This is a genomic window from Mesorhizobium sp. WSM4817 (assembly GCF_055811135.1).
This window is the reverse complement of record NZ_JBVVQQ010000021.1, coordinates 57,672-111,268: the sequence shown is the minus strand read 5'-3', so window position 1 is coordinate 111,268 and position 53,597 is coordinate 57,672. Positions and strand designations below refer to the sequence as shown.

Genomic DNA, 53,597 nt, shown 5'->3' with positions numbered 1-53,597 from the left:
GGCGAGCTGCGTGCTGGCATCGCACGACCGCTGCTTCATCAGGGCGATCGGCAACCGTTTCTGGCTGATCGAGAAGCGGCGGCTGGCCGAGATCGACAGCCCGGAAGACTTCTTCCGATCGGTGGCAGAAGCGGGCGGTTGAAGCTTTGCGGCAAAAAAATCCGACGCTCTGTCGGATCATGGCCGCGCGCGACGTCCTTGGGATGCCGACACGGTGATGCCGGCGCCAATCGAGGAGAGAGCATCATGTCCATTCTGTCGTCCGTCGGTCGCATCGCGACCCGTTACTCGGCGGCTCGCGCCCGTTACCGCAGCGAGCGCGCCCTGCTTTCATTGCCGATCGAACTGCGCAAGGACATCGGCTGGCCGGAGATCGTCGTCGACGCGCAAAACAGCCGTCGGATTGCAATCTCCCTGTCCGAGGCAAGATGATAAGAGACCAACCGGCCGCAGCGGCGCCGTCATCAGCCTTGCGCGTCGCCCAGGGTCACTCCAACCGCCGGCGGCCCGGCGCATCTGGTTCCGGCATTAAAGAAATGCATCTGACGTGTAGGATCGCCGCCGCTTCATTCGTCCTGTGGTCCGCAAGGTCAAACCAAACGCAGAGAGGAGCAAAAAGATGAACGACCAGCCCCAAACCCAGCCTAAAGCGAAAGTCCTCGGCGGATTGACGCCCTACCTTCAACTGGACGGCGCCTTCAAGGCTTCGGAATTCTATCAGAAGGCGTTCGGCGCCGAGCAGGTGTTCTTCTACCCGCCGGACGAGCAGGGCCGGACGATGCACATCCATCTCCACATCAACGGTTCGACCTTGATGATTTCCGACTTCTATCCCGAGCACGGAATGGCCCCGGTGAAGCCGCAGGGCTTCACCATGCAGCTGCATCTCGGCAGCGACGACATCGACGCCTGGTGGCAGCGCGCCATCGATGCCGGTTGCAAGGTCGGCACGCCGCTGCAGGTGATGTTCTGGGGCGATCGCTGGGGTCAGTTGACTGATCCCTTCGGCGTGGAGTGGGCGATGAACGCGCCAGTAAAGGCGGCGTAGCGCCACCGTTTCTTCCTTCTCCCCTTGTGGGAGAAGGTGGATCGGCGCGCAGCGCCGAGACGGATGAGAGGTGCTGGAAGAAACGAGACGTTGGTGTTTCCCTGGAACACCCCCTCATCCGACCGAGCTTCGCTCGGCCACCTTCTCCCACAAGGGGAGAAGGAAAATCCAACCCAAGGAGAACCACAATGTCCTATGTCGATGGTTTCGTTCTCGCCGTACCCAAGGCGAATCTCGATGCCTACAAGAAAATGGCGCAGCTGGGCGGCACCGTCTGGATGGAGCATGGCGCGCTCGCCTATGTCGAGTGCATTGGCGACGACGTGCCCTATGGCGAAATGACCTCGTTCCCGCGCGCCGTGCAGGCCAAGGACGACGAGATCGTCGTCTTCTCGTGGGTCGTCTATGAATCGCGGCAGAGCCGCGATGCGGTGATGGCCAAGGTCATGGCCGATGAGCGGCTGAAGTCCGACTGGTCGGCGATGCCGTTCGACGGCAAGCGCATGATCTTCGGCGGCTTTCAGCCCTTCATTGAGTTGTAGGCCCGCATTACGCCAGCCGGTCGAGCAGCGGCTTGAGCCGGTCGCCATAGCGCTTCCACAGATCGACCGAGCCCTGGTACATCGGCTGGCGCACCTGCGCCGCCGACGCCGTGCGGACCGGCCGATCGGTCTCGTGGAACGACAGCACTGCATCGTCCCATGGCAGGCCGAGATAGGCGATCAGCGCCCGCGTCTGCCCTTCCTGGTCGGCGACGAAATCCTCGTAGCGCACATCATGCACGACATCAGGCAGAACGGTGCGCCAATGCGCCATGATGTCGGTGTAGAGATTGTGGAAATCGGCAAGCTCGCCGAGGTCGTAGCCGTAGCGGTGGCTGTCGCCGCGGAAATGCACCTTGTAGATCGACAGGCAGGTCGCCGCCGCGTCGCGGGCGCAATGGATGATCTTGGCCTTGGGCAGCATCAGATGAATGAAGCCGACCAAAAGGAAATTGCCGGGCATCTTGTCGGTGACATGCCGGAAACCCGGACAGCGGGCGTGCAGCAGGTCCAGATAGGCCTGGCCTGCCTCGGCAAAGGCTTTGTCGGGCAGGTCAGCGATCCCGCTGGGGAAACCGCCCTTCATACCAGGCGGAAACTGTTTTCCCACCGCCGTCTTCAATATGCCGAGCTCGCCCGCGCCATAGACCTGCGGATGGCTGGCGATGATCTGCTCGACCAGCGTGGTGCCGGAGCGCGGCATGCCGACGACGAAGATCGGCGTGTCGTCGGCAATCCCGCTCGGTCTGTGCTTGTCGAAGAAGGCCTTGTCGAACACCGCCTTCATCGTTTCGAATTCGGCGCGTGTCTTGCCCGCATCATAGTCGATGCCCATGCGGCGGATGGCATTGCCTTCGGCGAAATAATCGAAGGCACGGCCATAATCCTTCAGATCGTCATTGGCCTTGCCGAGGCCGAACGAAAGCTGCATGCGCGCCAGGCTGCCTTCCGGCGCCTTGGCGTGCTGCGCCTCCATCCCGGCAAGCTCGGCGTCGCGCTCCTGCTGCCGCTTGACCTGGGTGAGCATCAGCCAGGCCCTGGCCATGCCGGGATCGACCACCAGCGCCTGCCGGAAATGCTCCGCTGCCTCTGCGAGGCTGCCCTTCTCCATCAGCCCGACGCCCAGACCGTGCAGCAGGTCGGCGTCCTTCGGCCGAATTGCCAATGCTTCGCGGAAGACGGCGAGCGCCTCGTCGAGCCGCCCAGCCTCCTGCAGCGTTTCGGCAAGCCCGATGCGGGCGCGGACATGGAACGGGTTGCGGCCGATGGTGCCGCGATAGATCTCCTCCGCGCCCTCGAACTGGCCGAGTTGCTTCAGCGAGGAGCCGAGATTGTCGCGCGCCGCGAGTTGCTCCGGCCGGATTGCCACCGCGCCACGGAAGAAATCGACGGCTGCACCGACACGGCCGAGGTCGCGCATCACCGTGCCGAGATTGTTGAGGAAATCTGGATTCTTGGGTTGCAGGCGCACCGACTGTTCGAGGAGACCAAGTCCTTCGGCGCTGCGCCCGGTCTGGTGCAGCAGCAAACCGAGGAAATGTGCTGCCGCCGCATGATTGGCCTTTTGCGCCAGCACCTGCCGGTAGAGCATCTCGGCTTCCTGCCGGCGCCCCGCCTGATGCAATTGCAGTGCCTGCTGCACGCGCTGGTCAAGCCCAAGAGGGGGCTGTCCGCCTGAGCCGAATTTGCCGCCCGCGCCTGCCGGTCTTCTCGGATCTCTGTTGATGGGAAACCTGCCGTGTTTTGTCCGCCTGCCGCGATCTAGGCCATCGGCGCGGCAGGTTCAAGGGTTCGCAGGCCAGCTTACCGGAAATCCTGGGTTCATGGGCCGGCCATGTCAGATCAGGCGGTTGGTCTCCGCAACCTGTCTGGCCCGCCGCAGCGTGCCGTCGGTGTCGGCAATCCTGCGCCTCGCTGCCTCATCACTTCTTATCGTCAGTCGCGCCGACATGACTTTTGTGGGCTTGATGATCGGCTTGATTGTTACGGTCGAGCCATCAGGCGTTTTCACGGAAACCATGGATTTTCCTTTCAGATATAAATAAAAATCTATGCCAGGATGAAGTTTTCCGGCACAATCTCAAACAATTCTTGTGAAGAGTCCGGATCGTATCACCATTTTACAAATAGCCCTAGAAAAGTAATTTTACGCCAAGATCGGCTCCAGGCGGGAATCTTCTTGAATAAACCGCAATTTTGGATTAATGAATTGAGATCGTTTTTTGGGCCAAGCTTGGCATCTCGCGGCGTCAGAAGTTCTCGACCCGCCAAACTCATTCCAGATCGCCGATAACCAAATTGCCGAACAGGGACCCACGATCTTAGGTCCCGGTGCCGCGAAGCGGGCACCACCCTATCGGATCCAAGACGACACTTCGAGGCACGAGAATGTCTGGCCGAACTACCCATTCCATCGCGCATTTCGAGGCACCCTTCATGATTGGCGGCCTGGAAGGACAATTGCCGGCCGGCGACTACGACATCGACCACGATGAGGAGCTTGTCGATGGCATCTCGTGGCTTGCCTGGCGCCGTGTCGCCACTTTCATCCACCTGCCGGCAAGGACGGTGAAAAGCCAGACCAGCCAATTGGTCGCCATCGATTTCGCCGAACTCGAAACCGCGCTGAGGCGCGACCAGGAGAATGCCGCATGATCCGCTTCCAGCAGAACGCGCGCCCGCGCACCGACACGCCTGCGCATCTTTTCGCGATCGGCCAGACCGTTCGCATGAAGAGCCGCACCGGCCTTGTTCAGAAGACCGCCGAGCTGTTCCAGATCAAAAGCAGGCTGCCGGTCAAGGACGGCTCGCCGCAATACCGCATCCGCAGCAACGAGGAGACCCATGAGCGGGTCACCACGGAAGACAATCTCGAAGTGGCCGACGATCCAAACGGCTAGCCGCCCATCAACCGTCGCCACCATGTTCATCAATCACGAGGGACCAGGAAATGGCCAAGGGTCAACAGCGCAGCAACCGCGAGACACGCAAGCCCAAGAAGGACAAGACGGCAGCAAAGCCGGCCTCGCCCTTCGGCTCGGCTGTCAAGCAGGCGGAAGCCGGTTTGAAACCGAAGTCCAAGGGCTAGCGGCGGACGGATGAGCAGCCCTGCATTCATCCAGCCATCGCGGGGATTATAGATCATGTAATTTCGAAGCCGTATAAGGTCCGCTGGAACCGGGCCCGATCACAGTTGGCTGCCTGGCGGGCCGCGCGCGAAATCGTCGCTCGCAGCCGAATGCAGGGAGGCGCACATGGACAGGTCGCGCATCATCGTGACTGCGGTGGTGCTGGCCCTGCTCGGTGCGATAGTGCCCATCGCGGCGATGTTCCACTTTTCATGGGTCCTGGCGGTTCAAGAAGAACACGAGCGGCTGGAGCTGTTCGCCAACCGCGCGATCGCCAGGGCCAGCATATCCCTCATGGATGCAGCCGGCGCGTTGCGGGAGATCGACCGGTTCACCGGCGACCGCTGTTCGGTGGACCACATTGCCCGCATGCGGCGGCTCACCATCAACACGCGCTCGATCGAAGAAATGGGCTATTTCGAAAACGGCCTGCTCAAATGCACATCCTGGGGACCGACCGAGGGACGCGTTACGCAAGCCGCACCGGATTTCACCGCTGCAGACGGCGTTGCCGTCACTGCCCGGATACGGCCCCTGGCCAACCTGGACCATCCGCTGATGGCCCTGCAGTACAAGCGCCATAATGTCCTTATCGACCCCCTGCGCTTTGTCGACATCGTCGTCGATCCCGACGTTCAGCTTGCCCTGGCGACAAACACGGGCGTCCTGCTCAGCGCGCTGAACGGGCCTGATCCTGCCCGCATCGGCAAGATCATCGCCGACCCTGGCAAAGGCCTGGATGACGGTCATCTGTTTGCCGCGGTGCGCGGGACGGACTGGATCGCCGTCGCCACCGAACCGGAAAGCCAGATTGTCGACAGCGTGCGCAGGCGGCAATTGCTGTTGCTTCCCCTCGGCGCTTTCATCGCCGCTTTCATCATCGGCATGGTTGTCTGGCTGTCACGACGGCGGCTGTCGCTGCTTGGAGAATTGCAGATTGCCGTGCGCAAGCACGAGTTTATCGTCCACTATCAGCCGATCGTCGCGCTCAGGACAGGCAATTGCGTGGGTGCCGAAGCGCTGGTGCGCTGGAGACGACCCGACGGCACGCTGGTCCGGCCCGATCTTTTCGTCCCGCTGGCCGAAGAGAGCGGCCTGATCGCGGCAATCACCGACCAGATCATCGCCCTTGTTGTTTTGGACCTGAAAAAACTTCTTGTCGCCAATCGTTCGCTCCACATCGCGATCAATCTCAGCCCGGCCGACGTCAGAACGGCAAGGGTCCTTCCGGTCATCGAAAAGGCCCTGCAGCACACCGGAATTCAGCCTCGGCAGATCTGGCTGGAGGCGACGGAGCGCGGTTTCGTCGACGTCGATTCAGCGCGTTCGACCGTCATTCGCGCCCGCGAGCTTGGCCATGCGGTCGCAATCGACGACTTCGGCACAGGTTATTCGAGCCTGTCCCATCTCGAGGGCCTGCCGCTCGATGCGCTGAAGATCGATAAGTCGTTCATCGACACGATCGCTACGGATTCCGCCACCAGTTCCGTCACGCCGCATATCATCGACATGGCCAAGACGCTGAAGCTGAAGATCATTGCCGAGGGCGTGGAGACGCAGGCACAGGTCGACTACCTGATGGAACGCGACGTCGACTATGGTCAGGGTTGGTTGTTTGCCAAACCTATGCCCGCGGCCGAGTTCATCGCCTATTGCCGCAAGGCCAGGCCGCCGACGTAGAAGCAAGAGCCGCCAGCTGCCCTCGCGCGGCTGCGCCCAGTTGATGGATGAGCCTCCCCGCCCGGAGACGGGGAGGAAACCAGCCTCTCAGCAGGGACCGTCGTCGACGATGCGATAGTCGGCGGCGCGAGCCTCGCAGGCGTTGGGGAAGGTGCGCAACGCGCTGCCGCGGCGGGCGCAGACCGGGCGGTATTCGCGCGTGCAGAATGTCTGCTCTCCATCACCGCCACCGTCGCGGCACTGGCCGTCGCTGATGATGCGATATCCGGCCCGCTCGGCAAGGCAGGCATTGGCGAAGGTCTGGCGGTCGCCACCGCGCCGCGCGCAGACCGGATCATATTGTCTGGTGCAATATTGCGGCTCGGGCCGAGGCGGGCGGTAGCCCGGTCCGTCCTCCTCCACCACCACCGCGGTACAGGCTGCAAGAACTGCCGACAGCAACAGGACGGCAAAACCCTGTCGCGAGAAGATTGCCGCAGGAAATTTCATCACCAGACCTCCCTCTAGCCCCCGCTCGAATGCATGTCACCCAAAAGCATGCCCACGGGGCTCTGACCCGAGGGTGCGAAGCGGTTTGGGACAACGGCATGCGCAAAAGATGCAAAATGCGCCTACACGCCAAGCCGATCCTCGCCATTCCACCCGCCGAATGCAACCCCTGTTTGCAGGCTCCCAGCAGGCTGGACCATGCGTGGCCGGGCTATGGCCGATGACCACCGGGCGAGCACCCCGCTTTGTCGATGCCATGTGTGCGAAGGCGCCCATGAGCGGCCGTTGGCGCTACCTTGCAACCATCGCGTTTCCGTGCGATAAATTTAGTGTTCGGGCATTTGCGACCCGGAGAGCGGAACGTTTTGGACGACCTTTCCCCGATACTGTGAATCTCTGACGGCCCCGTTTTTCGGCGGGGGGTTCTAACCATGCGCCAATGCATGACTGCCGAAGCAACCACCGGGACTTGCCCACGGCGTCAGGCGGCGGGCAAACCACAAAGACTGACACGGGTGAAGGAGTTTCCCCAATGGCCCAGACCGGCACCGTTAAATTCTTCAACGCTACCAAAGGCTTCGGCTTCATCACGCCAGACGACGGCGCCAAGGACGTGTTCGTCCACATCTCGGCGATCGAGGCTTCGGGCCTGCGCACGCTCGTCGATGGCCAGAAGGTCACGTTCGATGTCGAGCCCGACCGCATGGGCAAGGGGCCGAAGGCGGTCAATCTCCGCGCGGACTGAACCGTCGGCGCGCATGTCCGCCCGGACGTGCCCTAGGGGACGTGCGAAGCCGGAGGTGCCAGGAATGAGCCCGAGGCCGCTCCAAAGGCCTTGAACCGGCTTTCAGCGCCGGACCCGAGTTTCGAAGGCGCGGCGGTTTCGTCGCGCCTTTTTTAGTGGCAGGGCGGCAAGCCACTGCTCGCAAAACTTTCTCTTGCCGATGGCGCTAAAATAAACGACAAATTTCTACTCGGGCATTTGCCGGCCCGAAACTGGACTTGATGGGATCAAAGGAGCTTCCCATGCCGCAGACCGGCACCGTCAAATTCTTCAATCATGCCAAAGGCTTCGGCTTCATCACGCCGGATGATGGCGCGAAGGATGTCTTCGTCCATATTTCGGCCGTGCAGGCGTCGGGTCTTCCCGGTCTTGAGGATGGGCAGAAGGTGACATTCGACACCGAGCCGGACAAGCGCGGCAAGGGTCCGAAAGCCGTCAACCTGTCGATCGGCTGAGCCGAGTTCGAGACAGCGTCGGACGGTCCGCTGACGCAGCTCCGCTCGTTGTCGAGCGTACGATATTTGTGCTTGCGCCATGCCTGATCGATAAATCGACTGGTCCCAGCCCGCCAATTTCGTTCAGCCCCCGTTCAGCCACGGTCGCCTATTAATCTTCGGTAAAGCCGGACCGCATCCCCCAGATTACCCACAGATTACCCGGGCCGCAGATTACCCGGGCCGGCATGAAGGAGACCGAGATGAACCGAATTCTCAAGACCGCCGTCCTGTCCGCCGCGATCGTTGCAACCACGCTCGCGACCTTGCCAGCGGCCAGCGCTGGTGACTGGCGCCACCGGCACCACCATCGTGGCAATGGCGATGCGATCGCGGCAGGCGTCCTTGGCCTCGCGGCCGGCGCCCTGATCGTTGGTGCGCTCAACAACCCGCAGCCCAGCTATTACGACCCCGGCTATGACGATTATGATCGTTATCCACGGCGGCCCGCCCCGGTGCGCCGCTACTACGCGGAACCGCGGGTCGCCTACAATGACGGCTATGCCGAGCCATGGACCCGTGGCTGGTATGAATATTGTTCGGATCGCTATCGCTCTTTCAACGGCCGCACCGGCACGTTCACCGGCTATGACGGCGAACAGCATTTCTGCACCGCGAACTGAGGCTTCCCTGCCCCCCCAAAAAAGCGCTGTCCGCAAGGACAGCGCTTTTTTTCGGCGTCATAAGGAAAGGAGAGACCGACGCGCGCCGCGTGAGGCTCCGCAGCCACGACGCGTTTAAATCAGGAAGGGGTTGCTCCGGCGCTCCTCGCCGAAGCGGCCGCCGGGACCATGGCCGCAGATGAAGCCGATGTCGTCGCCGAGCGGCAGAAGCTTGTCCTTGATCGAGGCGATCAGCGCGGCGTGGTCGCCGCCCGGCAGATCGGTGCGCCCGACCGAGCCGCGGAACAACACGTCGCCAACATGGGCGAACTTCGCAGCACGATTGTAGAAGACGACATGGCCGGGCGCGTGGCCCGGGCAATGAAAGACTTCGAACGCGTGCTGGCCGAACGAGACGGTATCGCCTTCGCCGAGAAAGCGGTCGGGCACGCAGTTGCGCACCGGATCGGTGATGCCGTAGTGTTTCGCCTGCTTCTCGAGATTGGCAAGCAACGGACGGTCGGCCTCATGCGGGCCGATGATCTCGATGCCGAGCGCGTCCTTCAGCTCCATGGCGCCGCCGGCGTGGTCGATGTGACCATGCGTGATCCAGATCGCGCCGGCGTTGATCGCATTGTCCTTGAGCACTGCCAGCACCTTGTCGATGTCGCCGCCGGGATCGACGACGACGCCTTGCCTGTCGTCCATGTCGAAGAGGATGGTGCAGTTTTGCTGGAAGGCCGTGACCGGCACAATGCCGGCGTTGAGCTGACCCATGATCGTCCTTTCGCTGTGTCGCTTCTGATTTAGAGACACACGCGAACGTCGTCCACCGCATCCGGCTGTCGCGACAACGCAAAAATGAAACGGGCGGCCGAAGCCGCCCACGCAAAAGCCCGAAACCGCTAATGCATGTCGCGCAAAAGTGTGCAGCGGTTTTGCGATAACGACATGCATGAACAACAACCTAAAGCGCATCGCGTGAGGTCGGTCGAACGCGACGCGCTTTAGGCTTACTTCTTCGTCGCGTTCATGACCGCGCCGATGATGGCCGTCAGAATGGCGCCACCACCGGCACCGCCGAGGATGTTCTGCACATTCAGCGCGCTGCCCAATCCGCCCGTTGCTGCTGCGGCTGCAGCCGGATCGATCGTGCCACCGCCGAGCAGGCTGCCGAGGATGGCCGCACCGCCGACGCCGCCAAGGGCGCCGCCGAGGATTTTGGTAAGCTGCCCCATTGCCGCTGTCTTGAGCGCGGCGCCCACCGCCTGGCCACCAATGACACCCATAATCACCTGAACAATGATCTGAAGAAGCGTGTTCATGTCCATATTGCCAGTCCCTCCATAGCTGCCAGCCTCCCGGGCCGACAGCATCATGAGACGCCGAACTGGACGAAAGTCAAATGCCGAGGTGCTTAAATAAAAGGGGCAGTCCGAAAACCGCCCCTACTTGTTAAAAAAGTTGTGACTTTCGTTATTCTGCGGCAATCGCATGCTTGGGTTGAACGGCTGCAGAATAGTCGTTCATCAGAGTCTTGGCGATTTCGCCCACCTCGAATCGGTATGGACCGATCTCTGAAACGGGGGTCACCTCGGCCGCCGTTCCGGTGAGGAAGCACTGCTGGAAGCCTTCGAGTTCTTCCGGCATGATGGTGCGCTCGATCACCTCGAAGCCGCGATCCTTGGCAAGACCAATGACTGTACGGCGGGTGATGCCGTCGAGGAAGCAATCGGGGGTGGGTGTGTGGATCTTGCCGTCCTTGACGAAGAAGATGTTGGCGCCGGTTGCTTCCGCAACCTGGCCGCGCCAGTCGAGCATCATGGCGTCGGCATAGCCTTTGGCTTCGGCGGCATGCTTGGACATGGTGCAGATCATGTAGAGGCCGGCGGCCTTCGATTTCGACGGCGCGGTGCGCGGATCGGGGCGGCGCCATTCGGCCAGATCGAGGCGGATGCCCTTCAGCTTCTGTGCCGGATCGAAATAGCTGGGCCACTGCCAGATGGCGATGGCGCAGTTGATCCGGCTGTTTTGCGCCGAGACGCCCATCTGTTCGCTGCCGCGCCAGGCGATCGGCCGGACATAGGCATCCCGAAAACCCTGCTTCTTCAACAGCGTGCGGCAGGCGTCGTCGATCTCGGCAACCGAATAGGGAATCTTGAAGCCGAGCAGGCGTGCCGATTCGTGCAGGCGCTCGCTGTGATCGGTCAGCTTGAAAATCTCGCCGCCATAGGCGCGTTCGCCCTCGAACACCGCGCTGGCGTAGTGCAGGCCATGGGTCAGCAAGTGGATCTTGGCGTCGGCCCATTGGACGAACTCGCCGTTCATCCAGATAAAGCCGTCCATTTGGTCAAAGGGAACGGATGCCATGGTAACCTCCCGCGGGCGGCCGCCCGCACATCGTTGCGCGTTTCTTGTCAGCCGCACCGGGCGGCCGCTATCTCGAAGCGTAGGCGGATATATAAGGTCTGGCAAACACAGGAAGTTCCGGAAAAACGGCTTTCCCTTGCCTTTTCGTTCGCAATCCGCCGCAAAGCTTGTCAAAAATTACCATTGCCGGGAAATTACGTCAATAGTACTGACATAATTTCCCTTTCGCACGGAGAAATGATGACGGATCGCAGCCACCCAGCCGGAAAACCGATCAGGACGGCGATCACCGACGAGGACGGCATCGACTTTGCCATCATCGAACTGTTCTTCTTCGCCTATCGCGATTTTACCTCCGATCCGGACCAGATCCTGTCCGACTATGGTTTCGGCCGCGCCCATCACCGGGTTCTGCATTTCGTCAATCGCAGGCCGGGCCTGACGGTCGCCGAACTCCTCGACGTGCTGAAGATCACCAAGCAGAGCCTGGCGCGCGTGCTCAAGCAACTGATCGACACCGACCACATCGTCCAGTTGCAGGGTCCGCGCGACCGCCGCCAGCGCGAGCTCTATCCGACAGCCAAGGGCCGCGCCCTGGCGCTGGCGCTGGCACGGCCACAGTCACGCCGCATCCATGCTGCATTGGAAGATTCCGGAGCCACCGAACGCGCCTTGATCGAGCGCTTCCTGGAAGCGATGGTCAATCCGGAACTAAGGGCGCAGATCGACATTGTGCCCGCAAAAACGTCAGGGAAAAGCCATGGAGACCATTGAAAAGGTTGATCAACCGGCAGCACCGGACGACGATGCGCCGCATCTGCTGGTGATTGATGACGATACCCGTATCCGCAATCTTCTCAAACAATATCTGACCGAAAACGGCTTTCGTGTCACCGTTGCCGGAAATTCCAGCGAAGCGCGGCGCAAGCTCGCCGGCCTCGATTTCGATCTGCTGGTGCTCGATATCATGATGCCGGGCGAAACAGGCGTCGATCTCGCCAAGGCATTGCGGGCAACCAAGAACGTGCCGATCCTGATGCTTACCGCGCTGTCCGAGACCGACAGCCGGATCACCGGGCTCGAGGCCGGCGCCGACGACTATCTGCCGAAGCCTTTCGATCCCCGCGAATTGATCCTGCGCATCAACAACATCCTGCGCCGCGGCGGTCCGGCAACGACGCCCAAGGTCGAGCAGCTGGTCTTCGGGCCTTACACGTTCCAGATCGCCCGGCGCGAGCTCAAGCGCGGCGGCGAGGCTCTGAAGCTGACCGACCGCGAGCAGGAGATCCTGGCGATCTTCGCGGCCCGTGCCGGCGAAACGATACCGCGTCATGAACTTGTCGGCGACGAATCCGAAGTCGGCGAGCGCACCATCGACGTCCAGATCAACAGGCTGCGCCGCAAGATCGAGCGCGATCCGTCCAATCCGGTCTGGCTGCAGACCGTGCGCGGTATTGGGTATCGGCTCAGCGTGGAATAGACTGCCGCCCGCAGCCCCTTGTCGAGCGGCTGCGGATGCGCAAAAAGGGCGAATGGCGACCACGCAACTGGAACGGCCGGGAGATCGCGGCTTGAGCGCTCGCGCCAGGCGGGCACTGAAGGCCGTGCCGCTTGCCTGGAAACGGTTCTGGCGCCTCGTTTCGCTTTACATGCCGAAGCGGCTCTATGCCCGCTCGCTGATCATCGTCATCGCGCCGATGATCCTGCTGCAATCGGTCCTCGCCTTTGTCTTTATGGAACGCCACTGGCAGACCGTGACGCAGCGCCTGTCGCAGGCCACGGTCCGCGACATTGCCGCGATCGTCGACCTGGTGGAAACCTATCCGCACGACGCCGACTACGCCAACATTATCCGCATCGCGCAGGATCGCATGCAGCTGAAGATCGACTTGCTGCCGCCCGATCCGCTGCCGGCGCCCGGTCCAAAGCCGTTCTTCTCGATCCTCGACGAAATTCTCTCGTCCGAGATCACCCATCAGATCAACGGTCCGTTCTGGATCGATACGGTCGGCAATTCCAATATCATCGAGGTCCGCGTCCAGCTCGAAGGCAAGGTGCTGCGCGCCTTCGTGCGCCGCAGCCAGGCCTATGCCTCGAACACGCACATTTTCCTGATCTGGATGGTCGGCACCTCGCTGGTGCTGCTGATGATCGCCATCCCGTTCCTGCGCAACCAGATCCGGCCGATCCTGACGCTGGCCGAGGCCGCCGAAAGTTTCGGCAAGGGCCGGCCGATGCCGCTCGATTTCCGTCCGCGCGGTGCCGAGGAGGTTCGCCGCGCCGGCTTTGCCTTCATCCAGATGCGCGAACGCATCGAACGCCAGCTCGAACAGCGCACCGCCATGCTGAGCGGCGTCAGTCACGATTTGAGGACCATCCTCACGCGCTTCAAGCTGCAGCTTGCGCTGACCGGGACCAAGGCCGACACCGAGGCGCTCGGCCAGGACATCGACGACATGCAGTCGATGCTGGAAGGCTATCTCGCCTTTGCCCGCGGCGAGGCAACGGAAGACGCCGGCCGTTTCAACCTTGAAGCCTATTTCGACAAGCTCGGCGAGGAGGCGACGCTGCGCAAGCGCAAACTGTCGACCTCGCTCGCCGGCGATCCAAATGTGCATGTGCGGCCGCACGCCTTTGCCCGGCTGCTGTCCAATGTCGTCGGCAACGCCTTCCGTTATGCCAAGACGGTTGAGATCAACGCCAACCACGGCCGCGGCTCGCTGCTCGTCACCATCGACGACGACGGTCCGGGCATTCCGCCTGAAAAGCGCGAGCACGTGTTCAAGCCTTTCGTGCGGCTTGACGAAGCCCGCAACCTCGACGCCAGCGGCACCGGCCTTGGCCTTGCCATCGCACGCGACATTGCCCGCAGCCACGGCGGCGACATCATGCTCGACAAGAGCCCGCTCGGCGGCTTGCGCGCCGTCATCAAGGTTCCGGCCTGATTAGAATGACGTTGCGTCCTTGGGCGCACTAACACGTTGAAGCTACGCATCGTGCTTTCAGGTGGTTGTAGACGACCATAGGCACTGCCTTCATCGGCGCGTCATGAAACCATGCTGAAGAGCGCGCATGAAGCGCGTGATCCTGATTGATTCGGCCTTGCGGCCCCGCATCAAGGAAACCGACGACCTTTCAAGCAAAGGCCTGCTATGCGCATCCTGATGGTCACCGACGCCTGGCGCCCGCAAGTCAACGGCGTTGTCCATACGCTGGAACGGCTTTCAGAAACCCTGAAATCCTTCGACGTCGAGACGGACTTCCTGACCCCGAATATCTTTCGCACCTTGCCGCTGCCGACCTACCCGGACATCCGGCTGGCGCTGACGACGCCAGGCCGCGTGGCGCGCCTGATCGAAGCGCGCAATGCCGATCATATCCATATCGTCACCGAAGGCCCGCTCGGTATCATGGCGCGGCGCTATTGCCGCAAGGCAGGCCGGCCGTTCACGACTAGCTATCACACGCGCTTTCCGGAATATCTGAGCGCGCGGCTGCCAATACCGGAAGCCTGGGCCTATCGCTGGCTTCGCGATTTCCACAATTCCGGACAAGGCACGCTGGTCGCCACCCAGTCTCTGGCGGACGATCTGGCGGCGCGCGGCTTCACCAAGCTCAGGCCATGGACGCGCGGCGTCGATACCGACCATTTCCGGCCGGACAAGAAAAAGGATATGGGGCTCGAGCGACCGATCTTCCTCTGCGTTGGCCGCGTCGCGATCGAAAAGAACCTGGCCGCCTTCCTCGACCTGGATTTGCCCGGCAGCAAGGTGGTCGTCGGCGAGGGACCTGAGTTGGCCAGGCTCAAGGCCAGATACAACGATGCCCATTTCCTTGGCCACCGCCCGAACGACGAACTGGCCGAAATCTATGCCTCGGCCGATGTCTTCATTTTTCCCAGCCGCACCGACACGTTCGGCAATGTCATCATCGAGGCGCTGGCCAGCGGCACGCCGGTCGCAGCCTATCCGGTGACCGGACCGATCGACATTGTCGGGGACGGCGTCGGCGGAGCCGTATCGAACGATTTGCGTGAGGCCGCGCTCGCCGCGCTCGATGTCGACCGCGAAGAGGCGCGCCAACGGGCAATGCGCTATAGCTGGAAGGCCTGCGTGGAAATGTTCCTGGAAACGGTTGGCGAGGCGCTGGGCACCCAGCGAAAACTGACACCACCTTTTGTTATCCACGGGCGAAGCGGCGGCAACGCCGGCGCGCAGACCCGAGGATCCATTTCGTGACCTGCGAGCGGCCCGTTTCGGTGAAGAACTTGTCGGGTTGAGGCGGCGGCGGGCCGCACTTGCTCCACAGGTTCATCCGGAACGCTTTGCCGAGAACAGGCAGCGGAGGCGCTGATCGATCTCAATTTCTTGCGCGAGCCAGGGGGCAGCTCTTGGCGTCCGTCTGGTCGTGACTGCGCTAGCTGGGGCAGCGACCGGGTAGCGGACCGTCGGAAGCAGAGAACGCCGTTGATCAGTTGAAGGTGTGCAGCCGAAGTTTCAGGCTGCCATCTGCCTGCTTTTCGAAGACGTGGGTTGCCACCCCGGCCCACGGCTGATCCGCACCATTGGCGTCTTTACCCTTGGCCGACCATTTCGCCGTGCCAAACAGCAGGTTGCCGTCACCTCCTGCTTCGATCAGTTCGAGCTTGTGGCCTGTCACTCCCATGCCGAAGAGGCCGCCAAAGAATTTCTCGACCCCGTCCGGTGCCTTGATGACGTCATGGGTGGCGGGTAAGAAGATCGCGTCGTCGGTGTAGAACGCCGCAACCGCCTTTGCGTCTGCTTTGTTGAACGCAGCGTCCCAGGCCACGTAAGCGGCTTTCACCTGATCGTCGACGGGGTCAGCGTTGGCGGACGACCACGAAAAGAGGCAAAGGGAAAGCACAGCGAAAATCGCAGTCAGCAGTCGAACCATCGTATCCTCCCGAGAATTGGCGGCACAGCTCGACAGATGCCGCGTCAAAACAATAAGCCTGGACTGTTGGACTGTCGACTAATCCGTTTGGGGTGGTCCAAACCATCTAATCTCTCAAGGGCTCTTCGACTGAAAATCGATCATATGACCGCTCACAACGAAAGCTCAATCGATGTTGTCGCCGAGGTTCTGGTGATCACGACTTTGGGGAAACCACGCGCTTCATCCTCGTGCCGATGGTCGAGTTCAAACAATTGCTCGCACCTATAACTGTCCAGAGCGCAACCATTTTTCGTGGGAGATCGGTGGAGCTCGCATCAGAATGGCGCGCTCGATGCGTTTGAGATCAAACCCAGGAACGGCCACGGAAAGTCTGCGCGTCGGCTTCGGTGACGAAGCTAGAACAGTCGGCCGCCGTCAGGCACCCTGCGTTCGATCGCACCGAGGACGACCGCACCCTCCTCGTCGGGAAAGCCAAGCGTCAGCACTTCCGACATGAAGGGGCCGATCTGCCGCGGCGGAAAATTGACCACCGCGAACACCTGCCGGCCGAGCAGCGTCTCGGGCGCATAGTATTTGGTGATCTGCGCCGACGATTTCTTCACTCCGATGTCAGCGCCGAAATCGATCTTCAGCTTGATCGACGGCTTGCGCGCCTCCGGAAACGGCACGGCCTCGACGATCGTGCCGGCGCGAATGTCGACACGGTCGAAATCGGCGAAGCTGATCTCGGGCTTGCGCTGGCTGCTCGAACTCATGGAGGACCTGGCTCAGGCGTTTCCGTAGGTCTCGAACAGGACGCCGGCCAGCGCGTCCTTGGCCGAGGTTCCCGACCAGACGACGAACTGGAACGCCTGGAAATAGCATTCGCAGGCTTCCAGCGCCGACGACAGCAGCACCTCGACCTGCTGGCTCGAGGGCTCGACCCCGCCGGCGAGCAGCAGCGACTGGCGGAACATGATTGCGCCCTCCTGCTCCCAGAGGTCGAAATGGCCGAACAGCATCTGCTCGTTGATCAGCGAAAGCAGCCGCATCACTTCGAGCGCGCGCGCCTCCGGCACCTTGATGTCGAAAGCGCAGGCCAGATGCAGCGCCTCGAAATCCTCCATCCAGGAAAATGAGACGTGGTAGTCGGTCCAGCTTCCGGCAACCGAAATCGAAATCTCGTCGTCGCCGGCCCGTTCGAAGGACCAGTCGTTGTTGTGCGCCACCTGCTCGATAACATCCACCGGATGGATTTCGCGCGAGAATTCGAGTTCGAGAAGTTCCATGAATGCTTCCTGTCGTTCCTTCGCCTCGGCCGGCGGGGCACCCACAACGAACAATTTTGTCTAGATCTTCGGACGGCCAGGACTTCGTCAACGCACAAAGACCCCAGACCGGACCCCACCGCCCGGCGCATGACCCTGCTCCGAATCATGCAACAAATTCAGTCTATTGATCGGGAGTCGCGTGACCAGCCCAATTTTTCGCACTGCGTCATTCGCATGTGGAAACCCGCTGTCACAAAGATTCACGCAATGCCGGTAAGCGATTCACGACAAAGCGCTTTTTGCGATTGTGCTTTGTGGAAAAGTTTAACGTTATTTTTTTGGTCTGGGCTTTGCCGCAGCCGCAGGCGCGGCCTGCCCGGTCAGATCGGCGAGCTTTGCCTCAAGCGTCTCGATGCGCGCAGCGAGACGGGTGTTTTCTTCCCTGGCTTTTACCGCCATGTCGCGGGCGGCCTCGAATTCTTCGCGCTGCACCAGGTCCATCGAGTTGAGAACACGCTCGGCCTGCCCCTTGAAGGCTGTTTCCACTTCGCGGCGCACGCCTTGCGCGGCACCGGCAGCGTCGGTCATCAGCTTGGCGAATTCATCGAGAATGCGGTTCGGTCCGGTCGACATGGCAAATCCTCGCTTGCTCGATTTGACGTAGTGGCGCGCGACGCGGAATGCAAGAACGTTGAGGCTGCTGCGTCATCAAGTCGGGTGCAATTTGACCTGACCTCGCAAGCCATAGCTGGTACCGTCCAAGAAAGAGCATTTTGACGGGGCCTGCAATGGCTTTCAGTGCGAATTTGGACCAGCGTCTTGCCGCACGCGACGCCGCGCTCGCCAAGGGCATCGGCGATGCCGACGCAGGGCGGGTGAAGCCTGCGGAAGAGGTGCTTGACCGCCTGGAGGCCAAATACAAGGGATTGGCCGGGACCAAGCTGTGAGGCGGCAGTACCGGCGCGATCAGCCCGCTTCCCGAAGCCGTATTTGCCGCGCCAGCGTCGCCTTGACCGGGCCAAAACCCTGCCGCATGGTCCGCGCCCGAACGTGATCGCAACCGGGAGATCCTGTTGAGCGAGTATCTTATGCTGCCGTTGGCCGTCCTGCCCTTCCCCAACATCGACCCGGTCATCGTCCAGATCGGGCCGCTGGCGGTGCATTGGTATGGCGTCGGCTACATCGTCGGCATTCTCTTCGCCTGGTGGTATGCCAAGCGGCTCGTCACCAATGCAAGGCTCTGGCCCGACGGCACCGTGCCCATGAAGCCCGAGGATCTCGACGACTTCATCGTCTGGGCGGCTATCGGCGTGGTGCTTGGCGGGCGTGTCGGCTACGTGCTGTTTTACGACCTGCCGCGCTACATCGCTCAACCCTTTGATATCCTTGCTGTCTGGCAGGGCGGCATGTCGTTCCATGGCGGGCTGCTCGGCGTCATTCTCGCCATGACGCTGTTTTCCTGGTCGCGCGGCATCCGCACCTGGTCGCTGTTCGACGTGGTGGCGGCCGGCGTGCCGGTCGGCCTTGGCCTCGTCCGCATGGCGAATTTCATCAACTCCGAACTCTGGGGCAGGCCGACCGACGTGCCATGGGCGGTCGAATTCCCCAATGGCGGGCCATTTGCGCGCCATCCGAGCCAGCTCTACGAGGCGCTGCTCGAAGGCCTGGTGCTGTTCCTGGTCCTGCGCTTCTTCACCCATTCCAGGCTCAAGCTGAAGACGCCGCGCTTCGTCGGCGGCGCCTTCATCGCCGGTTACGGTCTCTCGCGCATCCTCGTCGAATTCTTCCGCGAGCCCGACCAGCAGCTCGGCTACCTCCTCGGCACCAACTGGCTGACGATGGGCATGGTGCTGTCGCTGCCGATGCTGCTGGCCGGCATCTGGGCGATGGTGACTGCTACCGCATCGGCCCAAAAATCGGAATCGATTTTGGGGAAGCACGATGCGTAGAATCAAAGTGCCAGGGCGTACTTTGTGCGTCCAAATGGACGCACGTCGCCCTAGGGCGGTAACACAGCCACAGCCGGTATGACCCGGCTGAAAACCCGCATCGTCGAGCTGATCGGTGCGGCGGGGCCGATCCCCGTCAACCACTACATGGCGCTTTGCCTGTTCGATCCGCTGGACGGCTACTATACGACGCGCGAGCCGTTCGGGGCTGCCGGCGACTTCGTCACCGCGCCGGAGATCAGCCAGATGTTCGGCGAGCTGATCGCCGTCTGGCTCTACGAAGCCTGGCTGGCGACCGGCCGGCCGATGCCGGCCACCATCGCCGAGATCGGCCCCGGCCGCGGCACGCTGATGAAGGACATGCTGCGCACGCTTGCGCGGCTCGATCCGGCGCTGACCGCCGGTGCGTCGTTCGCCATGATCGAGACCAGTCCGCGACTGGCCGATGTCCAGAAGCAAACGCTTGCCGCCACTCCTGCCGCGATCGGCTGGCACGAAAGCATCGACACCTTGCCGCAAACCCCGCTTTTCATCGTTGGCAACGAATTGTTCGACGCGGTGCCGATCCGCCAGTTCGTCCGCGCCGGAACAGGCTGGCGCGAACGGATGATCGGCCTCGATGGCGCCGACGAATTGCACGTCTTCGCCGGCGCCGGCTCGGTCGATCCAACACTGTTGCCGGACGATGCCGAAAACGCGCCACAGGGCGCGATCGTCGAGGTCGCGCCGGCCCGAGCCGCGCTGATGGCGACCATCGCCGAGCGCTTGGCCGGGCTCGGCGGCGCCGGCCTGTTCCTCGACTATGGCTACCTCCAGCCAGGGATCGGCGACACGTTGCAGGCCTTGCGCAAGCACGATCACGAAGATGTGCTGGCCAATCCAGGCGAAGCCGACCTCACCGCCCATGTCGATTTCGCCGCCCTTGCCGCGATCGTGCGGGCGCATGGCCTCGATGCCCATCTCTCCACGCAAGGCGAATTCCTGGTGGAAATGGGGCTTCTCGAACGCGCCGGCCAGCTCGGCGCCAATGCCAATGAGGCGGCTCGCGAAAAGATTGCGGGCGAGGTCGAACGCCTCGCCGGCCCGCAAGCCATGGGCGACCTGTTCAAGGTGCTTGCTGTCCTGCCTGCCGGCATCGCCGCTCCGCCCTTTGCAACGACGGATTGACTTTGCACTGCCGCCTCTCCCACTCTCCCGCCTTCCGACTGTCGCCGTTGGACTGTCGCCATCTTTCGACTGTCGCTTGACGAAATCGCTCTCACGGACAACAACGCAGCCATGCTGAATCAGACCAAACCGGATCCCGTTCGGTCGCCCTTGCTGGAGAAAGCGCGGGCGCAAGGCATTCGCCACGGCTATTTCACCCGCGTCGGCGGCGTCTCAAGCGGCATCTTTCAGGGCCTCAACATCGGCACCGGCTCGAGCGACGACCAGACGCAGGTCGCCGAGAACCGCCGCCGCGTCGCCGACTGGATGGGCGTGCCATCAAGCCGTCTGTTGACCGCCCACCAGATCCATTCGCCCGATGTCGTCATCGCCAGGGAGCCCTTTCCCGGCGAGCGGCCGAAGGCCGACGCCGTCGTCACCGACCGGCCGGGGATTGCGGTGGGCGCCTCGACGGCCGATTGCGGACCGGTGCTGTTCGCCGATGCCGAGGCGCGAATCGTCGGCGCAGCCCATGCCGGCTGGAAGGGCGCCTTGTCAGGCGTGCTGGAAAACACCATTGCGGCGATGGAAAGCCTCGGCGCCCGGCGCGAGCGCATCGTTGCGGTGCTCGGTCCGTCCATCGGCCCGGAAAACTATGAAGTCGGCCCGGAATTCATCGCTCGTTTCATCGAGGCCGATGCCGACAATATCAGCTATTTCGCGCCATCAGCGAAGCCGGGACATGCAATGTTCGACCTCAACCGCTATACGGTCGATCGGCTGACCCGGGCCGGCGTCACCGCCGATGGGCTCGGCCGCTGCACCTACGCCGAGGAGGATCTGTTCTATTCCTACCGGCGCAGCACCCATCGCAAGGAGCCGGATTACGGGCGGCAGATTTCGGCAATCGTTTTGGAGACAGAATAATGGCGCTGCATTTCGAACGGTCGGAATTTGACGCGCGGCGCGATCGGCTGATGATCGAGATCGCCGAGAAGAAGCTCGATGCCGTCCTTTTGTTTGCGCAGGAGAGCATGTACTGGCTGACCGGCTACGATACGTTCGGCTTCTGCTTCTTCCAGTGCCTGGTGGTGAAGGCGGACGGCTCGATGATCCTGCTCACGCGCTCGGCCGATCTGCGCCAGGCGCGCCACACCTCGATCATCGACAACATCGTGCTGTGGACCGACCGCGACGGCGCCAATCCGGCGATCGACCTGCGCAATTTGCTCAACGACCTCGACCTGCTCGGCGCCCGCATCGGCGTCGAATACGACACCCACGGCCTGACCGCCTACAATGGCCGGCGCCTGGACGAGCAATTGCAGACCTTTGGCCAGATCGCCGACGCGTCCGGCATCATCAGCCGGCTGCGCCTGTTCAAGAGCCCGGCCGAGATCGCCAAGGTGGAAAAGGCCGCAAATCTCGCCGACGACGCTCTGGACGCGGCCCTGCCGCTGATCAAGCAGGGTGGCGACGAAGCCTTGATCCTCGCCGCCATGCAGGGCGCGATCTTTGCCGGCGGCGGCGACTATCCGGCCAACGAGTTCATCATCGGCTCTGGCGTGGACGCACTGCTTTGCCGATACAAGGCTGGCCGCCGCAAGCTGAGCAAGAACGACCAGTTGACGCTCGAATGGGCCGGCGTCTTCCACCATTACCATGCGGCGATGATGCGCACCGTGCTGACCGGCAAGGTGTCGAAACGTCACCAGGAGCTGTTCGATGCTGCGCGCGCCGCACTTCTGGCGGTCGAAAAGGCGATGACGCCCGGAAATACCTTCGGCGACGTGTTCGACGCGCATGCCCGCACGCTCGAAACCCACAATTTGACCAAGCACCGGCTCAACGCCTGCGGCTATTCGCTCGGCGCCCGCTTCACCCCATCATGGATGGACATGCCGATGTTCTATCAGGGCAATCCCGAACCGATCGCGCCGAACATGACGCTGTTCGCCCATATGATCATCATGGACTCCGAAACCGAGACGGCAATGACGCTTGGCCGCACCTATCTGACGACTGAATCGCAGCCGAAGCCGCTGTCCCGCCATGATCTCGACTTGATTGTGCAATGAATCCATAATGGTAAGAATGCAAGAGGCGTTCATCGCCAGGGAGTTTTGAGGCAAATGAGGCGATCGCATGCGACGACCGTGTCATTGCTCGCGGCGCTGGCGCTGGCCGCCTGCACCAACGCGAAGGACGTTCTCGAACCCTCGGCCATCGCCCCGCAGTCGACACAGACCGTGCCAACGGCCGGAAGCGGCACGGCTGCAACACCCACCGCACCTGCGACGACCGCGCAGCCTCCCGCAGCAACACAGCCTTCCGCCCCTGCGCAGCCTGCAACCACGACCGCGCCGCCCGCAAAGAGCGCCGCCGTCATCGCACGAAGCCGCCTGCAGGTAGCGCCGATCGTCGGCGCCTCGGTGGAAGCCGCGACACCGCTGACCGCGGCGCTTCAGACGCGAGCCAAGCAGCGCGGCATCACCTTGGCAGGCAGCGCCGGCCAGACCCCGACGCACGTGCTGAAAGGCTATTTCTCGACGATGTCGGAAGGCAAGGATACCACCGTCATCTATGTCTGGGACGTCTATGACCCGGCAGGCAACCGGCTGCATCGCATCAACGGCCAGCAGAAGGCGGCCTCGGTCAATGGTGGCGAAGGGTGGGCTGCGGTCGCGCCGGAAACCATGCAGGCGATCGCCGACCAGACGATCGACCAGTTCGCCACATGGCTTGGCGGCCAAGCGGGCTGACCGGCGGGCTGACATGTTGCCGGCTTCCCTCGCCGTCGACGTTTATTGAGATTAGCCGGCGGATTCCCGATCACGACGCTTGCAATACCGGCACGGGCCGCTAAAAGCCCCGACTAAGGGGCTCAAGAGAGTCTGCCAGAGTCTCCATCCTTCACCAGGAACGGTGCATGAAGCTTTTCGCGGGCAATTCCAACAGGGTGCTGGCCGAAGCGGTCGCCCGCTATCTCAACATCCCGCTGGGCAAAGCCAGCGTCAGGCGCTTCGCCGATCAGGAAATCTTCGTTGAGATCCAGGAGAATGTGCGTGGCGAGGATGTCTTCATCCTGCAGTCCACCTCGTTCCCGACCAACGATCACCTGATGGAACTGCTCATCATGATCGATGCCTTCATGCGCTCGTCGGCCAAGCGCATCACGGCGGTCATTCCCTATTTCGGCTATGCAAGGCAAGACCGCCGCGCCTCGGGCCGCACGCCGATCTCGGCCAAGCTGGTCGCCAACATGATCACGCGGGCCGGGGTCGATCGCGTCTTGACGCTGGATCTCCACGCCGGCCAGATCCAGGGCTTTTTCGACATCCCGACCGACAATCTCTTCTCGGTGCCGGTCATGGCCCGCGATGTAAAGGCGAAATACAAGCGGCTTGCCAATGTCATGGTCGTGTCGCCGGATGTCGGCGGCGTGGTCCGTGCCCGCGCGCTCGCCAAGCGCATCGACGCCCAGCTTGCCATCGTCGACAAGCGTCGCGAGCGCCCTGGCGAATCGGAAGTCATGAACGTCATCGGCGACGTGCGCGGCAAGGATTGCCTGCTGATCGACGACATCATCGATTCGGGCGGTACCTTGTGCAATGCGGCCGATGCGCTGCTTGCCGCCGGCGCCACCAGCGTCACCGCCTACACCACCCATGGCGTTCTGTCCGGCGGCGCCATCGCACGCATCGGCGCCTCGAAGCTGCAGGAACTGGTCATCACCGATTCCATCCAGCCGACCCAGGCGGTGCTCGACGCCAGCAACATCCGCGTCGTCTCCATCGCCGACCTGATGGGCGAGGCGATCTCGCGCACGGCGACCGAAGAGTCGGTGTCGAGCCTGTTCGACTGAAATCTGCCCGCGATACAACGCCGCGCGTCCAGAGACGCGCAAAGGACGCTGTAGCACCTTGATTTTGCGCATGATCCTTTCGGGGTCATGCGCTTCCGTTCGACACCCTGATGTTGTCCCTTGAGCCGCGCATATAGCCGCGTGGCGACGCCCCCAGCATGCGCTTGAACATGGTGATGAAGGCCGGCACGCTGTCATAGCCGAGATCGAGCGCCACCCTTGTGATCGGCTCGCCGTCCGCCAGCCTCGGCAAGGCCGCGAACAGGCAGGCCTGCTGGCGCCATGTCGACAACGACAATCCGGTCTGGCGATGAAAGGCGCGGGTGAAGGAACGCCGGCTCATGCCGACGATATCGGCCCATTCGTCGATCGTCGCGTGCGGCGAGGGTGCTGCGACGAAGCGCCGGCACAGTGCCGCAAGCCTTGCATCCGAAGGAAAAGGCAGGCCGAGCGGCCGTTCCGGCAGGTTCGGGATTTCATGCAGCAGGAGGCTCATGATCAGCCCGCCGCGCCCCTCCAACTCGGCGCCCTGCGGCAGCTTTTCCGATTCCACGATCAGGCTGTGCATCAGATCGGTGATGCCGACGACGCGCAAGCCATCCGGCAGCCCGGCAATAGCGTCCGGCATCACATAGACCGAGCGCATGCTGACGTCGCCAAGCATCTCGACGGAATGCTCGGTCCCGGCAGGAATCCACATCGCATGATCGGGCGGCACCATCCAGCGCCCATGCCGCGTCGTCACCAGCACGACGCCGACAAGCGCATGCAGCAATTGACTGCGGCTGTGCCGGTGCTGCGGCACGTGGTAGCCGTCGGGAAATTCGGTCGGCAGGGCCACCGCCGGCCCGACGGCCTGCTCCAGCCATTGCCAGCGGCGCAGCAGCCCGAGATCGGTGAACTGGCCGAGATCGGTGTCGCCCGCTTTGAAGATTTCTTTGCCATGCGGCATTGGCTATTGGCCCACTCGCGAAACTATTGGACCAAACCACGAAAGAAGTCGCCCGGCAAGTAACTTATAAGGCGGCGGGGCCATAAGGGCCGCCTGCGGGAGCGTCCGCCAAAAAGACCATGGAGCCTGCGTTGACTGATACGACAGCCACCTCCGCCGCCACGCCGGCGACGGCCAGCCACACTTCGGCGCAAGCGACGGCCTTCACCGTCATCCTTGCGGTGAGCTTCTGCCATTGTGTCAACGACATCATGCAGTCGCTGCTGTCGGCCATCTATCCGCTGCTGAAGGACAATTACCGTCTCGATTTCTGGCAGATCGGTCTTTTGACCTTCACCTTCCAGGTGACGGCGTCATTGCTGCAGCCGCTGATCGGCATGGTCACCGACAAGCGGCCGATGCCCTATTCGCTGCCCTACGGCATGGCGTCCTCGCTGATCGGCCTGATCGTGCTGGCCTATGCCGGACACTATTGGCTCCTGCTGATCGGCGCGTCGCTGATCGGCATTGGCTCGGCGATCTTCCACCCGGAATCCTCGCGCATCGCCCGCTTCGCCTCGGGCGGCAGGTTCGGCCTGGCGCAATCGCTGTTCCAGGTCGGCGGCAATCTCGGCCAGGCCATCGGGCCGCTGCTCGCCGCCTTCATCGTCGTGCCGTTCGGCCAGACCAGCATAGCGTGGTTCGCCGCCGGCTCGCTGATCGGCATCGTCGTGCTGTGGCGGGTCGGCGGCTGGTACAGCCGGCTGCGCGCCTCGCTCGCCAACCGCAAGGCGGCAGGCTTCGTCTCACCCTTCCCACGCCGCAAGGTGATGAGCGCGCTGGCGGTGCTGACCCTGCTGGTGCTGACCAAGAACGCCTACGTTGCCAGCCTCGCCAGTTACTACACCTTCTACGCCATCGATAAATTCGGCGTTTCGGTGCAGATGTCGCAGGTCATGCTGTTCCTGTTCCTCGGCGCCTCGGCGCTGGGCATCCTGCTCGGCGGCCCGTTCGGCGACCGCTACGGACAGAAGCCGATGATCTGGTTCTCGATCGTCGGCGTGCTGCCGTTTACGCTGGCCCTGCCCTACGCCAATTTCGAATGGACGATGATCCTGACCGTGCTGATCGGCCTGATCCTGTCCTCGGCCTTCTCGAACATCGTCGTCTTCGCCCAGGAACTGGTGCCCGGCCGCGTCGGCATGATCGCCGGCATCTTCTTCGGCTTCGCCTTTGGCATGGGCGGCATCGCCGCCGCCGTGCTCGGCGTCGTCGCCGATATGAAAGGCATCGACTTCGTCTTTCAGGTCTGCTCGTATTTGCCGCTGCTTGGGCTGCTGACGGTTTTTTTGCCGAACATGAAGGAGGCGAGGAAGCTCGAAGCTGGAACCACTATCGGGTGAACCTTGAGTTGGCTTGCCCCGGCGACGCGGGCTTCGGCTCTGTCAGCCGCTTTCGTAGTTCATGCCGTCGACATCAAGGTCTGAGGCCAGCCACTCGGGAAAGCCACCTTCGAACCGACGTGATGCCCAGCCTCGCGCCCTCAGGATTGCCAGCGCGTCGGCAGAGAGAACGCACTGGACACCACGACAATAGGCGACGATGACCTTCTCTCGTGGAAGCTCCGCAAGTCGTTCTTCCAGCTCACCCGCGGGAATGTTGATCGCACCCGGCAAATGCGCGGCCGCGTATTCCTCTTGCGGCCGGACGTCGAGCAGCACGATTTCGTCGTCCCGTATGCGGCGCACCAGTTCCTCGCGCGAGATGTTCTCCAGCCTGTCCGGCCGGCTCATTGTGTCATCGATAAGCTCGCGGATTTGCTCGCGCCTGTGGTTCGCAAGGCTGCGCAGGGCCCCAAGCACGTTTTCGATCGGACCATCGGCCAGACGATAAAGCACGCGTTTCCCGTCTCGCCGGGTCTGCACCAAGCCGGCCCGCTTGAGCTGTTGAAGATGCTGCGACGTGTTGGCCAAGGCGATCCCGGAAAGTTGCGTCAGCTGCTCCACGGCCAGTTCGCCGTCGGCAATGTGGCGCAGAAGAACCAGCCGGTGTGCATGCCCCAGCGTGCGGGCGAGATCGGCTATCTCGTCAAAGATCGGATGATGGACATCTGCGTTTTTCATATTGATCGATTGCATGGTACAATCAATCAAACGATCAATCAATACATTGAATGTCTTATTTCAACCGGCTAGTGTCGGACGCCCAAGACAGGAGCATGGACCAGACAGGAGCATGGAAATGAACGAGCAGTTGGAGTTCGTTGTCCGCGCAGCCGCGATCGGAACGGGGGCGACGGCGGTGATGGATCTTTGGGGATTGTTTCTGAAACGAACGTTGGCGATTCCGCCGCTTGATTATGCCTGGGTCGGCCGCTGGATCGGCCACTTTCCGCGAGGACGTTTCGCACATGCGAATATCGCGCAGGCGCCCCGAATTCGCGGCGAAACGCCTGTTGGCTGGGTCGCGCATTACGCGATCGGCATCGTCTTTGCTGCATTGCTGATGGCAGTATGGGGCCTCGACTGGGCACGAGACCCGACATTGCTTCCCGCCCTTGTTGTCGGCATGTCCACTGTCGTTGCCCCGTTTTTCATAATGCAGCCAGCCTTTGGAGCCGGAATTGCAGCCTCGAAAACGCCCAATCCGAGCACCGCGCGTCTGCGCGGCCTCATCACTCATCTGTCCTTCGGCGTCGGGCTGTATGCCGCTGCGTTGTTTTCCGCACACCTGTTCCCGATCTGATACTGGTCGATTGCGGTCGGCTTTCAGGACACAACCCCAATATTTTGCAAATGCGGGAGCAAGCACGAAATTCAAAAGCGAGACACTGCCCACCCGCCTTCGCCACCCGCCTTTGGCTTGCACCCCGCCCCACCTTCCGCTATAGAGCCGCCACCCGCGTAGACACCCTTGGAGGCAACGCGGCGGAAGGCTGTCCGGCCTCACGTGATCCCAAAAAAGATTTTGGACCAGATCATGTAAGGCCATGACAGCTTTCGACGTTTACGGCCCAGGCATCTCGCCGGCCGCGAACGCTCCAGAACAACGCGAAAGGAAATGCCATGAGCCAAGCTTCTTACGAGCTCAAGGCCGAAGCGCGCGAACAGGTCGGTAAGGGGTCCGCCCGTGCAGTTCGCCGCAACGGTAAAGTGCCTGCAGTAATCTACGGCGACAAGCAGCCTCCCCTGGCGATTGCGCTGACCTACAAGGACATCTACTACAAGATCCATGGCGGCGGGTTCCTGACCACGATCGCCACGATCGATGTCGACGGCAAGAAGATCCAGGTCCTGCCGAAGGACTACCAGCTCGACCCGGTCAAGGATTTTCCGGTCCATGTCGACTTCCTGCGCATCGGCAAGGACACCGAAGTCAATGTCGACGTGCCGGTCCACTTCATCAACGAGGACAAGTCGCCCGGCATCAAGCGCGGCGGCGTGCTCAACATCGTGCGTCACGAGGTCGAGTTCCACTGCCCGGCCAATGCGATCCCGGAATTCATCACCGTCGATCTCACCGGCACCGATATCGGCGATTCGATCCACATCTCGGCGGTCAAGCTGCCGGCCGGCGTCAAGCCGGTGATCTCCGACCGCGACTTCACCGTCGCGACCATAGCCGGCTCCGCGGCAATGAAGCCGGAGGCTGAAGAGACGGTCGAAGCGGCTGAACCCGAAGCGGCTCCTGCCGACGAAGAGAAGTAATCCTTTCCGCTCGGAGGTGACGATGCTGCTGTTTGCAGGCCTCGGCAATCCGGGCGCGAAATACGCTGACAACCGGCACAATGTCGGCTTCATGGCGGCGGACGCAATCGCCCGCCGCCATTCCTTCTCGCCCTGGTCGAAAAAGTTCCAGGGCCTGGTCGCCGAAGGCACGCTTGCCGGCGAGAAAATCGTCCTGATCAAGCCGCAGACCTTCATGAACCTGTCCGGCCAGTCGGTCGGCGAGGCCCTGCGCTTTTACAAGCTCGACGCTTCGGCGCTGACCGTCTTTTATGACGAGATCGACCTTGCCGCCGGCAAGGTGCGGGTCAAGGTCGGCGGCGGTTCCGGTGGCCACAACGGTATCCGCTCGCTCGAGCAGCATGTCGGCAAGGATTTCCGCCGTGTGCGCATTGGCGTCAGCCACCCCGGCGTCAAGGAAATGGTGCATGGCCATGTGCTTGGCGATTTCGCCAAAAGCGACCGCGAGTGGCTGGACGTGCTGCTCGACGCCATCGCCGACGATGCCGGACTGCTTGCCAAGGGCGACGACAATTCCTTCATGAATCGCGTGACGCTGGCCTTGCGCGACAAGCTCACACCGACGGGCGACGACGACCGCCCGCCACCCAAGGCGCCGAAAGCACAAAGCCACGTTCGCCAGGCGCGGCCGCAGCAACCGGCGGCCAAGCTGCCCGAAACCGGCCCGATGGCCGCCATGCTGAAGAAGCTGTTTGGCGGCAAGGATTGAGCCTGGCCACGGATCGGGGCTGCAGGGCTTGACGTTCGTCACCCCTTTCGCCCATAGCCCTCATCAAATTTCGATTTCCCGATAGGACCGGATAAAAATGGGTTTCAAATGCGGCATCGTTGGCTTGCCCAACGTCGGCAAGTCGACGCTTTTCAACGCGCTGACCAGGACGGCGGCGGCACAGGCCGCCAACTATCCGTTCTGCACCATCGAACCGAACACCGGCGAAGTCGCGGTGCCCGACCCGCGCCTGCAAAAAATCGCGGCGATCGGCAAGTCGAAGGAGATCATCCCGACCCGCATCTCGTTCGTCGACATCGCCGGCCTGGTGCGCGGTGCCTCGAAAGGCGAAGGGCTGGGCAACCAGTTCCTGGCCAATATCCGCGAGGTCGACGCCATCGTCCATGTGCTGCGCTGCTTCGAGGATGACGACATCACCCATGTCGAGGGCCGCATCGATCCCGTCGCCGACGCCGAAACCGTCGAGACCGAACTGATGCTCGCCGATCTCGACAGCCTCGAGCGCCGCATCGTGCAGTTCCGCAAGCGCGCTTCCGGCAAGGACAAGGAGGCGCTGACCGTGCTTCCGATGATGGAAGCCGCCCTTGAACTCCTGCAGGCCGGCAAGCCGGCCCGCATCCTGCTCAAAAATATCTCCGCGGAGGATCTGCGCATCCTGCAGGGGCTGAACCTGCTGACATCGCACCCCGTGCTCTATGTCTGCAATGTCGCCGAGGCCGATGCTGCCACCGGCAACGCACACACCAAAGCGGTCGAACAGATGGCTGCCGTGCAGGGCGCCCGCACCGTGGTGATTTCAGCGGCGATCGAGGCCGAGGTCGCGCAGCTTAGCGACGAAGAGGAAATGGAATTTTTGGCGACGCTGGGGCTCGACGAGCCCGGCCTGAACAAGGTCATCCGCGCCGGCTACGAGCTGCTGCAGCTCATCACCTATTTCACCGTCGGGCCGAAGGAGACGCGCGCCTGGACCGTGCACAAGGGCGCCAAGGCGCCGCAGGCAGCAGGCGTCATCCACACCGATTTCGAGCGCGGCTTCATCCGCGCCCAGACCATCGCCTACAACGACTTCGTCACGCTGGGCGGCGAAGTGGCGGCCAAGGAAGCCGGCAAGGCGCGCGACGAAGGCAAGGAGTATGTCGTCCAGGACGGCGACATCATGCTGTTCAAGTTCAACACCTGAGCTGACCAGCGCTTCCTTCTCCCTTTCTCTTTTGGGAGAAGGTGGGGCGCCTTCTCCTTCTCCCCTTGTGGGAGAAGGTGGCCGAGCGAAGCTCGGTCGGATGAGGGGTGTTCCAGCTTGGCACCGCGGCACTCCGTGCAACACCCCTCTTCCGTCTCGGCGCTGCGCGCCGATCCACCTTCTCCCACAAGCGGAGAAGGGAGAGCCGCGCGGCCCCGCCCGCGTCGCTTGACTGCCCACAATGCCCGGTCTAAGGGGCGTCTGCACCCGGCGCCCTGCGCCCGCCCGGTGCAATCCGAAACGACGCGCCCGCTCCAACCCATCCTTTTTGGCCTCAGCAAGGGAGACCCGGCGATGATCAAGGCATTCGTCGTCGACAATGATCGCCTGCGCCTTGCCGACGATCTCCTGGCAAACAGCGACCAGGTCGTCTGGGCCGATCTTGTGAGCCCGACAAAGGAAGAGGAAGCGGCGATCGAGGCGTGGCTCGGTGTTGCCATTCCGACGCGCGAGGAGATGGAGGAGATCGAGATTTCGAGCCGCCTCTATGTCGAGGACGGCGCCTATTTCATGACCGCCATTCTGCCGGCCCAGACCGAGGCCGACGATCCCCTGATGTCGCCGGTCACCTTCGTGCTGGCCGGCAACAGGCTGATCACCGTGCGCTACCACGAACCGAAGGCCTTCAAGACCTTTCCGCAGCGCGCCGAGAAGGTGGCGACCGGCTGCACCAGCGGCGACACCATCCTGATCGGCCTGCTGGAGGCGATCGTCGACCGCCTCGCCGACATTCTGGAGCGTGCCGGCCGCGATATCGAGACGATTTCGCGCGACATCTTCCAGCCAAGCTCGACCAAGGCGTCGAAGCGCAATCGCGATTTTCAGGAATTGCTGAAGGCGATCGGCCGCAAGGAGGACATCGCCTCCTCGATCCGCGACAGCCTGATCTCGCTGCAGCGGCTCGCCGGCTTCCTCACCCACGCCTCGACCCAGACCAAGATGAGCAAGGACATCCGCGCCCGCATCAAGACCTTGTCGCGCGATGTACTGTCGCTCGCCGACCACGCCACCTTCCTGTCGCAGAAGATCAACTTCCTGCTCGACGCAACGCTCGGCATGATCTCGATCGAGCAGAACGCCATCATCAAGATCTTCTCCGTCGCCGCGGTCATCTTCCTGCCGCCGACGCTGGTCGCCTCGATCTACGGCATGAATTTCAACGTCATGCCTGAACTGACCTGGAACTTCGGCTATCCTTTCGCCATCGGCTTGATGATCCTCTCGGCTATCCTGCCCTTCTGGTATTTCCGCCGCCGCGGCTGGCTTTAGAGGCTTCGGAGCTTCTATTGGGTTGGGCGTGATGGCCTGGCGCACCAGAAATGACTTGACCGCCCCGCCTGCATCCGGGAAACCACCGTGGCGATCGTACAATCTTGAACCGGATTCCAGACCATGACCGGAAAGAACGCAAAGACCTCGGCCCATGAAAAGACTGGGGCCTATGAAAAGACCTGGGCCTATGAGGATTTCGTCGAGGGCGCCTCGCTCGACCTCGGCACGAAGCTGGTGAGTGCGGCCGAGATCGTCGAATTCGCGCAAGAGTTCGATGCGCAGCCGATGCATCTCGACGAGGCGGCGGGCAGGGCCAGCATCCTTGGCGGGCTGGCGGCCTCCGGCTGGCACACCTGCGCGATGTTCATGCGCATGCTGTGCGACGCCTTCCTGCTGGACTCGACCTCGCAAGGCGCCCCCGGGGTCGACCAGGTCCGGTGGAAGAGGCCGGTGCTGGCCGGCGACATCTTGAGCGGCAGCACCACCGTCCTTGCCAAACGTCTGTCCAGGTCCAAGCCCCAGCTCGGCCTCGTCACTTTGCGCAGCGAGCTTTTCAACCAGCGTGGCGAAGGCGTCTTCGAACTCGAGAACACGGTCATGTTCCTCGCCCGTGATGCCGCACAGGGCCGCTCATGACATTGGACGAGTTCTTCTGCATCGGCGTCACCGTCACCCTCGGCTCGCATAGATTCGAGCCCGAGGCGATCAAGGCGTTCGCCAGGAAATACGATCCGCAGATATTCCATCTCGACGAAGAGGCGGCGAAGAACAGCGTGTTCGGCGGCCTGTGCGCCTCCGGCTGGCACACAGCTGCAACCTGGATGAAGCTGAACCTCGAGACCGGCGTGGAGGCCGAAGGCATCAGCTGGGCCGGCGGTGGGCCCGCCCCCGAATTCGGGCCATCGCCCGGCTTCAAGAACCTCAAATGGCTAAAACCCGTCTATGCCGGAGAAACCGTGACCTTCACCCGCACCGCGCTTGCCCACCGCCCCATCGCATCGCGGCCGGGCTGGCGAGTGCTGACACTGCGCTCGGAAGCTTTCGATTCGACCGGCGACAAGGTCATCGAGTTCGAAAGCGCCGTGCTGGTGAAGGTGGAATAGTTTCTTCCTTCTCCCCTTGTGGGAGAAGGTCGATCGGCGCGTAGCGCCGAGACGGATGAGGGGTGCTCCAGCTTGGCACTGCGGCACTCCATGCAGCACCCCTCATCCGACGTCGGCTTCGCGAGGCCACCTTCTCCCACAAGGGGAGAAGGCAGAACACTCTCTCAATGCCCTTCGAACCCGATCAGCGTCCTGACCGGCACGCCGAGCGCCTCGAGCTTGTCGCGGCCGCCGAGGTCCGGCAGGTCGATGACGAAGCAGGCGGCGAGGATGTCGGCGCCGATCTGCCGCAGCAGCTTGACCGCTGCCTCTGCCGTGCCGCCGGTGGCGATCAAATCGTCGACGAGGATCACCTTCTCACCCGGAGACACGCCATCCCTGTGCATCTCCATCTCGTCCAGCCCGTATTCGAGGCTGTAGGCGACGCGCACCGTCTCGTAAGGCAGCTTGCCCTTCTTGCGGATCGGCACGAAGCCGGCCGAGAGCTGGTGGGCGACGGCGCCGCCAAGGATGAAACCGCGCGCCTCGATGCCGGCGATCTTGTCGACCTTCTGGCCGGCATAGGGATGCACCAGCTCGTCGATGGCACGGCGGAAGGCGCGCGCATTGCTTAGCAGCGTGGTGATGTCGCGAAACAGGATGCCCGGCTTCGGATAGTCTGGAATGGTGCGGATCGCGGCAACCAGCGTGTCTTCGAGCGAAGGTTTCATGGGGCGGCTCTCCGGGCGTTCGTCCGACTTGAAGACATGAAAGGGAATTTTGGCCGATCGTAACCCGGCGCGGTCGGCGACGGCTACCGCGATGTGGCGCCTGGAAGAAAATTGTCCGGCAAAGGACTGGAGCCGGCTACCTTCGGAGGCGTCTTCGGAGGCAGTCCTCAGAACATGCAAAAAGGGCGCCCCTTCGACGCCCTTTTTGATTTGGTGGTTTTCCGTAGCTCAGTGCGCCACGCCGGCCCACACCTTGCGCTTGGTCAAATAGACCAGCGCACCGAACAGCAACAGGAAAACCAGCACGCGAAAGCCGGTCTTCTTGCGGGCTTCCAGATGCGGCTCGGCTGCCCACATCAGGAAGGCCGACACGTCGCGGGAATACTGGTCGACCGTCTGCGGCGAGCCGTCGTCATAGGTCACCTGATCGTCGGAAAGCGGGTTGGGCATCTTCAGCGAGACGCCGGCTATGAAGTACGGATTGTAGTGGGTGCCTTCCGGTATCTCCATGCCCGCCGGCGGCTGCTCGTCATAGCCAGTCAGCAGCGAGTGGATGTAGTCGGGACCACCCTGGGCGTATTGCGTGAAGATGTCGAAGACGAAACGCGGAAAACCGCGCGTGACGCCGCGCGCCTTGGCCAGCAGCGACATATCGGGCGGCGCAGCCCCGCCATTGGCGGCCGCTGCTGCCTGATCGTTGGGGAACGGCGCCGGGAAATGGTCGGACGGTATGCCGGGACGCTCGAACATGTCGCCGGCATCGTTGGGACCATCGTTGATCGTGTACTCGGCGGCCAGCGCCTTGACCTGCGCTTCCGAATAGCCAAGATCTTCCAGCGTGCGAAACGCCACCAATTTCATCGAATGGCAGGTGGCGCAAACTTCCTTGAAGACCTTCAGCCCGCGCTGCAACTGCGCCTTGTCGTAGGTGCCGAAAGGTCCGGCGAAGCTCCAGTCCATCTCCTTCGGTTGGTGTATCGGGAAATGCGTCGGCGCGGCTTCGCTGTGCGCCTCCTCCTGGGCGATCGCCCCGGTGGTCGCGGCCGCAGTGCCTGCCAGCACAAGGCCGAGCAGCGCCAGCGAGGTGAGAATCGTCTTCATACCAAATCCCCTTGAGATTCTCTGGCGCGCTGTCGTCGTCTCGAGCATGATCTTGTCCGAAAACCGGTCTCCACTTTTCGGGGTCATGCTCAGCCCTTGGTTTCCGGCGCGGCTGTCGCGCGAGCCGGATGCCCGCCACCGCCAGCCTTGTTCTTCTCGAGAACTGCCTCGGTGATCGAGTTCGGTAATCGCCGCGGCTTCTCGACCAGGCCCAGCACCGGCAGCACGACCAGGAAGAAGGCGAAGTAGAACAATGTCGCCATCTGCGCCATGAAGACATAGCTGCCCTCGGCCGGCTGCGAGCCCAGCCAACCAAGCAGGACGGCATCAATCACGAACAGCCAGAAGAACAGCTTGTACCAGGGCCGGTAGACCGCCGAGCGCACTTTCGAGGTGTCGAGCCACGGCACCAGGAACAGCATGGCGATGGAGCCGAACATCGCGAGCACGCCACCGAGCTTGGAGTTGATCGGCCCGATATTGAAGGTGATGGCGCGCAGGATCGCGTAGAACGGCAGGAAGTACCATTCCGGCACGATGTGGGCCGGCGTCTTCAGCGGGTCGGCGACGACGTAGTTGTCCGGATGGCCGAGAAAGTTCGGCAGGTAGAAGACGAAATAGGCGAAGATGAACAGGAACACCAGCATCCCGAACGCGTCCTTGATGGTCGCGTAAGGGGTGAAGGCGACGGTATCGGTCTTCGATTTGACCTCGATGCCGGTCGGGTTCGACTGGCCGACCACATGCAGCGCCCATATATGCAGCACGACGACGCCGGCGATCATGAACGGCAGCAGATAGTGCAGTGAAAAGAAGCGGTTCAGCGTCGGGTTGTCCACGGCGAAGCCGCCGAGCAGAAGCTGCTGGATCCATTCGCCGACCAGCGGGATGGCGGTGAAGAAGCCGGTGATGACGGTCGCGCCCCAGAACGACATCTGTCCCCAGGGCAGCACATAGCCCATGAAGCCTGTCGCCATCATCAGGAGATAGATGATGCAGCCGAGGATCCACAGAAGCTCGCGCGGCGCCTTGTAGGAGCCGTAATAGAGGCCGCGGAAGATGTGGATGTAGACGGCGACGAAGAAGAACGACGCGCCGTTCGAATGCAGATAGCGCAACAGCCAGCCCGAATTCACGTCGCGCATGATCTTCTCGACCGAATCGAAGGCGAGACTGCTGTCCGCCGCGTAGTGCATGGCCAGCACGATGCCGGTCAGCATCTGCGCCCCCAGCATGAGAGCCAGGATACCGCCGAAGGTCCACGCATAATTGAGGTTGCGCGGCACCGGATAGGCGACGAAGCTGTCATAGACCAGCCGCGGCAGCGGCATGCGGGCGTCGACCCAGCGTCCGATACCGGTCTTGGGCGTATAGGTCGAGTGTCCCTCGCTCATCGAAATGTCCCCTCGCCTCAGCCGATACGGATCTTGGTGTCGGAAATGAACTGGAATACCGGCACCGACATGTTCTCCGGCGCCGGTCCGCCGCGGACGCGGCCGGCGGTATCGTATGTCGAACCGTGGCACGGGCAGAACCAGCCGCCGAACTCGCCTTCCTGGCCGAGCGGAATGCAGCCGAGATGGGTGCAGACCTGGACCATCACCATCCAGGCCTCCTTGCCCGGCATGGTGCGGTTGGCGTCGGTCGCCGGCGCATCGGCCGGCAGATTGGCGTTGCGAGCGAGCGGATCCTTGAGCTCGGCCAGATTGACCGCCTCGCCGTCCTTCATCTCTTGTTCGGTGCGATTGCGCACCACCACCGGCTTGCCGCGCCATTTCACGACAAGCGACGTTCCCGGAGTCAGCGAGGAGACGTCGACCTCTACCGAGGCCAGCGCCAGCGTCGAGGCATCCGGGCGCATCTGGTCGATGAACGGCCAAGCGACGGCACCCGCGCCGACCACCGCGGCCATGCCCGTGGCGACGTAGAGAAAATCACGACGGTTGGGATCCTGGATGTCGGTTGCGCTCACGGGTGCCTGATCCTTTCGCCTCTTCCGTGCCGGTGGCCGAGGCTTGCTCCCCGCTCTTTCACGCCAACCCGACAGCGCATGGCGAACAGGCTAGCGAATTCCTCCGGCAATTGGCCTTCGGTTTATGCGTGAAGCCCGTTTTTGTCCAGACGGGTGAAGGCACAAGGGCAGATTGTCGCGGGGACGCAATTCGGCGGCGGACGGCGTAGCGACGGGCACATGTCGAACACGGCGAAAACGAGCGAAATCAACCCGCGAAGCAGCGCCGGCGTCTGTCTCGACAGGAGAGGAGGAGTGAGATGAGCGAGACCGACAAGTCGTATTGGCTGCTCAGCGAGACCTCGGGCATTGGCGAAACGCGCGACCGGCGCCTCGACCGGGGACTGCCGCTTTTCGAGGGACTCCGCTGGCTCTCTGCGGGCTGGCGGGATTTCTGGATCCGGCCCGCGTCGAGCCTGGCCTATGGGATTGTCGTCTTTCTCCTGTCCGACGCCTTCGTTTGGACGCTTGTCGGATTCGGTCGTGACTACATTCTGTTTCCGGCGCTTGCCGGGTTCATGATCGTGGCCCCCTTTTTGGCGCTAGGCCTGTATGAAAAGAGCCGGGCAATGGAGGAAGGACGCGCCATCGGCCTCGCCTCGATGCTCCTGGTGCGCCCCACCGGCGGCGCACAGTCTTCTTCACGGGCCTACTACTGTGTTTGCTCCTGCTTCTGTGGACGCGTGCGGCGCGACATGGGGGATGGCGCTTTCCAGACCCAGTTTTCGGTACCGCAAGCGCATTGCGCTGCCTGCATAGCTGCGATCGAAGGCGCGCTGCAAAGTCTCGACGGAATCATCGCGGCACGAGTGAATCTCACGTCCCGACGTGTCGGCGTGAAGTGGAGGAATGAAGGTCGTGTCCCTCCGATGCTCGACGCCCTGAAGGCTGTCGGATACGATGCCTTCCTCACGGAGACGGAAGACGGCGCATGCGATGCCGAGTTGTCGCGGCTGCTGCGGGCCACAGCCGTGGCGGGATTCGCCGCCATGAACATCATGTTGCTGTCGGTGTCCGTCTGGTCTGGCGCAGATCAGGGAACTCGAAATGCATTTTACTTGATCTCGGCGCTGCTGGCCGTCCCCACCGTCGCCTATTCCGGCGGATATTCTTCGTTTCGGCGTGGAATTTGGCGATGAAGCGCACCGCCAGCATGGACTTTCCCATCTCAGTCGGAATCCTGCTGGCTCTGGGCTTGAGCCTCTACGACACGTCTGTCGGAGGACCTCACGCCTATTTCGATGCGGTAACGTCGTTGATCTTCTTTCTGCTTGTCGGGCGCACGCTTGACCATGCGATGAGGCGGAAGGCGCGGAACGCCGTCACCGGTCTTGCCCGCTTGATGCCGAGGGGGCGGCGGTGGTCGGGGCGGACGGAAGCCGCGAGTTCCGCGACCTGACAGAAATCGAGCCGGGCGACATGATATTGGTAGCCCCCGGAGAACGCATTCCGGTGGACGGGACGGTTGTCCTGGGCGCGGGCAGCCTCGACGTTTCGGTGGTGAGCGGTGAGTCCAAGCCCGAACGCGCGCAGCCGGGCAGCGCCGTTCTTTCGGGAGCGCCAAGTCTTGATGGCGCGCTCACTGTCCGTGCCGAGCGGCGTGCACGGGATTCCTTCCTCGCCGACGTGGTCAGGCTGATGGAGGCGGCTGAGCACGGCCGCGCCCGCTATCGCCGCATCGCCGACCGCGCGGCCGCGCTCTATTCCCCTGTCATCCATCTGCTGGCGCTTGCGACTTGCGCCGCCTGGATACTGCTTACAGGCGACTGGGATCGATCGGTTACGATTGCGATTTCCGTCCTCATCATCACCTGCCCGTGCGCGCTCGGCCTTGCCGTGCCGATGGTCCAGGTCGTGGCGGCGCGCCGGCTGTTCGATCGCGGCGTCACCCTCAAGGATGGCAGCGCGCTAGAGCGCCTTGCCGAGACCGACACCGTGGTCTTCGACAAGACGGGCACGCTCACGACGGGCGCCGCCCGCGTCGAACGGCACACGGTAGCTCCGCAAGATGTTGTGGCCGCCGCAGCACTCGCCTCCTTTTCCAGGCACCCGGTGGGGCGCGCGGTGGCCGCGATGACAGTCGCAAGAGTGGCTACCGAAGGGTTCCGCGAAGTTGCCGGTACGGGATCGAAGGGCGCGTTGGCGAAGCGTTTTACAGGCTAGGAAGGAAGGATTGGGTCTCCGCAAGCGTGGCCAACGTCCCGAGTGAAGCCGCCACGTGGCTTTCGAAAGACGGAAAGCTTGCGGGTTCATTTGCGATTGCCGACGAAATCCGTCCTGGCGCGACGCGTGCCATCCGAAAGCTAACTGACCTCGGGTTGGCGACAGAGGTGCTGTCCGGCGATCGAGTGGAGGAGGCTTGCAGGGTGGCGGCTGCGTTGGGAATCTCGGAAATCCGCCACGGTGCGCTTCCCGAGGACAAGGTCGAGCGTCTGGAGGAGCTGGCGCGGTCCGGCCGCCGCATCCTTATGGTTGGAGACGGGCTGAACGATGCCCCCGCGCTCGCGCATGTCTCAATGGCGCCCTCGTCGGCGGCAGACATCGGGCGGAATGCTGCCGACCTTGTCTTCCTGGGCACGAGCCTTGAGGCCGTACCACATGCCATAAGAGTCGCCCGGAACGCATCCCGGCTGGTGCGGCAGAACCTCGCCCTTGCCATCGCCTACAACGTTCTGGTCGTGCCCCTCGCTGTGATGGGCCATGTTACGCCCCTTATGGCCGCTGTCGCCATGTCGACGTCATCGATTCTCGTGGTCGGCAACGCATTGCGCCTTCCGGGCGAGCCTCCGCCCGCAGGATCTCCGGCTCTTCGCAGGCTCGACGTGGCGGAGGCGGCATGAACTATCTCCTCTGGCTTGTTCCAATTGCCTTGGGCATGGGCGTCGCGGGTCTCGCGGCGTTCCTGTGGTCGATGCGCAGCGGCCAATATGAAGATCTCGACGGAGCCGCCGAAAGGGTGCTGCTTTCAGACGCCGCGGACGTTCCTCTTCGTCAGTAATGGGTGGAAAAGCGAGGCGGCCGCTCAGGAGGCTCGCCCCAAGGGCGGGAAGGCGCCGACCGCCGACGGCGTTTTCTCAAGGAGCAGAACGGACGGAAGGGTTTGACAATGTCTCAAGCTGGTGACAGGCCGTACGACTGGGTGGCGGCGTTGGCGTTCTACTCGGGAGCCGCCGTGCTTGTCCCAAGCCTCGCCGCCTTGGTCGTTAGCCTTTTGGCGGTCGCCTTGGCATTGCTATAGCAACGAGATGGCTGTCCTGCGTAGGGCGGCGGCTCCGCGACTGCTGGCCTCTTCAGTTGCATTCGGATGCGGACGGAGTATCCTTAAGTTTGGGCGCTGGACGTTGCTGTGCCTAGTGCTCGGGCGTCCTCGCACGAGCGAAATTGGGGAGTGGCAGGCATGTCCGAGGTAATGCATCCGGCGGCGCCGCATCATCTTCCGCCTTTCATAACGGCCCCCGGCGAGACCGATGTGTTGTTCACGGGGTCGGTCATCTTCCTTGTGCTGGCCGTGATGGGGATTGGAAGTTTGTACTTCTGGCTCCATTCCTTGCCGGAGCGCATGTCCCACGGCGGCAGTCAGATCCAGTTCCAGCTGGTGGCGGTGCTGTCGCTGCTGGCGTTGTTCACCCACATCCATGCGTTCTGGATTGCCGCGCTGTTTCTGGCGCTCGTCCCCGTGCCCGACTTCTGGACGCCCCTGGCCAGCATGGCCGACTCGCTCGCCAGGATGGCGACGGGGCGGTTTCGATCCCCCGCCGCGGAGGCGCCGTCTGAGCCGGCTCCCGAGGTGCTTGCCAACTATACGCCGGTCAAAGTGGAGGCCGTACCTCCTCCGACCCCCTTGGAGAAAGCCCGAAGCGACCCCCGCGACGAAATCGCCAAGACGCATGCGCCGGAGCCGTCCGACCGCCATCAGCGCCAGCCGGTGTCAGTGGGAGGTCATGAACGATGATCGAGGTTCTGCTTTGTTCGGTCCTGACCGTCCTGCCCGATTTTCTCGTCCGCCGCTTCGTACAGGGAAAGAGGATTGGTCACGAGATCACGCTCTATTCTGTATGGTATGAGCTGCGATACGGGATAACGGCGTGCATAGCTCTGACAGTGATTCTGCTGACGCTCATTCTCTACTATCATCCGTCGACGTCGAGTGCGATTTCGTTCTTTCGCACCATTCCCATCCTCCCCGAAGGCTCCGGCCGCGTCGAGGAAGTCTATGTGGGCATAAGGGATAAGGTCGAGGCTGGCCAGCGCATCTTCAGGCTTGACAGCTCGGAGCAGGAAGCGGCGCTCGAGACCGCGCGACGGCGCATATCGGAGATAGACGCTGGTTTCGAATTGGCAAAAACCGAGCTGGTAGGGGCCGACGCCCGCATTCAGGAAGCGCAAAGCTCGTACAAGCAGGCCTTGGACGAACTCGAAACCAAGACCGAACTTCAACGGCGAAACGCCAGCACGGTCGCGCAGCGCGAGATCGAAAAGCTCGCCAACATCGTGGAAGGGCGGCAGGCCGCCATTTCCGCGGTCATGGCAAGCAAGCAGTCCGTCGAATCGCAGATTTCGTCCGTGCTGCCGGCGCAGAAGAAAAGCGCCGAGGCGGCGCTTGCCCAGGCCCAGGTCGAACTGGACAAGACCGTCGTCTACGCCGGGGTCGCCGGCACTTTGGAGCAATTCACCCTGCGCAAGGGAGACATCGTAAATCCCATTATGCGGCCCGCCGGAGTTCTCATACCGGCGGAAGCCGGAAGGAAGGCTCTTATAGGGGGCTTCAGCCAGCTCGAAGCCCAGGTCATGAAGGTCGGCATGGTTGCCGAAGCGACTTGTATTTCGATGCCTCTGACGATCATTCCAATGGTGGTCACCGAGGTTCAGGATCTCATCGCGACCGGTCAGGTTCGGGCGTCGGATCAGTTGATCGACGCCCAACAGGTGGTCCGGCCCGGAACGATCACCGTCTTTCTGGAGCCGCTGTTCGCGGGAGGGTTCGATGGCGTGCCTCCAGGCAGCAGTTGCATCGCCAACGCCTACACCAACAATCACGACCGACTTGCCGAGGAAGATTTGGGCACAGCGCACTGGCTGTTCCTGCACGTCATAGATACGGTCGGGCTGGTGCATGCGATCATATTGAGATTCCAGGCGCTCCTTCTTCCGGTGCAAACACTCGTATTTTCGGGCGGGCATTGAGGAACCGACGCGCCGTCGAACATGCGGCCAAAGAAAATACCGTCATGTGCACCAAAGTGCGATCTAAGCTCGCCATGGCCGTTCGTGATTAAATGGAACGGGATTTGAACCGACATAACGCGGAGCAACAACGACGTCTCAAGGGATCAATGCGGCAAGTCATACGCTTGGCCTGCCGACCTTAGTTGCTCAAGTGTTTTTCCGGCGCAACTTCCCGACCAATCTCCGCCAACTGGCTCGGCCTTGCCTCGCATGGTGATTGTGCCGGCCTGATTGTCGGGGGTTATATAAACGGCAACCCCGTCTGGACCAATTTTGGTCAAGTAGTAAGCACGAACGATGCCGCTTAATTCGCAACGCACCAAGAAAGGAAAGTCATCGAACGATCCATCTTGGGCATGTGCTTCAGGGCTATACATGCAGGCAAGCGACGATTGCACAATGACAGCGAAAACTGTTCCTGTAAATAGCCAACGAGCCTTCATGCGAATATCCTTCCTAGGCCAAATATACACCATTGCCAAATATACACCATTGATTGCCGTTCCTTGACACCCGGTTCCGAATAAGCTCGATGGCGCCTTCGCCACGCGTCACCGACCCGATCAATGCGAAAGCATTATCGGCAGCCGGACGTCCGACAGGATGCCTTTCGTAGCCCCACCGAGCACGAAATCCCTCAGTCTGGTGTGACCGAACGCTCCCATGATCATCAGGTCGGCGCCGATTTCGATCGCTCGCTCCTGAAGCGACACCTCGACCGGGCAATCCTCGGATACGAATGGCATGGCCTCGGCTGACAGCCCGCGTAGGTTCAGCCCTTGAGCCAAGCGTTGGGCGGCGTCCGTCTCCCGCAGGGACTTCTCGCCCGTCACGGTGAGCACCGTAATCTTGGAAGCGCGGCGCAACACCTGATGTGCATCCGCCACAGCGCGAGCCGCAACACGGCTGCCGTCCCAGGCAATAGCAAGGCTGTGCAGCTTCGTGACAGGCTCGACCTCTGGCAGAAGGATCGTCGGCCTTCCCGACCCGAAGATAATGGCCTGCGCGGTCGTCCTGCTCGTGGGGTTGTTCGCCTCCCAGGCGCAGAGAACGAGATCATAGTAACGCGCTTGAATTGCAGCGGTGTCATTCAGCAAGGGAGCGTTCGACGCGACCGCGTCTGTGGTTGAGTCCACGCCTGCCCGTTTCGCTTCCAGCACAACCTTTGCTAGAAACGCTTCGCCGCGATCCCGGCACAGCGCTTCGGCCTCCCGCGTCATTTTGGGGACGTCGACCAGCCTCCGCGACAGCGCATTCGAGATGTTTCGGATCTCTACGTTGATGGCCAACGCATGCAGTTGCGCACCGAGGGCCGCCGCCATCGCGACCGCCCTGGGCACTACCATTTCAGGGTTGGGTTCGGGATAGGTGATAACAGGAAGCAGGGCTATCGTTTTCACTAGGGGCCACCTTCTGAATGCAGGGTACGCGACAGCCGTCTAGTCCCAAGGCACGCATCCGCGATGTGCATGGGCCTGCTCACTCGCCCGGATCGTTGACCACGGCCCAACTGTCGTCGGGATCGAATGCCGTGATCTTTTCGGCGAGCGCCGCCGTATCGGGCCCCAGGTCCTTTTCGTAGACTGTGCCGTGCTGGTTTACGACGAAGGTCATGATGCCTGTGCGGTCGTATTCGGCAGGCATCGCGATCAGCCCAAAGCCGGCGATCATGTTGCCGTTGATGACGTAGTCGTACTGGCCGCCGGCGACGTTCGCGCCTTGGCCGTTCAATATGCGGTAGCGGTATCCGAAATAGCCGTCCTCGGCGGCCGTCGCCAACTCGGCCTGGCTGATCAGCGAACCGAACGGGCTTTCCGGCACGCCGTCGCCGGGTTCCCAGTAGAGCCCGTCATATGTCCCGGGCGTACTGATCAGCTTCTGAGCATATTCGCCGACGCCATCCTCATCCCAGTCGGTTTCCTTGTAATCCTCCTGGGCGTCGACATAGGCGCGCAGGTTGGCGACGGTGGTCAGCTCGTTCTCGCCGATCCTGCGGTTGATGACTTCTTCCAGCCCGGCGATGGTATCGAACGCCCATTTGCCCTCTGTCTGCACGACAGGGAATGGAAACGGCCATACCTGGTTACCAAGAAGAAGCGAGCGGCGGTCGGGTGCCAGTTCCTTGACGGCGATGCCCTTCGCCGCCTCTTCGCGGATTTCCGGAAAGCTCGCCTCCACTTCCTTCGACTTCAGCACTTCGCTGGGCGACAGTCCGAGAAGCGAGGCGACGGCCTCCTTGTCATCTTCCTCCAGCGCTTTGCGGAACGCCTCGACGAGTTCGTCGACTGTTGCGAACGGCGTGGGCGTCTCGCCGATGAAGGCATCGAAATCCTGCGTGGTGCTGGTCTGTGCTTCCTGGGCGCCGCCGGCCGAAAGTGCGGGAACGCCGAGCGAAAGTGCGAGAGTTGCGGTAATGAGGTATCGGATCATGATCATGTTCCTGAAATAAGCCGGATGTCGCACACGATACGGCAGTTGCTACCGGCGTCCTCCGCCTCGTCCGCCTCCGCCTCGTCCGCCTCCGCCCCCTCCTCTTCCACCTCTGCTCTGCACCTGGCGATGGCCGCCACCCCGGCTATAGGCACCGCGGTTCGAATGGTTGGTCGCAACCCTGCCAGGTCGCGGATTCCCCATCGCCGACGGCTTGCGCGGACGATTGTCGGCGCGCGCAGCCGGCTTTTTCCTGGAGGACTTCTTCTGAGCGACTTTCTTGGCCGCAGGTTTGTTGGCCGCCGGTTTCGCCTTCCTGTGCTGGTCCGAGACGCGTTTTGCATCGGGCCGCTTGGTCCCCGACTTCGGCAGCTTGGCCTGCGGCCGGTCCTTCAAACCTTCGGCGACATTCTTGCGGACATCCTTCCCCTTGAGGTCATGCGCCCGCGCCTGCTTGCCCTTGCCCGACTCCCGGCGGTCCTTGGCCTTGCTGGCAATGTTGTTGAAGTCCTTGCTCTTCAGGTTCTGCTTGAGCTTGTCGCGGTCGATGTTCGCGTTCTTGAGATTGATCTTGTCGCGGTCGATGTTCTTGAGGTCGAGGTCCTTCAGCCTGTCGATGTCGATATTGTCGATGTCGATATTGTCGAAATCGATATCGATGTTGTCGCCGATATCGACGTCGAGATCCACGTCGCCGCCCCAGGTTCCCCAGTCGTCCCAGTCGACCACTGCGGCCCACATCGCACCGGTAGCAAGCGCGGCCCAGTAGGGCGCTGTCGGATAGTAATAGGAGGGGTACGGGTCGTAGGCGATCGGGTCGCCCGCTATGACGTAGTCGGGCTCGTACAGCATTTCGGGGGGATAGGTCGGGATATAGACGGTCTGCGGATCGGCAGACCTGATCACGACATTGTCGCCTTCGTTGACAACCTGCACCTGCTCCGTCGTCTTCAGGTAGTCCTTGGCGACCGCCTCGTCGCGCAACTGCTGGATGGCGACGAGCAAATCCTTCTGCTGGTTGGCGGCCGCATTGCCCAACTGTTCGGTCCACTCCAGATCGTCGTTCATCATCTTCACGATCTTGGGATAATTGAGCAGCGAGATCACGCTGCCATCCCATTTGTCGCTCGGCTCGAGGTCGGGAGACTTCGCCTTTTCGTCGAGAAAGCGGGCCGCCTGCACGATCTGTAGCGGATAGAGCGAAGCCGCGATGGTGAGCGCGACGACATCGTCGGGATAAAGCGCGATCGGCGCGGTCAGGACCTTCAGTTCGTCGAGCGTGAGAGGAGCAGGCTCCTCAGTGACGGCGGCCGGTTCGCTGTCGGCCGCCGGCCGCGGAGTCGGAGTGGGGGTCTGGCCGTAGGCAGGCGCACCGAACGGCGCGGAAAGAAGCAGAAGGGCCGCAAGGCCGACTGAAACGAGGCCGAACCTGGACCAATGGGTCATCTGGCTGCTCCTACAGTTGCGATCGCCAAGCTATTTCTTTTGCACGGTGTTGAAAGTGTCGACGTAGCTCCGCCCAACCGCGCGTACGGCGCGACCTATGTCGTCATGGATATCGTCCTGGAGATTGACGAAGGAGACACGCACGCTCCAGTTGGGAGCATCGAACCCCCCGCCATTGAGCAGCACGATCGAGTGGTTTTCCGCCAGGCGATCGACCAGGTCCAGTGGATGAACGTTCTTCTTCAGCCACGTAACCATTTCCTCGCCTTGGCATTTGCGCAGCCAGAACTCGAAATCGAGGGTTCCGCAGTACGCCGCAGAATTCGCGTTGGGCTGAACATCCAGAGGCGGTCCTCGCGCGTCCGATCTGCATCGGTCGGGCATTCCGGCCGCGCCACCGCTGTCGGAGCCTTCGCGAATATGGCTTGCACTGGAAACCGTTTGCGCGGCATCGGTATGGTTTAACCGGTCACACGGGGTGAGCCGTCGCTTCAAGCTCGGAACAGAGCCAAACTCACTGGAAAATTGATGCGCCACAGGAACACCCCTTCAATGGCCCTCAACTCTCTATTGTCAAACTACTTTCTCGCGCAGTTCTTAGACACACCATAATTAAAATAAGCTTTGAATTATCGTCCCTCAGCGCTCGCTCACGTCTGCTGTTAAATTGTAACCATGGCAGAAGTCTACGTCAAAAAATCGAGACTTCAATAACATAGCGATGCAGTTGTTCCATGATAACACCTTGAAATAAGGCACGCAAGGGTGTATTGTACGACTTGAAATTAACTGAAATTACAATCAGCGGTTTCATAGATAATTATCATACAATTTACCTTAAAGGCGGAAGCAATCGGAGAACTTCTGGCCGCGTCTCTAGTATTGAACCTGCAACAGGAGGGTATCATGGTTGAATGGGTTCGTGAGCACAGCTTCGCAGCTGTCCTGAAATCGCGACCTTCATGTCTCTAGCCATTTGCTATTATTTCTGCCCCTTTATGGATGAAGATCTCGGCTTAGGAGCGGTGACAGCGACCCCATTGCAGCAGTCATCGTTGGGCAGCTTGGGATCACGATTTCTCCGTCGCTGAAGGCGCTGCTGGCAGGACTGGTTGTCGGGCATCTGCGTATGCGCTTCCCTCTCTTCGGTGGGGCCGGGACTGTACCTCGGGCACGACCTGCTCCGTATCAACCCCATACTGCTCCTCGGGGGACTGGCTGGGGCGCAGATCATGACTGCCGGCATGGCGGCGGTGCAGGACCGCTCGGGTAGTCCGGTTGCCGTCCTTGGCTATACGCCGGCGGTTCCAATCGGCCACATCCTGCTCATAACCTGGGGGACGGTGATCGTGGGCGTGATGGCGAACTGAAATCCGACCTGAGAAAGGGACTTCGGTGGCAGTAGGATTACCCGGCAAGCCCCGATCGCGGCAAATGAGGCGCATGTTCCTTTATGCGCTCGTGCAGCAGTTTCGCGTGGTCTGGCCGATCTTCTCCGGAATCCTTCTCGCCATGGTGGCAGCGGGACTAGTCATCGGACGCATAGAGGATTGGCGCGTCGACGAAGCTCTTTACTTCACCTTCGTGACCGGTCTTACGATCGGCTACGGCGATTTCTCGCCGCAGCACCTTCTGACGCGGTTACTGGCGATAGCAATCGGTTTTGCCGGCATAGTGATGACAGGCCTCGTTGCGGCGGTCGCCGTGCAGGCGCTGAGGGCGGCTGACCGCAATCTGCTGAATGAGGCTGGAAATGGGCCCCTTGATCAAAGAGATCCGTAGCAACGTCGTTCTCTGGCTTTTGGCGTTTGTTCCGGTGGTATTCGTCGTCCGGCAATTGGAGCCGGAAGCGCACACGCTGCTCTTTGTGCTCTCTGTGCTGGCGATTGTACCGCTGGCCACCTTGCTGAGCGCGGCTACCGAGTCGGTCGCGTCCAAGACGGGCGATGCGGTCGGCGGGCTGCTGAATGCCACGTTGGGAAACCTGACGGAACTGGTCATTGCACTGGCTGCGCTGCAAGCCGGCCAGTACACGTTGGTGAAGGCTTCTATCGCCGGAGCAATCGTCGCCAATACTCTGTTCATGTTGGGCGCCTCGTTCCTGCTAGGCGGTATCAAGTATCATGTGCAGGAGTACAACAGAGTCAGCGCCAGGCTGCAAACCAGCCTGCTGTTCCTCGCTACGATCGCGATGGTGACCCCGTCCATGGTGGCGCAAGTCGATTCCGTTGCCACGTCCGCGTTCACCCAGCAGTTGAGCGTTGGATTGTCGGTGCTGCTCATCAGCGCCTACGCGATGGGCCTGATCTTCTCACTGAAGACCCATCGAGAACTTTTCAGCGGAACAGCCCATGCGGAAGAAGGCGAAGCGTGGCCGATGGGCCTGGCTCTCGGAACGTTGGCAGGGGTGACAGTGCTTGTTGCTCTGGTAAGCGAAGTGTTCGTCGAGTCGGTGCAGGAGGCTGCGGTGGCGTTCGGCATGACCCCCGCCTTCGTGGGTTTCATCGTCGTTGCGTTGGTGGGCGGTTCCGCCGAGATGGCGGCGGCGTTTGCCGGCGCGCGAAGGAATCGGCTGGACCTGAGCGTGGGCATCGCGCTTGGGGCCGCATCACAGATCGCGCTGTTCGTTGCCCCGATGATGGTGCTCCTCAGCTATGTCATCGGCCCTGCTCCGATGGACCTTCTGTTCTGGCCGGGCGCGGTCGTCATGGTGCTTATCGCGACGATAACGGCATTTCTGATGACCAATAACGGACGTTCCGCATGGTTCGTCGGAGTGCTGCTGCTGATAGTCTATCTGATCTTCGCCATGACGATCTACCTTCTGCCACCGCAAGTTTAGGAAGGTGGGTGGAGCGTGGTTCCGTCACGGCGAATACCAGAGATGAACACCAAGGATGGGCTGACCGCAGGTTTGGTCGCGCCAGGAGCGGACTTGGAAGAACATGGCGTGAGAAAGATAGCCGAGCGGCGTTGGGAGGGCAGATAATGGATTCGGACGGTTCGCGTCCCCTCGTCCATCCTCGTCAGGATCTCACCCGCGTGACGCTGGCGGTGCTGTTCATCGGCAGTCTTCTCATCGCCAGCGTCTGGGTGATGCAGCCGTTTCTGCCGGCGATCGTATGGGCCACGACGTTGGTGCTTGCCACCTGGCCGCTCATGCTCTGGTTGCAGCGCCATACCGGCAACCGCCGCGCCCTTGCCGTCCTGATCATGACGCTGACCTTGCTGCTGCTTGTGATCGTGCCCTTCTGGCTGGCGCTCAGCACGGTCATCGCGAACATCGACAAGGTTGGCGACCTGGTCCGGACTATCCTGTCGATGCGACTGCCACCGCCACCCAGCTGGCTGGAGGGAGTGCCACTGGTTGGAGCACGCGCTGCCGAAGCATGGCAGAAACTGAACTCGGCGGGCGCTCAGGAACTGGTCCAAAGACTGACCCCTTATGCCGGAACGCTGACCTACTGGTTCGCGTCAGCCACCGGAAATTTGGGTGGCATGTTCATACATTTCCTGCTGACGACCGCGATTGCCGCGATCATGTATTCGGGCGGTGAACGGGCCGCCGCCACCGCAATTCTCTTCGGTCGCCGGCTGGGCGGCGTTCGTGGAGAGACCGCGGTAAAGCTGGCCGGCCAAGCGATCCGAAGTGTGGCCTTAGGCGTAGTGGTTACCGCCGTTGCGCAAAGCGCTGTAGCGGGTATCGGGCTGGCCGTAGCCGGCGTGCCCTATGCCGCCGTGCTCATGGCATTGATCTTCATTTTGTGTCTGATCCAGCTCGGTCCGGTCCTGGTAATGGCTCCGGCAGTGATCTGGATGTATTATTCGGGCGACACGCTTTGGGCGACGGTGTTGCTGGCCTTTACCATCGTCGCCGCGACGATGGATCAATTTATTCGCCCTGTTCTCATCCGCAGAGGCGCCGACTTGCCTATGCTGCTTATCCTGGCCGGGGTCATCGGCGGCCTGGTAGCGTTTGGCATACTGGGCATTTTCATTGGCCCTACGGTGCTCGCGGTCGCCTACACGCTGCTCAATGCGTGGATGGCCGATGGCGATGATAGAGAACCTCCTGGGGAAACGCGATGAAGCCGGCAGGCGTTGCTGCTTTTAAGCTAGGCGGCAGCGCCGCGAGCCAAATCGGCTAGTAGGGTGGACTCAATGCGCACGCCCGGCAGTTCACCCTCCAAGCGCTATAGTCGTAACTACCAAGACGCTACCGATTGCCGCCATGGCCAGAGCCATCGGCCAAGGGCTTCTGCCCATATATTTGCCGAGCCGTGCGCCGATCAAAAACAGCATGGTGACGGCTACCGCGTTCGACGCGCGCATCGCCGTCGGCAGATCGTCGATGAACAGGAACGGCATGCTGGGTGGAAGCGTCGATAGGATGACCAGCAAGCAGATTGAAACTGCAGCTCTGACATCCCGAATGTTCACAATGCGCCGATTGTCGGATGCTGGAAGAGATCTGATGCGCGTGACGATACTTTCGGCGTCGGCCTCGGATGTGACCAGGCGGACGTCCTTCGGCAACTCGGAGAGGAAGACGCGCCGCGCCTCTGCCAGGGACATCACGCGGATGGCCTCAAAGAAATTTAGGCGCTTCACCCGCTCCACAGCTGTCGTCAAGGCAAACATGACGCCGTCGACAATTCCCCAAGCGAGGTTGCAGCCCAGGGCAGCCATCAGCACGGTCCCCACCTTGTCGCCTTCGCCAACCGCGACGCTCATGGTGCCTGTGAAGGAAAGCGCCATCAATAGTCCGAAAATTACCTCCGACAGACGGTCGATGGGGTCGAGCACGGGTCTAACGGGATCGGGACCGTTCATGGCAGGACAACCGGCACATGACAACACTTGAGCAATCGCACCTTACAGCAAGCGATTTCCGTTTGGAGTCTAATTCCGCTTGCCGAGTTCCCGTGCTTTGGGCAGAGGCGAACGAGTGGCTCCGCTTCAGCATGGTGGCGCGGCGGTGTAGAACCTGTCCCATAGCGCATCCTTTGATTCGGATGGCAATGATGCGCCATTAAAGTCCGGGAGGCCCATGCCGCGCGCGGCCAGGGCGAAGATGATAGCCCCGAGCGCGACCGCCCATCATCTCGCCGTAAAGTAGGCTGACTCGGGGATTTCGGTCGCGACATAGAAGCCGGGCAGAATCGCCAGGCCGAAGAGCAGCACGCGCTTGGCCCGGTGCTCGAAAGGATATCGAATCACATACCAGCCGACGATCCCGAACACCCATACGATCTCGCCGACTGAACTCGCTTCCATGCTCAATCTAGCTCACCGGCGCCCTTACGGCGGTATGGACGTCTTGAGGAGCCGCGGCCGCCTCGACATTCTCGATCTGCTAACGGGGGGCCGTTGCGGCGGCGGCATTTCCGGATTCAAACCCCCGGCGGGCCGGTATAGCCGATCGCATTCGGCCCGCCATTCATCTGTCGAAGCTTTGTGATGAAATCACGCGGCATAAGCCAGATACCTGGCGTCTTGTAGCCCATGAAGCTTGCGATGTCGGCCACGAAGGCGTTGCAATTGTAGAGCGACGCGTGCCAGAGCGGCGACTTGGCCTGCAGCTTGCGTATATATGCCACGACCCTCCTGTATTCAGGTTCGGTAAGCGGAACTGTCCAGCTCGCCGCCCGGTAGGCGATTTCCAGATCGCCGTCGGTCCATCCGGTCGAGGCCGGCACCGGCACGAGATGGCCGAGCATATAGATATTGGGATCGTTGGATTTCGGCGCGAGCCCGGCGACTTCGGCATTGATCATCTTTCCCGATTTGTCCATGCGCCCGAAAATCACGAAGGAGTGCCCGTATGTATAGGCGTAGCGGGAGCGGAACTCGATGAAGTACCGGCCCTCTGCTGAATTCACCGTGCTCGTCGGCGCCCCGGCAGCCGCTAGGGTCCGTTCATCGGACGTGAAATTCAGTTGAGGTTTATCCTGCGATTGCGATTGGCATGATGCCGCCGCGAGCGCGAGCAGGGCCACGGACAGTGAACGGCCACTTACAAGCGTCATTTCATTCCCGAACTCCGAGGAGCGCAGATCAAAAGCGGGTCCTGCCCGCCACTGGTGACCTCACGACCGAGCCGAAGAGTCGCCCGATCCGGATTGCTGACTGATGGGGAAAGGCCAGCGGCCCTTCCCCATCCCGACCTAGGCCGGTTTACTTGTACACGGGCGCCGGTGCAGGCTCTTCGACGACGACAGGCGGCGGAGCCTTCCCCTTCCCTTTGCCGATGTCCATATTTGCGCAGCCGCTTAGGCTGGCGACGGCGAGCGCCGCGACCACTGCGATTAGAATTCTGCTCATCACATATTCCCCTCGGGCGAATCGGTTCAAGCTACAACACGCAAACTAACGGGGGACTACACCGCAGCTAGTGCAGGAAAGACACACCTAGCCAGTTTAACTGTCGGTTGATGGTTGGGAGAGGCATTCTGTCGGGTTCCGTTGCAAAATTGGGCTGTGTTGCAAAGCTTTCGGTACCAGGCGCATGGCATGGCCTCTGGTGTTTCGCCGGAGAGTTCAGATGTTCAAGGGCCGCCATTTCGACTAGTCCGTCATTCTGTTTGCGTTCGCTGGTATCTGGCCTACGGCTTGAGCCTTCGCGATTTGAAGGAAATGATGGCCGAGCGCGGCATCAGTATCGATCATTCGACGATCCACCGCTGGGTCGTTCACTTCTCGCCCTTGCTGCTGAAAGGCTTCAATCGGCGCAAGTGTGCCGTCAGCGGAAGGTGGCATATCGACGAAACCTATATCAAGGTTCGCGGCCGCTGGATGTATCTCTATCGCGCCATCGACAGCGTCGGCGACACCGTCGAGTTCTGGTTCAGCGAGCATCGTGATCTGCCGGCGGCCAAACGCTTCCTGCGCAAGGCGTTGCAGCGTCACGGCCACCCCGAGCGCATCGTCATCGACGGCAGCCAGACGAATCGCGAGGCGATCCTTTCCTGTGACGCGGAAAGCCGGCTGCGGGATCGGTCGCGGCGGCAGCTCAAGCCGATCCGCATCCGAAAGAGCCAGTACCTCAACAACCGCATCGAGCAGGATCACCGGCGCATCAACTGTCGTGTGCGGCCTATGCTCGGTTTCAAACTTGGCAAGCGCTATCGCCACGCTGGGCGGGATCGAGATGATCCACATGATGCGAAAACGACAGGCGAGGTACGCCTTCAATCCAAATCCGCTATCGCCGAGCAATTCGAAATCATCGCCGTCGCGTGAGGCTGGGGTCGTTCCCAGAGTTTCTATTGCCAGACGACAATTTTGCAACGGAACCGTTCAGATCATTGCTGCACCCTCACCACGGGCGCCATTGCCGCGCGAGCGGCTTAGTCCAAGGGTCAATTCTTCCGGTCTGCGGAAAGGA

The 53,597-nt window shown here is 61.8% G+C and carries 63 protein-coding genes and 3 pseudogenes (1 of these 66 only partly in view); 41 read left to right on the top strand and 25 right to left on the bottom strand.

Features of this window, described 5'->3' with window-relative positions; translation table 11 throughout:
* From AC0L2K_RS25380 to AC0L2K_RS25365, 4 genes are all read left to right on the top strand, one after another.
* Positions 1-142, top strand: partial view of an ABC-F family ATP-binding cassette domain-containing protein gene (locus AC0L2K_RS25380; protein WP_128169623.1) — the final stretch only. The gene continues 1,388 nt to the left of window position 1, outside the view; the window shows 142 of its 1,530 coding nt (coding positions 1,389-1,530); its start codon lies beyond the left edge, outside the window; the stop codon is at positions 140-142.
* A 104-nt stretch (positions 143-246) separates the two neighbouring features.
* Positions 247-432, top strand: a complete 186-nt coding sequence (locus AC0L2K_RS25375; RefSeq protein WP_023799860.1) for a hypothetical protein — start codon at positions 247-249, stop codon at positions 430-432.
* Between the two features lie 187 nt (positions 433-619).
* A complete protein-coding gene (locus AC0L2K_RS25370; protein ID WP_091598521.1) occupies positions 620-1,048 on the top strand; it encodes a VOC family protein in 429 nt (142 codons plus the stop codon).
* A gap of 188 nt (positions 1,049-1,236) precedes the next feature.
* Complete coding sequence (locus AC0L2K_RS25365) at positions 1,237-1,590, top strand: DUF1428 domain-containing protein (RefSeq protein ID WP_023799862.1); 354 nt, start codon at positions 1,237-1,239, stop codon at positions 1,588-1,590.
* 7 nt (positions 1,591-1,597) lie between these two features.
* On the opposite strand, the gene AC0L2K_RS25360 is transcribed toward AC0L2K_RS25365, so the two are convergent.
* Complete coding sequence (locus tag AC0L2K_RS25360) at positions 1,598-3,232, bottom strand: tetratricopeptide repeat-containing sulfotransferase family protein (protein WP_473532599.1); 1,635 nt, start codon at positions 3,230-3,232, stop codon at positions 1,598-1,600.
* 195 nt (positions 3,233-3,427) lie between these two features.
* Positions 3,428-3,610 carry a hypothetical protein gene (locus tag AC0L2K_RS25355; protein WP_027151072.1) on the bottom strand — a complete coding sequence of 61 codons (183 nt, stop codon included), beginning with the start codon at positions 3,608-3,610 and terminating at the stop codon, positions 3,428-3,430.
* A 368-nt stretch (positions 3,611-3,978) separates the two neighbouring features.
* On the opposite strand from AC0L2K_RS25355, the gene AC0L2K_RS25350 reads away from it, so the two are divergent.
* From AC0L2K_RS25350 to AC0L2K_RS25335, 4 genes are all read left to right on the top strand, one after another.
* Positions 3,979-4,245 carry a hypothetical protein gene (locus AC0L2K_RS25350; RefSeq protein ID WP_027151071.1) on the top strand — a complete coding sequence of 89 codons (267 nt, stop codon included), beginning with the start codon at positions 3,979-3,981 and terminating at the stop codon, positions 4,243-4,245.
* Positions 4,242-4,490 (top strand): hypothetical protein, encoded by a 249-nt coding sequence (locus tag AC0L2K_RS25345; protein WP_128169625.1) that lies wholly within the window; start codon positions 4,242-4,244, stop codon positions 4,488-4,490. The genes AC0L2K_RS25350 and AC0L2K_RS25345 overlap by 4 nt, the downstream gene beginning before the upstream one ends.
* Positions 4,491-4,540: 50 nt before the next feature.
* The gene (locus AC0L2K_RS25340; RefSeq protein ID WP_023799867.1) at positions 4,541-4,678 is read left to right on the top strand and encodes a hypothetical protein; all 138 of its coding nucleotides are present in this window, start codon (positions 4,541-4,543) and stop codon (positions 4,676-4,678) included.
* Positions 4,679-4,844: 166 nt separating this feature from the next.
* Positions 4,845-6,398 carry an EAL domain-containing protein gene (locus tag AC0L2K_RS25335; protein WP_473532598.1) on the top strand — a complete coding sequence of 518 codons (1,554 nt, stop codon included), beginning with the start codon at positions 4,845-4,847 and terminating at the stop codon, positions 6,396-6,398.
* Positions 6,399-6,485: 87 nt separating this feature from the next.
* Here AC0L2K_RS25335 and AC0L2K_RS25330 read toward each other — a convergent pair whose 3' ends face one another.
* On the bottom strand, positions 6,486-6,887 hold the full coding sequence (locus AC0L2K_RS25330) for a Kazal-type serine protease inhibitor family protein (RefSeq protein WP_473532597.1): 402 nt from the start codon (positions 6,885-6,887) through the stop codon (positions 6,486-6,488).
* Between the two features lie 532 nt (positions 6,888-7,419).
* Between AC0L2K_RS25330 and AC0L2K_RS25325 the strand changes: the two genes are divergently transcribed.
* The 3 genes from AC0L2K_RS25325 (at position 7,420) to AC0L2K_RS25315 (ending at position 8,788) form a co-directional block, all read left to right on the top strand.
* On the top strand, positions 7,420-7,632 hold the full coding sequence (locus AC0L2K_RS25325; protein ID WP_023799871.1) for a cold-shock protein: 213 nt from the start codon (positions 7,420-7,422) through the stop codon (positions 7,630-7,632).
* Between the two features lie 281 nt (positions 7,633-7,913).
* Entirely contained in the window at positions 7,914-8,126 is a 213-nt protein-coding gene (locus tag AC0L2K_RS25320) for a cold-shock protein (protein ID WP_006202521.1), read from the top strand.
* Positions 8,127-8,368: 242 nt separating this feature from the next.
* The gene (locus AC0L2K_RS25315; protein WP_027151068.1) at positions 8,369-8,788 is read left to right on the top strand and encodes a BA14K family protein; all 420 of its coding nucleotides are present in this window, start codon (positions 8,369-8,371) and stop codon (positions 8,786-8,788) included.
* A 114-nt stretch (positions 8,789-8,902) separates the two neighbouring features.
* Here the strand turns inward: AC0L2K_RS25315 and AC0L2K_RS25310 are convergent, their stop codons facing one another.
* The 3 genes from AC0L2K_RS25310 to AC0L2K_RS25300 form a co-directional block, all read right to left on the bottom strand.
* Positions 8,903-9,544 (bottom strand): MBL fold metallo-hydrolase, encoded by a 642-nt coding sequence (locus AC0L2K_RS25310; protein WP_128247225.1) that lies wholly within the window; start codon positions 9,542-9,544, stop codon positions 8,903-8,905.
* A 236-nt stretch (positions 9,545-9,780) separates the two neighbouring features.
* Positions 9,781-10,098 carry a hypothetical protein gene (locus AC0L2K_RS25305; protein WP_027151066.1) on the bottom strand — a complete coding sequence of 106 codons (318 nt, stop codon included), beginning with the start codon at positions 10,096-10,098 and terminating at the stop codon, positions 9,781-9,783.
* A 145-nt stretch (positions 10,099-10,243) separates the two neighbouring features.
* Complete coding sequence (locus AC0L2K_RS25300) at positions 10,244-11,137, bottom strand: branched-chain amino acid aminotransferase (protein ID WP_473532596.1); 894 nt, start codon at positions 11,135-11,137, stop codon at positions 10,244-10,246.
* A gap of 240 nt (positions 11,138-11,377) precedes the next feature.
* Between AC0L2K_RS25300 and AC0L2K_RS25295 the strand changes: the two genes are divergently transcribed.
* The 4 genes from AC0L2K_RS25295 (at position 11,378) to AC0L2K_RS25280 (ending at position 15,375) form a co-directional block, all read left to right on the top strand.
* The gene (locus tag AC0L2K_RS25295; RefSeq protein WP_031255243.1) at positions 11,378-11,911 is read left to right on the top strand and encodes a MarR family winged helix-turn-helix transcriptional regulator; all 534 of its coding nucleotides are present in this window, start codon (positions 11,378-11,380) and stop codon (positions 11,909-11,911) included.
* Positions 11,898-12,617 (top strand): response regulator, encoded by a 720-nt coding sequence (locus AC0L2K_RS25290; RefSeq protein WP_473532595.1) that lies wholly within the window; start codon positions 11,898-11,900, stop codon positions 12,615-12,617. Before AC0L2K_RS25295 ends, AC0L2K_RS25290 begins: the two co-directional genes overlap by 14 nt.
* A 52-nt stretch (positions 12,618-12,669) precedes the next feature.
* On the top strand, positions 12,670-14,082 hold the full coding sequence (locus AC0L2K_RS25285) for an ATP-binding protein (RefSeq protein WP_473532594.1): 1,413 nt from the start codon (positions 12,670-12,672) through the stop codon (positions 14,080-14,082).
* A gap of 207 nt (positions 14,083-14,289) precedes the next feature.
* The gene (locus AC0L2K_RS25280; protein WP_473532593.1) at positions 14,290-15,375 is read left to right on the top strand and encodes a glycosyltransferase family 4 protein; all 1,086 of its coding nucleotides are present in this window, start codon (positions 14,290-14,292) and stop codon (positions 15,373-15,375) included.
* 232 nt (positions 15,376-15,607) lie between these two features.
* Here the strand turns inward: AC0L2K_RS25280 and AC0L2K_RS25275 are convergent, their stop codons facing one another.
* The 4 genes from AC0L2K_RS25275 to AC0L2K_RS25260 all read right to left on the bottom strand — a co-directional run bounded on the left by AC0L2K_RS25275 (position 15,608) and on the right by AC0L2K_RS25260 (position 17,937).
* Complete coding sequence (locus tag AC0L2K_RS25275) at positions 15,608-16,051, bottom strand: YybH family protein (RefSeq protein WP_091598383.1); 444 nt, start codon at positions 16,049-16,051, stop codon at positions 15,608-15,610.
* Positions 16,052-16,449: 398 nt separating this feature from the next.
* The gene (locus AC0L2K_RS25270; RefSeq protein WP_473532592.1) at positions 16,450-16,809 is read right to left on the bottom strand and encodes a tRNA-binding protein; all 360 of its coding nucleotides are present in this window, start codon (positions 16,807-16,809) and stop codon (positions 16,450-16,452) included.
* A gap of 12 nt (positions 16,810-16,821) precedes the next feature.
* Complete coding sequence (locus AC0L2K_RS25265) at positions 16,822-17,322, bottom strand: type III secretion system chaperone family protein (protein ID WP_006202532.1); 501 nt, start codon at positions 17,320-17,322, stop codon at positions 16,822-16,824.
* Positions 17,323-17,634: 312 nt separating this feature from the next.
* Positions 17,635-17,937 (bottom strand): accessory factor UbiK family protein, encoded by a 303-nt coding sequence (locus AC0L2K_RS25260; protein WP_027151060.1) that lies wholly within the window; start codon positions 17,935-17,937, stop codon positions 17,635-17,637.
* A 155-nt stretch (positions 17,938-18,092) separates the two neighbouring features.
* Between AC0L2K_RS25260 and AC0L2K_RS25255 the strand changes: the two genes are divergently transcribed.
* From AC0L2K_RS25255 to AC0L2K_RS25225, 7 genes are all read left to right on the top strand, one after another.
* A complete protein-coding gene (locus tag AC0L2K_RS25255; RefSeq protein WP_023799884.1) occupies positions 18,093-18,251 on the top strand; it encodes a hypothetical protein in 159 nt (52 codons plus the stop codon).
* Positions 18,252-18,377: 126 nt separating this feature from the next.
* The gene (gene lgt, locus AC0L2K_RS25250; RefSeq protein ID WP_473532591.1) at positions 18,378-19,253 is read left to right on the top strand and encodes a prolipoprotein diacylglyceryl transferase; all 876 of its coding nucleotides are present in this window, start codon (positions 18,378-18,380) and stop codon (positions 19,251-19,253) included.
* 78 nt (positions 19,254-19,331) lie between these two features.
* Entirely contained in the window at positions 19,332-20,420 is a 1,089-nt protein-coding gene (locus AC0L2K_RS25245) for a class I SAM-dependent methyltransferase (protein WP_473532590.1), read from the top strand.
* Between the two features lie 111 nt (positions 20,421-20,531).
* A complete protein-coding gene (pgeF, locus tag AC0L2K_RS25240; RefSeq protein ID WP_473532589.1) occupies positions 20,532-21,326 on the top strand; it encodes a peptidoglycan editing factor PgeF in 795 nt (264 codons plus the stop codon).
* Complete coding sequence (locus AC0L2K_RS25235; RefSeq protein WP_023799888.1) at positions 21,326-22,477, top strand: M24 family metallopeptidase; 1,152 nt, start codon at positions 21,326-21,328, stop codon at positions 22,475-22,477. Before pgeF ends, AC0L2K_RS25235 begins: the two co-directional genes overlap by 1 nt.
* Before the next feature lie 54 nt (positions 22,478-22,531).
* Positions 22,532-23,161, top strand: coding sequence for a hypothetical protein (locus AC0L2K_RS25230; RefSeq protein WP_473532588.1), 630 nt, complete (start codon positions 22,532-22,534; stop codon positions 23,159-23,161).
* Between the two features lie 167 nt (positions 23,162-23,328).
* Positions 23,329-24,264, top strand: coding sequence for a ribose-phosphate pyrophosphokinase (locus tag AC0L2K_RS25225; RefSeq protein WP_023799890.1), 936 nt, complete (start codon positions 23,329-23,331; stop codon positions 24,262-24,264).
* A gap of 85 nt (positions 24,265-24,349) precedes the next feature.
* Here AC0L2K_RS25225 and AC0L2K_RS25220 read toward each other — a convergent pair whose 3' ends face one another.
* The gene (locus AC0L2K_RS25220; protein ID WP_473532587.1) at positions 24,350-25,216 is read right to left on the bottom strand and encodes an AraC family transcriptional regulator; all 867 of its coding nucleotides are present in this window, start codon (positions 25,214-25,216) and stop codon (positions 24,350-24,352) included.
* A 131-nt stretch (positions 25,217-25,347) separates the two neighbouring features.
* Here AC0L2K_RS25220 and AC0L2K_RS25215 point away from each other — a divergent pair, with 131 nt between their 5' ends.
* Positions 25,348-26,598 (top strand): MFS transporter, encoded by a 1,251-nt coding sequence (locus tag AC0L2K_RS25215; RefSeq protein ID WP_473532586.1) that lies wholly within the window; start codon positions 25,348-25,350, stop codon positions 26,596-26,598.
* A gap of 42 nt (positions 26,599-26,640) precedes the next feature.
* Here the strand turns inward: AC0L2K_RS25215 and AC0L2K_RS25210 are convergent, their stop codons facing one another.
* Positions 26,641-27,360, bottom strand: a complete 720-nt coding sequence (locus tag AC0L2K_RS25210; protein WP_473532585.1) for an ArsR/SmtB family transcription factor — start codon at positions 27,358-27,360, stop codon at positions 26,641-26,643.
* Between the two features lie 70 nt (positions 27,361-27,430).
* Here AC0L2K_RS25210 and AC0L2K_RS25205 point away from each other — a divergent pair, with 70 nt between their 5' ends.
* The 7 genes from AC0L2K_RS25205 (at position 27,431) to AC0L2K_RS25175 (ending at position 33,286) form a co-directional block, all read left to right on the top strand.
* On the top strand, positions 27,431-27,940 hold the full coding sequence (locus tag AC0L2K_RS25205; RefSeq protein WP_473532584.1) for a DUF2938 domain-containing protein: 510 nt from the start codon (positions 27,431-27,433) through the stop codon (positions 27,938-27,940).
* A gap of 320 nt (positions 27,941-28,260) precedes the next feature.
* On the top strand, positions 28,261-28,902 hold the full coding sequence (locus AC0L2K_RS25200) for a 50S ribosomal protein L25/general stress protein Ctc (protein WP_023799895.1): 642 nt from the start codon (positions 28,261-28,263) through the stop codon (positions 28,900-28,902).
* A 22-nt stretch (positions 28,903-28,924) separates the two neighbouring features.
* Positions 28,925-29,650, top strand: a complete 726-nt coding sequence (gene pth, locus AC0L2K_RS25195) for an aminoacyl-tRNA hydrolase (RefSeq protein WP_023799896.1) — start codon at positions 28,925-28,927, stop codon at positions 29,648-29,650.
* Positions 29,651-29,747: 97 nt separating this feature from the next.
* Positions 29,748-30,851, top strand: a complete 1,104-nt coding sequence (ychF, locus tag AC0L2K_RS25190) for a redox-regulated ATPase YchF (protein WP_287230758.1) — start codon at positions 29,748-29,750, stop codon at positions 30,849-30,851.
* Between the two features lie 354 nt (positions 30,852-31,205).
* Entirely contained in the window at positions 31,206-32,180 is a 975-nt protein-coding gene (gene corA, locus AC0L2K_RS25185; protein WP_027151044.1) for a magnesium/cobalt transporter CorA, read from the top strand.
* Positions 32,181-32,303: 123 nt separating this feature from the next.
* Positions 32,304-32,819 (top strand): MaoC family dehydratase, encoded by a 516-nt coding sequence (locus tag AC0L2K_RS25180; protein WP_287230760.1) that lies wholly within the window; start codon positions 32,304-32,306, stop codon positions 32,817-32,819.
* On the top strand, positions 32,816-33,286 hold the full coding sequence (locus AC0L2K_RS25175; RefSeq protein WP_023799902.1) for a MaoC family dehydratase: 471 nt from the start codon (positions 32,816-32,818) through the stop codon (positions 33,284-33,286). Before AC0L2K_RS25180 ends, AC0L2K_RS25175 begins: the two co-directional genes overlap by 4 nt.
* A gap of 164 nt (positions 33,287-33,450) precedes the next feature.
* On the opposite strand, the gene AC0L2K_RS25170 is transcribed toward AC0L2K_RS25175, so the two are convergent.
* The 4 genes from AC0L2K_RS25170 to petA form a co-directional block, all read right to left on the bottom strand.
* Positions 33,451-33,996 carry an adenine phosphoribosyltransferase gene (locus tag AC0L2K_RS25170; RefSeq protein ID WP_287230762.1) on the bottom strand — a complete coding sequence of 182 codons (546 nt, stop codon included), beginning with the start codon at positions 33,994-33,996 and terminating at the stop codon, positions 33,451-33,453.
* A 228-nt stretch (positions 33,997-34,224) separates the two neighbouring features.
* Complete coding sequence (locus tag AC0L2K_RS25165) at positions 34,225-35,097, bottom strand: cytochrome c1 (protein WP_287137019.1); 873 nt, start codon at positions 35,095-35,097, stop codon at positions 34,225-34,227.
* 89 nt (positions 35,098-35,186) lie between these two features.
* Positions 35,187-36,491: a cytochrome b gene (locus AC0L2K_RS25160; RefSeq protein ID WP_128177051.1), complete on the bottom strand. Its 1,305-nt coding sequence runs from the start codon at positions 36,489-36,491 to the stop codon at positions 35,187-35,189.
* Between the two features lie 17 nt (positions 36,492-36,508).
* Positions 36,509-37,069: a ubiquinol-cytochrome c reductase iron-sulfur subunit gene (gene petA, locus AC0L2K_RS25155; RefSeq protein ID WP_027151039.1), complete on the bottom strand. Its 561-nt coding sequence runs from the start codon at positions 37,067-37,069 to the stop codon at positions 36,509-36,511.
* Positions 37,070-37,368: 299 nt separating this feature from the next.
* Here petA and AC0L2K_RS25150 point away from each other — a divergent pair, with 299 nt between their 5' ends.
* The 6 genes and pseudogenes from AC0L2K_RS25150 to AC0L2K_RS25125 all read left to right on the top strand — a co-directional run bounded on the left by AC0L2K_RS25150 (position 37,369) and on the right by AC0L2K_RS25125 (position 42,292).
* Positions 37,369-38,247, top strand: coding sequence for a DUF2189 domain-containing protein (locus AC0L2K_RS25150; protein ID WP_473532583.1), 879 nt, complete (start codon positions 37,369-37,371; stop codon positions 38,245-38,247).
* Positions 38,248-38,467: 220 nt separating this feature from the next.
* A complete protein-coding gene (locus AC0L2K_RS25145; RefSeq protein ID WP_473532582.1) occupies positions 38,468-39,271 on the top strand; it encodes an HAD-IC family P-type ATPase in 804 nt (267 codons plus the stop codon).
* A pseudogene (locus AC0L2K_RS25140) lies at positions 39,193-39,948 on the top strand (HAD-IC family P-type ATPase); the annotation flags it as partial. The gene AC0L2K_RS25145 and the pseudogene AC0L2K_RS25140, both read left to right, overlap by 79 nt.
* Positions 39,945-40,106 (top strand): cbb3-type cytochrome oxidase assembly protein CcoS, encoded by a 162-nt coding sequence (ccoS, locus tag AC0L2K_RS25135; RefSeq protein WP_128247209.1) that lies wholly within the window; start codon positions 39,945-39,947, stop codon positions 40,104-40,106. The pseudogene AC0L2K_RS25140 and the gene ccoS, both read left to right, overlap by 4 nt.
* A 399-nt stretch (positions 40,107-40,505) precedes the next feature.
* Entirely contained in the window at positions 40,506-41,060 is a 555-nt protein-coding gene (locus AC0L2K_RS25130; RefSeq protein ID WP_287171584.1) for a hypothetical protein, read from the top strand.
* Positions 41,057-42,292 (top strand): HlyD family secretion protein, encoded by a 1,236-nt coding sequence (locus AC0L2K_RS25125; protein WP_023799913.1) that lies wholly within the window; start codon positions 41,057-41,059, stop codon positions 42,290-42,292. Before AC0L2K_RS25130 ends, AC0L2K_RS25125 begins: the two co-directional genes overlap by 4 nt.
* A gap of 146 nt (positions 42,293-42,438) precedes the next feature.
* Here the strand turns inward: AC0L2K_RS25125 and AC0L2K_RS25120 are convergent, their stop codons facing one another.
* From AC0L2K_RS25120 to AC0L2K_RS25100, 5 genes are all read right to left on the bottom strand, one after another.
* Complete coding sequence (locus AC0L2K_RS25120) at positions 42,439-42,777, bottom strand: hypothetical protein (RefSeq protein ID WP_128247208.1); 339 nt, start codon at positions 42,775-42,777, stop codon at positions 42,439-42,441.
* A 120-nt stretch (positions 42,778-42,897) separates the two neighbouring features.
* Positions 42,898-43,734 (bottom strand): universal stress protein, encoded by an 837-nt coding sequence (locus tag AC0L2K_RS25115; RefSeq protein ID WP_128169717.1) that lies wholly within the window; start codon positions 43,732-43,734, stop codon positions 42,898-42,900.
* A 79-nt stretch (positions 43,735-43,813) separates the two neighbouring features.
* Entirely contained in the window at positions 43,814-44,764 is a 951-nt protein-coding gene (locus tag AC0L2K_RS25110; RefSeq protein ID WP_287064216.1) for a DUF2950 domain-containing protein, read from the bottom strand.
* A gap of 48 nt (positions 44,765-44,812) precedes the next feature.
* The gene (locus AC0L2K_RS25105; protein WP_287288735.1) at positions 44,813-46,210 is read right to left on the bottom strand and encodes a DUF3300 domain-containing protein; all 1,398 of its coding nucleotides are present in this window, start codon (positions 46,208-46,210) and stop codon (positions 44,813-44,815) included.
* Positions 46,211-46,240: 30 nt separating this feature from the next.
* A complete protein-coding gene (locus tag AC0L2K_RS25100) occupies positions 46,241-46,747 on the bottom strand; it encodes a hypothetical protein (protein WP_473532581.1) in 507 nt (168 codons plus the stop codon).
* 425 nt (positions 46,748-47,172) lie between these two features.
* On the opposite strand from AC0L2K_RS25100, the pseudogene AC0L2K_RS25095 reads away from it, so the two are divergent.
* From AC0L2K_RS25095 to ydiK, 4 genes and pseudogenes are all read left to right on the top strand, one after another.
* A pseudogene (locus AC0L2K_RS25095) lies at positions 47,173-47,580 on the top strand (aspartate-alanine antiporter-like transporter).
* Between the two features lie 64 nt (positions 47,581-47,644).
* Entirely contained in the window at positions 47,645-47,992 is a 348-nt protein-coding gene (locus AC0L2K_RS25090; RefSeq protein WP_473532580.1) for a potassium channel family protein, read from the top strand.
* Positions 47,964-49,052 carry a calcium/proton exchanger gene (gene cax, locus AC0L2K_RS25085; RefSeq protein ID WP_473532579.1) on the top strand — a complete coding sequence of 363 codons (1,089 nt, stop codon included), beginning with the start codon at positions 47,964-47,966 and terminating at the stop codon, positions 49,050-49,052. The genes AC0L2K_RS25090 and cax overlap by 29 nt, the downstream gene beginning before the upstream one ends.
* Positions 49,053-49,198: 146 nt before the next feature.
* Positions 49,199-50,299, top strand: a complete 1,101-nt coding sequence (ydiK, locus tag AC0L2K_RS25080; RefSeq protein WP_473532610.1) for an AI-2E family transporter YdiK — start codon at positions 49,199-49,201, stop codon at positions 50,297-50,299.
* Positions 50,300-50,389: 90 nt separating this feature from the next.
* Here ydiK and AC0L2K_RS25075 read toward each other — a convergent pair whose 3' ends face one another.
* The 4 genes from AC0L2K_RS25075 to AC0L2K_RS25060 form a co-directional block, all read right to left on the bottom strand.
* On the bottom strand, positions 50,390-51,043 hold the full coding sequence (locus AC0L2K_RS25075; protein ID WP_473532578.1) for a VIT1/CCC1 transporter family protein: 654 nt from the start codon (positions 51,041-51,043) through the stop codon (positions 50,390-50,392).
* Between the two features lie 267 nt (positions 51,044-51,310).
* Positions 51,311-51,487 carry a hypothetical protein gene (locus AC0L2K_RS25070; protein WP_473532577.1) on the bottom strand — a complete coding sequence of 59 codons (177 nt, stop codon included), beginning with the start codon at positions 51,485-51,487 and terminating at the stop codon, positions 51,311-51,313.
* A 116-nt stretch (positions 51,488-51,603) separates the two neighbouring features.
* Entirely contained in the window at positions 51,604-52,239 is a 636-nt protein-coding gene (locus tag AC0L2K_RS25065; protein ID WP_473532576.1) for a hypothetical protein, read from the bottom strand.
* A gap of 148 nt (positions 52,240-52,387) precedes the next feature.
* A complete protein-coding gene (locus AC0L2K_RS25060; RefSeq protein WP_077380058.1) occupies positions 52,388-52,534 on the bottom strand; it encodes an ABC transporter in 147 nt (48 codons plus the stop codon).
* Between the two features lie 220 nt (positions 52,535-52,754).
* On the opposite strand from AC0L2K_RS25060, the pseudogene AC0L2K_RS25055 reads away from it, so the two are divergent.
* A pseudogene (locus AC0L2K_RS25055) lies at positions 52,755-53,452 on the top strand (IS6 family transposase).
* The last annotated feature ends 145 nt before the right edge of the window (positions 53,453-53,597 follow it).

Bases quoted from the DNA above. Each gene is read 5' to 3' on its own strand.
- AC0L2K_RS25375 (WP_023799860.1), top strand. From the start codon at position 247: ATGTCCATTCTGTCGTCCGTCGGTCGCATCGCGACCCGTTACTCGGCG.
- AC0L2K_RS25370 (WP_091598521.1), top strand. From the start codon at position 620: ATGAACGACCAGCCCCAAACCCAGCCTAAAGCGAAAGTCCTCGGCGGA.
- AC0L2K_RS25365 (WP_023799862.1), top strand. From the start codon at position 1,237: ATGTCCTATGTCGATGGTTTCGTTCTCGCCGTACCCAAGGCGAATCTC.
- AC0L2K_RS25355 (WP_027151072.1), bottom strand. From the start codon at position 3,610: ATGGTTTCCGTGAAAACGCCTGATGGCTCGACCGTAACAATCAAGCCG.
- AC0L2K_RS25350 (WP_027151071.1), top strand. From the start codon at position 3,979: ATGTCTGGCCGAACTACCCATTCCATCGCGCATTTCGAGGCACCCTTC.
- AC0L2K_RS25345 (WP_128169625.1), top strand. From the start codon at position 4,242: ATGATCCGCTTCCAGCAGAACGCGCGCCCGCGCACCGACACGCCTGCG.
- AC0L2K_RS25340 (WP_023799867.1), top strand. From the start codon at position 4,541: ATGGCCAAGGGTCAACAGCGCAGCAACCGCGAGACACGCAAGCCCAAG.
- AC0L2K_RS25335 (WP_473532598.1), top strand. From the start codon at position 4,845: ATGGACAGGTCGCGCATCATCGTGACTGCGGTGGTGCTGGCCCTGCTC.
- AC0L2K_RS25330 (WP_473532597.1), bottom strand. From the start codon at position 6,887: ATGAAATTTCCTGCGGCAATCTTCTCGCGACAGGGTTTTGCCGTCCTG.
- AC0L2K_RS25325 (WP_023799871.1), top strand. From the start codon at position 7,420: ATGGCCCAGACCGGCACCGTTAAATTCTTCAACGCTACCAAAGGCTTC.
- AC0L2K_RS25320 (WP_006202521.1), top strand. From the start codon at position 7,914: ATGCCGCAGACCGGCACCGTCAAATTCTTCAATCATGCCAAAGGCTTC.
- AC0L2K_RS25315 (WP_027151068.1), top strand. From the start codon at position 8,369: ATGAACCGAATTCTCAAGACCGCCGTCCTGTCCGCCGCGATCGTTGCA.
- AC0L2K_RS25310 (WP_128247225.1), bottom strand. From the start codon at position 9,544: ATGGGTCAGCTCAACGCCGGCATTGTGCCGGTCACGGCCTTCCAGCAA.
- AC0L2K_RS25305 (WP_027151066.1), bottom strand. From the start codon at position 10,098: ATGGACATGAACACGCTTCTTCAGATCATTGTTCAGGTGATTATGGGT.
- AC0L2K_RS25300 (WP_473532596.1), bottom strand. From the start codon at position 11,137: ATGGCATCCGTTCCCTTTGACCAAATGGACGGCTTTATCTGGATGAAC.
- AC0L2K_RS25295 (WP_031255243.1), top strand. From the start codon at position 11,378: ATGACGGATCGCAGCCACCCAGCCGGAAAACCGATCAGGACGGCGATC.
- AC0L2K_RS25290 (WP_473532595.1), top strand. From the start codon at position 11,898: ATGGAGACCATTGAAAAGGTTGATCAACCGGCAGCACCGGACGACGAT.
- AC0L2K_RS25285 (WP_473532594.1), top strand. From the start codon at position 12,670: ATGGCGACCACGCAACTGGAACGGCCGGGAGATCGCGGCTTGAGCGCT.
- AC0L2K_RS25280 (WP_473532593.1), top strand. From the start codon at position 14,290: ATGCGCATCCTGATGGTCACCGACGCCTGGCGCCCGCAAGTCAACGGC.
- AC0L2K_RS25275 (WP_091598383.1), bottom strand. From the start codon at position 16,051: ATGGTTCGACTGCTGACTGCGATTTTCGCTGTGCTTTCCCTTTGCCTC.
- AC0L2K_RS25270 (WP_473532592.1), bottom strand. From the start codon at position 16,809: ATGAGTTCGAGCAGCCAGCGCAAGCCCGAGATCAGCTTCGCCGATTTC.
- AC0L2K_RS25265 (WP_006202532.1), bottom strand. From the start codon at position 17,322: ATGGAACTTCTCGAACTCGAATTCTCGCGCGAAATCCATCCGGTGGAT.
- AC0L2K_RS25260 (WP_027151060.1), bottom strand. From the start codon at position 17,937: ATGTCGACCGGACCGAACCGCATTCTCGATGAATTCGCCAAGCTGATG.
- AC0L2K_RS25255 (WP_023799884.1), top strand. From the start codon at position 18,093: ATGGCTTTCAGTGCGAATTTGGACCAGCGTCTTGCCGCACGCGACGCC.
- AC0L2K_RS25245 (WP_473532590.1), top strand. From the start codon at position 19,332: ATGACCCGGCTGAAAACCCGCATCGTCGAGCTGATCGGTGCGGCGGGG.
- pgeF (WP_473532589.1), top strand. From the start codon at position 20,532: ATGCTGAATCAGACCAAACCGGATCCCGTTCGGTCGCCCTTGCTGGAG.
- AC0L2K_RS25235 (WP_023799888.1), top strand. From the start codon at position 21,326: ATGGCGCTGCATTTCGAACGGTCGGAATTTGACGCGCGGCGCGATCGG.
- AC0L2K_RS25230 (WP_473532588.1), top strand. From the start codon at position 22,532: ATGAGGCGATCGCATGCGACGACCGTGTCATTGCTCGCGGCGCTGGCG.
- AC0L2K_RS25225 (WP_023799890.1), top strand. From the start codon at position 23,329: ATGAAGCTTTTCGCGGGCAATTCCAACAGGGTGCTGGCCGAAGCGGTC.
- AC0L2K_RS25220 (WP_473532587.1), bottom strand. From the start codon at position 25,216: ATGCCGCATGGCAAAGAAATCTTCAAAGCGGGCGACACCGATCTCGGC.
- AC0L2K_RS25205 (WP_473532584.1), top strand. From the start codon at position 27,431: ATGGAAATGAACGAGCAGTTGGAGTTCGTTGTCCGCGCAGCCGCGATC.
- AC0L2K_RS25200 (WP_023799895.1), top strand. From the start codon at position 28,261: ATGAGCCAAGCTTCTTACGAGCTCAAGGCCGAAGCGCGCGAACAGGTC.
- pth (WP_023799896.1), top strand. From the start codon at position 28,925: ATGCTGCTGTTTGCAGGCCTCGGCAATCCGGGCGCGAAATACGCTGAC.
- ychF (WP_287230758.1), top strand. From the start codon at position 29,748: ATGGGTTTCAAATGCGGCATCGTTGGCTTGCCCAACGTCGGCAAGTCG.
- corA (WP_027151044.1), top strand. From the start codon at position 31,206: ATGATCAAGGCATTCGTCGTCGACAATGATCGCCTGCGCCTTGCCGAC.
- AC0L2K_RS25180 (WP_287230760.1), top strand. From the start codon at position 32,304: ATGACCGGAAAGAACGCAAAGACCTCGGCCCATGAAAAGACTGGGGCC.
- AC0L2K_RS25175 (WP_023799902.1), top strand. From the start codon at position 32,816: ATGACATTGGACGAGTTCTTCTGCATCGGCGTCACCGTCACCCTCGGC.
- AC0L2K_RS25170 (WP_287230762.1), bottom strand. From the start codon at position 33,996: ATGAAACCTTCGCTCGAAGACACGCTGGTTGCCGCGATCCGCACCATT.
- AC0L2K_RS25165 (WP_287137019.1), bottom strand. From the start codon at position 35,097: ATGAAGACGATTCTCACCTCGCTGGCGCTGCTCGGCCTTGTGCTGGCA.
- AC0L2K_RS25160 (WP_128177051.1), bottom strand. From the start codon at position 36,491: ATGAGCGAGGGACACTCGACCTATACGCCCAAGACCGGTATCGGACGC.
- AC0L2K_RS25150 (WP_473532583.1), top strand. From the start codon at position 37,369: ATGAGCGAGACCGACAAGTCGTATTGGCTGCTCAGCGAGACCTCGGGC.
- ccoS (WP_128247209.1), top strand. From the start codon at position 39,945: ATGAACTATCTCCTCTGGCTTGTTCCAATTGCCTTGGGCATGGGCGTC.
- AC0L2K_RS25130 (WP_287171584.1), top strand. From the start codon at position 40,506: ATGTCCGAGGTAATGCATCCGGCGGCGCCGCATCATCTTCCGCCTTTC.
- AC0L2K_RS25125 (WP_023799913.1), top strand. From the start codon at position 41,057: ATGATCGAGGTTCTGCTTTGTTCGGTCCTGACCGTCCTGCCCGATTTT.
- AC0L2K_RS25120 (WP_128247208.1), bottom strand. From the start codon at position 42,777: ATGAAGGCTCGTTGGCTATTTACAGGAACAGTTTTCGCTGTCATTGTG.
- AC0L2K_RS25110 (WP_287064216.1), bottom strand. From the start codon at position 44,764: ATGATCCGATACCTCATTACCGCAACTCTCGCACTTTCGCTCGGCGTT.
- AC0L2K_RS25105 (WP_287288735.1), bottom strand. From the start codon at position 46,210: ATGACCCATTGGTCCAGGTTCGGCCTCGTTTCAGTCGGCCTTGCGGCC.
- AC0L2K_RS25090 (WP_473532580.1), top strand. From the start codon at position 47,645: ATGAGGCGCATGTTCCTTTATGCGCTCGTGCAGCAGTTTCGCGTGGTC.
- cax (WP_473532579.1), top strand. From the start codon at position 47,964: ATGGGCCCCTTGATCAAAGAGATCCGTAGCAACGTCGTTCTCTGGCTT.
- ydiK (WP_473532610.1), top strand. From the start codon at position 49,199: ATGGATTCGGACGGTTCGCGTCCCCTCGTCCATCCTCGTCAGGATCTC.
- AC0L2K_RS25075 (WP_473532578.1), bottom strand. From the start codon at position 51,043: ATGAACGGTCCCGATCCCGTTAGACCCGTGCTCGACCCCATCGACCGT.
- AC0L2K_RS25070 (WP_473532577.1), bottom strand. From the start codon at position 51,487: ATGGAAGCGAGTTCAGTCGGCGAGATCGTATGGGTGTTCGGGATCGTC.
- AC0L2K_RS25065 (WP_473532576.1), bottom strand. From the start codon at position 52,239: ATGACGCTTGTAAGTGGCCGTTCACTGTCCGTGGCCCTGCTCGCGCTC.
- AC0L2K_RS25060 (WP_077380058.1), bottom strand. From the start codon at position 52,534: ATGAGCAGAATTCTAATCGCAGTGGTCGCGGCGCTCGCCGTCGCCAGC.